At 45.9% G+C, this 57,671-nt stretch carries 43 protein-coding genes (2 of these 43 running past the window's edge); 20 read left to right on the forward strand and 23 right to left on the reverse strand.

What is annotated here, in order from left to right; genetic code table 11:
- Positions 1 to 314 carry the 3' portion of an NUDIX domain-containing protein gene (locus NDI35_RS16650; protein WP_445313709.1) on the forward strand. It extends 166 nt beyond the left edge of the window, so 314 of the gene's 480 nt are visible here — the last part of the coding sequence; its start codon lies off the left edge, out of view; it ends in the stop codon at positions 312 to 314.
- Positions 315 to 359: 45 nt separating this feature from the next.
- Here NDI35_RS16650 and NDI35_RS16655 read toward each other — a convergent pair whose 3' ends face one another.
- Positions 360 to 611 (reverse strand): hypothetical protein, encoded by a 252-nt coding sequence (locus tag NDI35_RS16655; protein ID WP_445313710.1) that lies wholly within the window; start codon positions 609 to 611, stop codon positions 360 to 362.
- A 329-nt stretch (positions 612 to 940) separates the two neighbouring features.
- Between NDI35_RS16655 and NDI35_RS16660 the strand changes: the two genes are divergently transcribed.
- On the forward strand, positions 941 to 2,686 hold the full coding sequence (locus tag NDI35_RS16660; protein ID WP_445313711.1) for a hypothetical protein: 1,746 nt from the start codon (positions 941 to 943) through the stop codon (positions 2,684 to 2,686).
- Positions 2,687 to 3,220: 534 nt separating this feature from the next.
- Here the strand turns inward: NDI35_RS16660 and NDI35_RS16665 are convergent.
- Both NDI35_RS16665 and NDI35_RS16670 read right to left on the reverse strand, forming a co-directional pair.
- A complete protein-coding gene (locus tag NDI35_RS16665) occupies positions 3,221 to 3,958 on the reverse strand; it encodes a class I SAM-dependent methyltransferase (protein ID WP_445313712.1) in 738 nt (245 codons plus the stop codon).
- A gap of 7 nt (positions 3,959 to 3,965) precedes the next feature.
- Complete coding sequence (locus NDI35_RS16670; protein ID WP_190662954.1) at positions 3,966 to 4,163, reverse strand: hypothetical protein; 198 nt, start codon at positions 4,161 to 4,163, stop codon at positions 3,966 to 3,968.
- A 569-nt stretch (positions 4,164 to 4,732) separates the two neighbouring features.
- Between NDI35_RS16670 and NDI35_RS16675 the strand changes: the two genes are divergently transcribed.
- Both NDI35_RS16675 and NDI35_RS16680 read left to right on the forward strand, forming a co-directional pair.
- Entirely contained in the window at positions 4,733 to 7,276 is a 2,544-nt protein-coding gene (locus tag NDI35_RS16675; RefSeq protein WP_445313713.1) for a mannose-1-phosphate guanyltransferase, read from the forward strand.
- A 220-nt stretch (positions 7,277 to 7,496) separates the two neighbouring features.
- Complete coding sequence (locus NDI35_RS16680) at positions 7,497 to 8,054, forward strand: single-stranded DNA-binding protein (protein ID WP_445313714.1); 558 nt, start codon at positions 7,497 to 7,499, stop codon at positions 8,052 to 8,054.
- Positions 8,055 to 8,219: 165 nt separating this feature from the next.
- On the opposite strand, the gene NDI35_RS16685 is transcribed toward NDI35_RS16680, so the two are convergent.
- Positions 8,220 to 8,567, reverse strand: coding sequence for a hypothetical protein (locus NDI35_RS16685; protein WP_445313715.1), 348 nt, complete (start codon positions 8,565 to 8,567; stop codon positions 8,220 to 8,222).
- 358 nt (positions 8,568 to 8,925) lie between these two features.
- Positions 8,926 to 9,159 carry a hypothetical protein gene (locus tag NDI35_RS16690; RefSeq protein WP_445313716.1) on the reverse strand — a complete coding sequence of 78 codons (234 nt, stop codon included), beginning with the start codon at positions 9,157 to 9,159 and terminating at the stop codon, positions 8,926 to 8,928.
- A 222-nt stretch (positions 9,160 to 9,381) separates the two neighbouring features.
- Between NDI35_RS16690 and NDI35_RS16695 the strand changes: the two genes are divergently transcribed.
- The gene (locus NDI35_RS16695; protein ID WP_332984474.1) at positions 9,382 to 9,603 is read left to right on the forward strand and encodes a helix-turn-helix domain-containing protein; all 222 of its coding nucleotides are present in this window, start codon (positions 9,382 to 9,384) and stop codon (positions 9,601 to 9,603) included.
- Between the two features lie 63 nt (positions 9,604 to 9,666).
- Here NDI35_RS16695 and lipB read toward each other — a convergent pair whose 3' ends face one another.
- A complete protein-coding gene (gene lipB / locus NDI35_RS16700) occupies positions 9,667 to 10,350 on the reverse strand; it encodes a lipoyl(octanoyl) transferase LipB (protein WP_445313717.1) in 684 nt (227 codons plus the stop codon).
- Between the two features lie 151 nt (positions 10,351 to 10,501).
- Between lipB and hpf the strand changes: the two genes are divergently transcribed.
- Both hpf and NDI35_RS16710 read left to right on the forward strand, forming a co-directional pair.
- Positions 10,502 to 11,155: a ribosome hibernation-promoting factor, HPF/YfiA family gene (hpf, locus tag NDI35_RS16705; protein ID WP_445313718.1), complete on the forward strand. Its 654-nt coding sequence runs from the start codon at positions 10,502 to 10,504 to the stop codon at positions 11,153 to 11,155.
- A 175-nt stretch (positions 11,156 to 11,330) separates the two neighbouring features.
- On the forward strand, positions 11,331 to 11,969 hold the full coding sequence (locus NDI35_RS16710; RefSeq protein WP_445313719.1) for a Uma2 family endonuclease: 639 nt from the start codon (positions 11,331 to 11,333) through the stop codon (positions 11,967 to 11,969).
- Between the two features lie 129 nt (positions 11,970 to 12,098).
- Here NDI35_RS16710 and NDI35_RS16715 read toward each other — a convergent pair whose 3' ends face one another.
- The 3 genes from NDI35_RS16715 to NDI35_RS16725 all read right to left on the reverse strand — a co-directional run bounded on the left by NDI35_RS16715 (position 12,099) and on the right by NDI35_RS16725 (position 14,694).
- Positions 12,099 to 12,557: a peroxiredoxin gene (locus NDI35_RS16715; RefSeq protein WP_445313720.1), complete on the reverse strand. Its 459-nt coding sequence runs from the start codon at positions 12,555 to 12,557 to the stop codon at positions 12,099 to 12,101.
- Between the two features lie 290 nt (positions 12,558 to 12,847).
- Entirely contained in the window at positions 12,848 to 13,744 is an 897-nt protein-coding gene (locus tag NDI35_RS16720) for a metal ABC transporter permease (protein ID WP_445313721.1), read from the reverse strand.
- A gap of 140 nt (positions 13,745 to 13,884) precedes the next feature.
- Positions 13,885 to 14,694, reverse strand: coding sequence for a metal ABC transporter ATP-binding protein (locus NDI35_RS16725; protein WP_445313722.1), 810 nt, complete (start codon positions 14,692 to 14,694; stop codon positions 13,885 to 13,887).
- A 102-nt stretch (positions 14,695 to 14,796) separates the two neighbouring features.
- On the opposite strand from NDI35_RS16725, the gene NDI35_RS16730 reads away from it, so the two are divergent.
- A complete protein-coding gene (locus NDI35_RS16730) occupies positions 14,797 to 16,032 on the forward strand; it encodes a metal ABC transporter substrate-binding protein (RefSeq protein ID WP_445313723.1) in 1,236 nt (411 codons plus the stop codon).
- A gap of 187 nt (positions 16,033 to 16,219) precedes the next feature.
- On the opposite strand, the gene NDI35_RS16735 is transcribed toward NDI35_RS16730, so the two are convergent.
- The 3 genes from NDI35_RS16735 to NDI35_RS16745 are packed head-to-tail and all read right to left on the reverse strand — an operon-like array spanning position 16,220 to position 23,190.
- On the reverse strand, positions 16,220 to 19,879 hold the full coding sequence (locus tag NDI35_RS16735; RefSeq protein WP_445313724.1) for a helicase-related protein: 3,660 nt from the start codon (positions 19,877 to 19,879) through the stop codon (positions 16,220 to 16,222).
- Positions 19,869 to 22,907, reverse strand: coding sequence for a hypothetical protein (locus NDI35_RS16740; RefSeq protein ID WP_445313725.1), 3,039 nt, complete (start codon positions 22,905 to 22,907; stop codon positions 19,869 to 19,871). The genes NDI35_RS16735 and NDI35_RS16740 overlap by 11 nt, the downstream gene beginning before the upstream one ends.
- 13 nt (positions 22,908 to 22,920) lie before the next feature.
- Positions 22,921 to 23,190, reverse strand: a complete 270-nt coding sequence (locus tag NDI35_RS16745; RefSeq protein WP_190662223.1) for a YciI family protein — start codon at positions 23,188 to 23,190, stop codon at positions 22,921 to 22,923.
- A 160-nt stretch (positions 23,191 to 23,350) separates the two neighbouring features.
- Between NDI35_RS16745 and NDI35_RS16750 the strand changes: the two genes are divergently transcribed.
- The gene (locus NDI35_RS16750) at positions 23,351 to 23,923 is read left to right on the forward strand and encodes a Uma2 family endonuclease (protein ID WP_445313726.1); all 573 of its coding nucleotides are present in this window, start codon (positions 23,351 to 23,353) and stop codon (positions 23,921 to 23,923) included.
- A 66-nt stretch (positions 23,924 to 23,989) separates the two neighbouring features.
- Here the strand turns inward: NDI35_RS16750 and pheT are convergent, their stop codons facing one another.
- Positions 23,990 to 26,434, reverse strand: coding sequence for a phenylalanine--tRNA ligase subunit beta (pheT, locus tag NDI35_RS16755; RefSeq protein ID WP_445313727.1), 2,445 nt, complete (start codon positions 26,432 to 26,434; stop codon positions 23,990 to 23,992).
- A 533-nt stretch (positions 26,435 to 26,967) separates the two neighbouring features.
- On the opposite strand from pheT, the gene NDI35_RS16760 reads away from it, so the two are divergent.
- The 5 genes from NDI35_RS16760 (at position 26,968) to NDI35_RS16780 (ending at position 34,603) form a co-directional block, all read left to right on the forward strand.
- On the forward strand, positions 26,968 to 28,599 hold the full coding sequence (locus NDI35_RS16760; protein WP_445313728.1) for a serine/threonine-protein kinase: 1,632 nt from the start codon (positions 26,968 to 26,970) through the stop codon (positions 28,597 to 28,599).
- A complete protein-coding gene (locus NDI35_RS16765) occupies positions 28,574 to 28,780 on the forward strand; it encodes a hypothetical protein (protein WP_445313729.1) in 207 nt (68 codons plus the stop codon). Before NDI35_RS16760 ends, NDI35_RS16765 begins: the two co-directional genes overlap by 26 nt.
- Positions 28,781 to 28,782: 2 nt before the next feature.
- Positions 28,783 to 31,956, forward strand: coding sequence for a sensor histidine kinase (locus tag NDI35_RS16770; protein ID WP_445313730.1), 3,174 nt, complete (start codon positions 28,783 to 28,785; stop codon positions 31,954 to 31,956).
- Positions 31,957 to 31,983: 27 nt separating this feature from the next.
- A complete protein-coding gene (locus tag NDI35_RS16775; RefSeq protein ID WP_445313731.1) occupies positions 31,984 to 33,792 on the forward strand; it encodes a PAS domain-containing sensor histidine kinase in 1,809 nt (602 codons plus the stop codon).
- A 313-nt stretch (positions 33,793 to 34,105) separates the two neighbouring features.
- A complete protein-coding gene (locus NDI35_RS16780) occupies positions 34,106 to 34,603 on the forward strand; it encodes a hypothetical protein (RefSeq protein WP_445313732.1) in 498 nt (165 codons plus the stop codon).
- Between the two features lie 74 nt (positions 34,604 to 34,677).
- Here NDI35_RS16780 and NDI35_RS16785 read toward each other — a convergent pair whose 3' ends face one another.
- A complete protein-coding gene (locus NDI35_RS16785; protein WP_333317918.1) occupies positions 34,678 to 35,169 on the reverse strand; it encodes a WbuC family cupin fold metalloprotein in 492 nt (163 codons plus the stop codon).
- A 76-nt stretch (positions 35,170 to 35,245) separates the two neighbouring features.
- Here NDI35_RS16785 and NDI35_RS16790 point away from each other — a divergent pair, with 76 nt between their 5' ends.
- Entirely contained in the window at positions 35,246 to 36,469 is a 1,224-nt protein-coding gene (locus tag NDI35_RS16790; RefSeq protein ID WP_445313733.1) for a tetratricopeptide repeat protein, read from the forward strand.
- Between the two features lie 231 nt (positions 36,470 to 36,700).
- Here NDI35_RS16790 and NDI35_RS16795 read toward each other — a convergent pair whose 3' ends face one another.
- The gene (locus NDI35_RS16795) at positions 36,701 to 42,271 is read right to left on the reverse strand and encodes a protein kinase domain-containing protein (protein WP_445313734.1); all 5,571 of its coding nucleotides are present in this window, start codon (positions 42,269 to 42,271) and stop codon (positions 36,701 to 36,703) included.
- Positions 42,272 to 42,808: 537 nt separating this feature from the next.
- Between NDI35_RS16795 and NDI35_RS16800 the strand changes: the two genes are divergently transcribed.
- From NDI35_RS16800 to NDI35_RS16810, 3 genes are all read left to right on the forward strand, one after another.
- Positions 42,809 to 43,132 carry a hypothetical protein gene (locus NDI35_RS16800; RefSeq protein ID WP_445313735.1) on the forward strand — a complete coding sequence of 108 codons (324 nt, stop codon included), beginning with the start codon at positions 42,809 to 42,811 and terminating at the stop codon, positions 43,130 to 43,132.
- Between the two features lie 287 nt (positions 43,133 to 43,419).
- Positions 43,420 to 45,663, forward strand: coding sequence for a TOMM precursor leader peptide-binding protein (locus tag NDI35_RS16805; protein WP_445313736.1), 2,244 nt, complete (start codon positions 43,420 to 43,422; stop codon positions 45,661 to 45,663).
- An 8-nt stretch (positions 45,664 to 45,671) separates the two neighbouring features.
- Positions 45,672 to 47,078 (forward strand): SagB family peptide dehydrogenase, encoded by a 1,407-nt coding sequence (locus NDI35_RS16810; protein ID WP_445313737.1) that lies wholly within the window; start codon positions 45,672 to 45,674, stop codon positions 47,076 to 47,078.
- Between the two features lie 251 nt (positions 47,079 to 47,329).
- Here the strand turns inward: NDI35_RS16810 and NDI35_RS16815 are convergent, their stop codons facing one another.
- Together NDI35_RS16815 and NDI35_RS16820 are read right to left on the reverse strand one after the other, a co-directional pair.
- Complete coding sequence (locus NDI35_RS16815) at positions 47,330 to 48,967, reverse strand: flavin monoamine oxidase family protein (RefSeq protein ID WP_445313738.1); 1,638 nt, start codon at positions 48,965 to 48,967, stop codon at positions 47,330 to 47,332.
- 297 nt (positions 48,968 to 49,264) lie between these two features.
- Positions 49,265 to 50,137 carry an S-methyl-5'-thioadenosine phosphorylase gene (locus NDI35_RS16820; protein ID WP_333076812.1) on the reverse strand — a complete coding sequence of 291 codons (873 nt, stop codon included), beginning with the start codon at positions 50,135 to 50,137 and terminating at the stop codon, positions 49,265 to 49,267.
- Between the two features lie 209 nt (positions 50,138 to 50,346).
- Here NDI35_RS16820 and NDI35_RS16825 point away from each other — a divergent pair, with 209 nt between their 5' ends.
- Positions 50,347 to 50,553, forward strand: coding sequence for a hypothetical protein (locus NDI35_RS16825; RefSeq protein ID WP_445313739.1), 207 nt, complete (start codon positions 50,347 to 50,349; stop codon positions 50,551 to 50,553).
- A 144-nt stretch (positions 50,554 to 50,697) separates the two neighbouring features.
- Here NDI35_RS16825 and NDI35_RS16830 read toward each other — a convergent pair whose 3' ends face one another.
- The 5 genes from NDI35_RS16830 to NDI35_RS16850 all read right to left on the reverse strand — a co-directional run bounded on the left by NDI35_RS16830 (position 50,698) and on the right by NDI35_RS16850 (position 54,165).
- Positions 50,698 to 51,537, reverse strand: a complete 840-nt coding sequence (locus tag NDI35_RS16830; RefSeq protein ID WP_445313740.1) for a Tab2/Atab2 family RNA-binding protein — start codon at positions 51,535 to 51,537, stop codon at positions 50,698 to 50,700.
- 294 nt (positions 51,538 to 51,831) lie between these two features.
- Complete coding sequence (locus NDI35_RS16835) at positions 51,832 to 53,037, reverse strand: adenylate/guanylate cyclase domain-containing protein (RefSeq protein ID WP_445313741.1); 1,206 nt, start codon at positions 53,035 to 53,037, stop codon at positions 51,832 to 51,834.
- A gap of 21 nt (positions 53,038 to 53,058) precedes the next feature.
- Positions 53,059 to 53,601 carry a carboxymuconolactone decarboxylase family protein gene (locus NDI35_RS16840; protein ID WP_333076808.1) on the reverse strand — a complete coding sequence of 181 codons (543 nt, stop codon included), beginning with the start codon at positions 53,599 to 53,601 and terminating at the stop codon, positions 53,059 to 53,061.
- Positions 53,602 to 53,696: 95 nt separating this feature from the next.
- Positions 53,697 to 53,924 carry a hypothetical protein gene (locus NDI35_RS16845; RefSeq protein WP_445313742.1) on the reverse strand — a complete coding sequence of 76 codons (228 nt, stop codon included), beginning with the start codon at positions 53,922 to 53,924 and terminating at the stop codon, positions 53,697 to 53,699.
- A gap of 88 nt (positions 53,925 to 54,012) precedes the next feature.
- Complete coding sequence (locus NDI35_RS16850; RefSeq protein WP_445313743.1) at positions 54,013 to 54,165, reverse strand: hypothetical protein; 153 nt, start codon at positions 54,163 to 54,165, stop codon at positions 54,013 to 54,015.
- Between the two features lie 16 nt (positions 54,166 to 54,181).
- On the opposite strand from NDI35_RS16850, the gene NDI35_RS16855 reads away from it, so the two are divergent.
- Positions 54,182 to 55,450 carry a valine--pyruvate transaminase gene (locus tag NDI35_RS16855; protein WP_445313744.1) on the forward strand — a complete coding sequence of 423 codons (1,269 nt, stop codon included), beginning with the start codon at positions 54,182 to 54,184 and terminating at the stop codon, positions 55,448 to 55,450.
- A 223-nt stretch (positions 55,451 to 55,673) separates the two neighbouring features.
- On the opposite strand, the gene NDI35_RS16860 is transcribed toward NDI35_RS16855, so the two are convergent.
- Positions 55,674 to 57,671, reverse strand: the 3' portion of a protein-coding gene (locus NDI35_RS16860; protein WP_445313745.1) for a caspase family protein. Its footprint extends 384 nt past the window's final position; only the last 1,998 of its 2,382 coding nucleotides appear in the window; the start codon falls outside the window, past its right edge; it ends in the stop codon at positions 55,674 to 55,676.

The raw sequence follows: 57,671 nt of genomic DNA on the forward strand, positions 1-57,671 counted from the left end.
TTGAGGAAGCGGGCATTCCCGTCATCGTTGAGGGAATTCTCCGGGTAGAGCACACAGTGATGCCTAGGGGCAATGTGCGCCTCCGAGTCATTTTTGTGGCTCGTCCACAAGATAAGACGCCACCCAAGAGTAAGCCGGATGAGCATACTTTGTGCGCTGGCTGGTATTCTCTCAAGGAATTAGACCAGTTGTCTCTACGCGGAGAGGAAGTTCGGGAAATGTTTCAATATATGGCCAGCGGCGCTCCAATTTATCCCATCGACTTGCTCACCATCGAGGGGGCTCCTTTTAAAAATTACCGCTATCGCTGGTGAATCCATCGATTTGGGATTTGGGATTTGGGATTTTGGATTGAATAATTACTTCCACGGATGAATCCGGTTGTGTAACCGAATTGGAAACAGGGGTCGATCGAACGGATCGATCGTGTTTAATAAATTAGTGGCGATCCAGATCCCGGAAAAAGACGGTATAGCAACGGCGCAGTCTGTGTTTTGCTCGCCCCAGTCCGGCCCGTCTGACGCCCCGCTCACCATTCTCAACAATAACTGAGAAACCGCGTATAGGATTCGGCCAAAGGCATTAGGCAAGAAAAACAGTGGTTTCAGCAATTAACAACGTCCTCACCCAATTGGCGGTTGCTATAACAGCGTTGAACCAGCCAAAAAACCCGGTTTCTAGGCTTGAGTGCTGGATGTGAGGGTCGCGAAATCTTAATAAAAGTCGATCGGGCAATTTCGATACCGACCGTGCTAAAATTATACCTTTGAATTCCCAACCTCTCCTCATTAAAACGAATTCACACTCAATCACAACCACAACAATATAAATTACCGATCACTCAATCACTCAATCCCCCAATCCCCCAATCTAAAATCTAAAATCTAACCATCCCCCAATCCCCCAATCTAAAATCTAAAATCTAAAATCTAAAATTTAAATGACTGACTCTTCCTCCCTAGCCAACACCCTTTCCGAACCGCTGCGCCAGCCTTTTTGGTGGGCAGCCCTAGCTTCTGTCGGCCTTCACGGAGTGCTCGGAGCAACCGCCCCGACGCTCTCAAACATACTTTATGGTGGAAATTCCTCAAAAAATATCCCCGGTTCTGTCGGCTTAGTAGAACTAACTCCCGCAGAAGCCGGCCGCCTGCCACAAACCATACCACCGAAACCGTCTAATACGCGATTTACGCCATTTTCGATCGCACCAGTTCCCCTTCGGCCAGCACCCAAGTTAGCCCCGCCCTTGCCCCCCGCACCTGATACCATCAACTTGCCCGCCATGCCGCCGGGAATGCCCCCTCCTGGATTCTTTTCCCCTCTCCCTCCTTCCCCTCTCCCGCCCTTCACGGCCCCAACAGCCCCGCCACCTCCCAAAACTCCATCCCCAACAGTCAGAGCTCCCTCCCAGCCAACACCCACTTTCGTCCCACCCGTACCTCCCAGCGGTTTTCTTTTCCCGCCCTTACCGGGTAATTTCGATCGCAATATTCCGCCGCCGCCATCGCTGAGTGAAGTACCCCAGCTTCCCGCCGGCCCCTCGGAAGATGAAGCAGAGACGCTCAAAAAGATCATAGCCAGTAGAGGCGGACTCCCACTATTTCCAGACGGAGCTCCAGTCTTTACCCCGGAATTCCCAATTGGCAGGAATGTGGGACCCGATGGAGTACCAAAATTGACTCAAAAAGATCCCAATAAAAGGAATCTCATCGCAGAAACTCCCGGAGAAAGAAACAGGAGGGCACAATTTGACCAGGGACAGCAACAGCTAGAACAGCAGGGAGTTCCCGGTTCAAACTTACCCACCGACAAAGAGACACTGCTGGCGGCTGCAAATACCTATGTTGCTTTGTTTGAGAAATTCAAAAAGGCTTATCCTGACTTGGAAATGACGGGGCCGACTCCTGTGAACGTCCCTTATCCCGTAACAGCTTGTTCGCAAAAACTCCAAGGAAGAGCAGTTTTTGGAGCAGTTGTCAGCCCTCAAGGCTTGCTCAAGGCCGAGCCACAGCCGATCATGCCCACGGGTTACGGTATTCTCGATAATGCGGCTAAAATTGCGATTATTAGCCCTTCTCTAACATTTGAAGCAGCCAGCACGCACAAGCTTTACCAACTGGCTGTCGAGTTTAAGTACGACGAAAAACTTTGTAGTGGCATTCCCGCCACCCCAACCAGGCCCAACCCACCAGGCCAGCAGCAGCCAGCGCCCGCCCCGACAGCGCCCAGCAGACCAACAGGCCAGCAGCCATCCCCAGCGCCTACTGAAGTGAAACCGCAGTTTGAGAAGCCGCCGGCCCCCTCCACAAAACCGCAGCCAGGGGCCCAACCGTCGCCGCCCGCACCCAAGCCCGCGGCTCAACCGTCGCCCTCGCCTGAACCGAAACCAGCCGCGGAACAGTCGCCTTCTCCTCAACCGCAACCCGCCGAAGAGTCCCCGCAGCCGGAAGCAGCGCCATCTCCTGCTGCCGAAGAGTCCCCGCAGCCGGAAGCAGCGCCATCTCCTGCAGCCGAAGAGTCCCCGCAGCCGGAAGCTGCACCATCTCCTGCACCGGAAGTGTCGCCATCTCCTGCTGCCGAAGTGTCGCCGTCACCGTCGCCGGAAGCAGCGCCATCTCCTGCCGCCGAAGTGTCGCCGTTACCATCGCCAGAAGCAGCGCCATCTCCTGCGGCTACCGAAAATTAATTGGGCATCGGTAATTGGCAATCGGGTAAGCTGTTGCGGCATTTAAATTGTCTGTCAAAAAACCATCCAACTCTTGTGGGGAGTAGGGGTTGGGCGTCCCGCCCGCCTTGAATATGCAATTTAAATGCGCGACAGCTTATGGGAATGGGTAATATCAATTTTGTTTGATTCAGACTTGTATTAGATCGAGTTCTGTTAGGTCGTAAGATTAAATGAACCGCGAAGACGCAAAGAGCGCGAAGGAAGAACAGCACCTTCTTCTTTCTCTTCCTTCGCGTCCTTTGCGCCTTCGCGGTTTAATCATTCCTATGCAACCGGATGTGATATAATATCAAATCTGCTTGCTTCACTATTGTGAGTTAGTAGTTAGTAGAGTTCGTCAGCTTGAATATTTGTTGCTTTTCAAACTAATTTCTACTTGCTGACGCACCTTACTTTATCTACTAAGAATCAAGTTGTTTTTCGTCCGCCCGACCAGGCTTGGGATGATTGAATTTTTGACTACAAAGCTAATTATCTATTTCCCTTAACCTCTCAATTGTATTGAACTTTATACATTTGAAATAAGTCGCCACTTTGCTTTTTTACTACCTTAGCGCCCGCAGCTTTAATCATTTTTTCCCACTCTTCTATTGTCTCTAAAAATACTTCGCCGGCTCGATAAGTTTCCAAAATTGCCCAATCTTCTGCTAAAGGAGCATTGGGGTTGAGGACATCAAAAACAAAATGACCACCCGGTTTTAATACCCGCTTTACTTCTCCCATGACAATACTCCAATAGTCTATGGGATAGTAGCAGCTAAAGCCTGTAGCGAGGCATAAATCGAACTGAGCCTCCTCGTAATTTAACTGGTGAGCGGGGGCCCATTCTACGCCTTTGAACAGCTTAGAATTGAGCTGAGGGCCGCGAGCGTTTAAGGCGTCTCGCGCTGCGCTGCTGATTTCTTGACCGTAAAAATATGCTTCCCAATCCCGCCAAGGGTAGATGAGAAAGCTGACTCCGCAGCCAATGTCTAAACAGCGCTGATTTTTTTGAGGTTTGGCAATTTTCCAGAAGGGAGAAACTGTTTTTTCTTGGAGAGTTCCTGCAACTGATTCTAGGAAAATCGGCATTGCTTCGACTTCTTCGGGTAAAGCGAAAGCTTCTCCCCGGTATTCGCGATCGAATCGAGAAGCGACTTGCGACAGTAAAACTTGCCAGCTATCTGATTTTCCTTTAGCAAACCAAGTCTGCTCCTGACCCGCTACTGGGCGATCGGACTTTTTAGACATTCTTGAATTACCTTTTAGAAGCTTTGAGAGCTTTTGTAAAGTTTTGGCGGTAAGGCTTATTAAAAATTAACGCGGGCCAGAGCAGCGAGAGCTTCAGGCGATTTGCAAAACTTCTGTCGAAGTTAGTGCGATTGAAACCATTCCAAAATTTCCAAATACCGCCACCGTAAGCGATCAGCAATGCCAAGCTAATTAACGTACTCATTGAAAAAACCCCTAAGCAATGGATAGGATTTTGGGTCAGCTAGTCAAAGCGCTACCCTTAATCTATCATTTATCAGACGCCAAGGCGCACCGATAGCTGTAGTAATTCCACCTTCAGAAAGAGACTTCAAAATCCCCGCTGGCCACAAACTTAAAAATAACACCCCCGAAATAGCTTTCACCGAGCAAGCAAGAAGGGACTTCTGCCAAAAGTCGAGGATTCTGAGGACTTATACGATTGAAGAATGGAAGAATTAAAGAATTGGGAATGACTGATGAGATAAGGGTTTCGAGCACGGGCCTACAGTTGCATTCTTTTTTTAACTGGTATTACCCAACATCCCCTACAAATCCGAGCTCGACCGGGGGATTGGTGCGATGCCGCAAGTTCTAATTCGGTTGAAATCGGTTGCTGTTGGGGGACGGCCGGGCCGAACGGGATTTCCCAAACGTGTGACTACTCGAAGATATTTAAGTAAGAACTGATTGCTGGTGGCCCACGAATTACAGCAGGCAAACTTTTTCTAGCGGACAATAGCGGTAGAGAGCTTTCTAAGCAAGGAGGATTTTATGCGTGCAGTGCTAATGGCTGGGGGGTCGGGAACGAGGCTCAGACCCCTGACGTGCGATTTGCCCAAACCGATGGTGCCGATTCTCAATCGCCCGATCGCAGAACACATTATTAATTTGCTAAAAAGGCATCAGATTACGGAAATTATTGCGACGCTGCACTACCTTCCCGATGTCATGCGCGAATATTTTACTGACGGGGCAGAGTTTGGCGTTCAAATAACTTACGCTGTGGAGGAAGACCAACCGCTGGGTACGGCTGGTTGCGTCAAAAATATTGCTGAACTGCTCGATCGAACTTTTCTAGTCATCAGCGGCGACAGCATCACAGACTTCGACTTAACGGCAGCGATCAAATTTCACCGCAGCCAGCAATCCAAAGCCACGTTAATTTTAACTCGCGTTCCCAACCCGATGGAATTCGGGGTCGTGATTACCGAGGAAAATTACCGCATCAGTCGCTTTCTGGAAAAGCCTTCTAGCAGCGAAATTTTCTCCGATACTATCAATACCGGCATTTATATTTTAGAACCCGAAGTCTTGGATTACCTGCCGGTAAATCAGGAGTGCGACTTCTCGAAAGACTTGTTTCCCCTGCTACTGGAAAAAAACGAGCCGATGTACGGTTACATCGCCGAGGGTTACTGGTGCGATGTCGGCCAGCTAGATGTTTACCGGGAATCTCAGTACGATGCGCTGCGGGGAAAGGTCAAACTGGATTTGAGCTACTACAACGAAGTTCGATCGGGACTTTGGGTCGGTCAGAATACTTTTATTGACGATAGCGCGATCGTCGAAGTACCGGCCATGATCGGCAACAATTGCCGAATTGGAGCCCGAGTTAAAATCGATGCCGGTACAGTGATCGGAGATAACGTGACTGTCGGGGCCGACGCAAATCTCAAACGTCCCATCGTCTGGAACGGAGCAATTGTCGGTGAAGACGCTCATCTTAGGGCTTGCGTGATTTGCCGGAGCACCCGCGTAGACAGGCGCGCTCACGTCCTCGAAGGTGCTGTCGTCGGTTCAATGTCCATCGTGGGAGAAGAAGGACAAGTGGGGCCAAGCGTGCGCGTCTGGCCGAGCAAAAATATTGAATCCGGCGCTCTGTTAAATCAAAATTTAATTTGGGGAGAACAAGCTAAGCGGAATTTGTTCGGTCAGCGTGGCGTTCAAGGACTGGCAAATGTGGATATTACTCCGGAATTTGCAGTGAAATTGGGCGCGGCTTACGGCTCGACTTTGAAACCCGGGACTTCGGTATCAGTTTCTCGCGACCAGCGGAGCATTTCGCGGATGGTTTCGAGGTCTTTGATTGCGGGTTTGATGTCGGTGGGAATTAATGTGCTCAATTTGGAATCGACGGCAATTCCGATCGCGCGCACGGTTTCGTCTACGATATCAATTGCCGGCGGCATTCATGTTCGCATTTCGCCCGATCGCTCCGACCACATTTTAATTGAATTCTTCGATATCAAAGGCATCAATATTACTAAAGGAGCTGAGAAAAAAATCGAGGGGGCTTATTTTAAGGAAGATTTGCGGCGAGCTCTAATTCCCGAAATTGGAGAGATGACGTACTTTAACCAAGCTCTCGATGTTTACAACCGCATTTTTGAGCGGCAGATGAATGTTGAGGCAATACGCTACAGCAATACTAAGGTGGTAATCGATTACGTTTACGCGGTTTCTGGAGCAATTTTGCCCCAAATGCTTGCCAAGTTCGGCTGCGATGCGGTGGTCCTCAATGCCAGTCTCAAGCAGACTTCTCTAAGCAACGGGGAACGGGAATATTTGCTCGACCAACTCGGCCGGGTGGTGAAAGCACTCAGCGCTAATTTTGGAGTGCAGGTATCGGCTAACGGCGAACAGCTCATTTTGGTAGATGAGTCTGGGATAGCGATTCGTGGGGAAATGCTGACGGCGTTGATGGTAAATTTAATGCTGACTTCTCATCCCAAAGGTACAGTAGTAGTGCCGGTTCATGCGTCTTCTGCGGTCGAGGCGATCGCCCGACGCTATCAAAGCAAGGTAATCCGCACGAAGGCGAACCCAACCGCTTTGATGGAAGCCGCTAACAGGAACCCGAATGTGGTTTTAGGCGGCAGCGGCCTTATGGGTTTTATTTTCCCGCAGTTGCATCCCGGATTTGACGGAATGTTCTGCATTGCTAAAGTGATAGAAATGATGACGATTCAGGAGCGCTCGCTCGGACAGATCAAGGCGGAACTTCCCCGCATCACCCACCGCAGTTACAGCGTCCGCTGTCCTTGGACTATCAAGGGTTCGCTGATGCGACATTTAGTAGAAACTCATTCGCCCGATCGTTTAGAATTATTAGATGGAGTGAAGATTTTTAACTACAGCGACGACAATTGGGTATTAGTTTTACCCGATGCTAGTGAACCGACCGTTCATATCTTCGCCAACAGTGAGGATCGAGATTGGGTATCTGAAACGTTGAAGGAGTACCGCGCCCTCGTTCACGATTTTGTCAGTCAAGCCGAGGCGGCAGTTCTCCAAGATAAATTTGGTAACGTGTAATCGGGAATTGGGCATTGGGCATTGGGCATTGGCAATTGGGAATTGGTAATGCAAAAGTAAAAAAATAAAATGCGTTATTTTAAGTTTTACCTTTTTACTTGAAAGTTCATGCCCAATTCCCAATCCCGAAGTCCCTGCGCGGGCCAATTCCCAATTCCCGATGCCCAATTCCCAATTCCCAATTCCCAATTCCCAATTCCCAATTACGCACAGATAACAGATGAATAGCTGCATTTTGATGGCGGAAATAATTCAACAACCGCAACTTCGTTATACTCCAGACAATCAACTTCAAATCGCTGAGATGTTGGTGCAGTTTCCCGGCCCAAAACCAGAAGATCCGCCCGAACATTTGAAAGTGATAGGATGGGGAAATTTTGCTCAAGAAATTCACGAGAAATATCACGAGGGCGATCGCGTGATTATTGAGGGACGGCTGAGCATGAATACGATCGAAAGAGATGGTATTAAAGAAAAGCGCGCTGAACTGACAGCTCAAAGGATTTACAGTGTCGGGGCTGATGCAATGAGTTCGGCTCCCCCAACTAGAACCGCCCCCGAACCGGCTCCAATTCGCGACACCGCCCCGGCTAATGTGCCGAGCAACGTAGTACCTTTAGGCTCGCGGAACCGCAGTTCTAACAGCGCTCCAGGTGGCGCTAACCGCACGTCTAGTTCGGATTGGAACTCGCATCAGTCTTCTAATTCTGAGTCCGATCGCCCGTCGGGTTCGTCTAACGAACCGGAAAATCCCGATTACGATCCGATTCCGTTTTAAAAATTAGGGTGCATCACTTTACGAGCGATCGCAAAACTTCGCCGTTCGATCGAAAGTGACGCACCTTAATTTAAGAGCGATTCCCTACGGGATAGCTTCGCTTCACGCACTTCAGGAAAAAAAGGGCGATCAAATTTGGCTGAACTACGAGCTAAATTGCAAATTTTACAGCTTGATCGTCACAACTTTTTTCTTGCTTTTTTCGTCGCGCAGCACGACGGTATTGTAGGGTGATGTATCCGTCCCCAGCGGAATTGGCAGCTTAAAGCTGCTGCTCTTATGCTTAAGTTCGCCTAAATCAATGCTTTTCGTTATATTGCCATCTGTTGCCAGATAAGCGGTAAGTTCGCCTTTATAATCTTCAATCAAAAAGTCTCTGAAGAAAAGGACTTCCCCAGCACCCTCGACATCGATACCAAGGATGACCGTACCGCTAAACGTTGCGCCTTTTTCTTCTTCATCAACCGTCGCCATTTTAATTTCCGAGGGGTCTTGACCGGACATATCTGGCATAAATTTTTTCTCCTGAACTGAGCGCAATAATTAACAAGAAGCTTACCTGACGCTAGGGGCGATCGCAAAACTCTTAGGACGTATTTCTGCATCGGTCTTGCTTCTGTCTGAGGTTAGAGAAGCCCGCGCTCGCGCATTCTACCAATTCTCTCAATTCTTGAGTCAGTAAGTACAGACCGTTAAAATTCTCTCTATGAATACCCCCAAGTCTCGCAAACACCGCCGCGTTAATTCGATTCGATATTTAGAATCCTTAGTCTGGAGTTTTTAATTGATTGGGTGGAGAATCAAGCCTGATATTTTTGGTAATTTAAGAGCGATCGCACTTCACTCAAGAAAGGACGATCGCCCTTAAAGATTATTCTTTCCAGTAACGGGTTAAAATCCGCATTACTTCACCTGCTAGAGGGGACGGTAAAGGCGGACTCCATTCCCCAACTTCAGCAAAACCTAAAACGTGCAGCAGATTGATGAGGCTTTCGACTCCTTTGGGAATCCCGCAAATCAACAATCGGATCGGTTGCTTTCCGATGGGTGCGTCGGGAATTTCTTCGCGCAGGAGTTCGGGAACTGACTTTGGCTGTGATATCATAAGTTTTAACTACACAAATAGTCGGATAGCGATCGCCCTTGAGTTTTCGAGGCAAAGGGGCGATCGCTTTTCCGTTTGTACATCCTCAGCATAGTTCATTCGCTGCTGCAAGTCAAGCGATACGACAAAAAATATTGCCTCTACGGCAATACAAGTGTTAGTGAAGGTTGCAGGATGCTAACATCACCTTGCAAAGTCCTGGCTAGTAGTTGAGTACCCGCAGTGATCCGTTGGAAATTGGCAGTTGTGATGGCCGATCGCAATATCAGCAATAAAGAATTGGCGGCTAGAGTTGGGATGCACCCAACATCTGTTTCTAAAATCAAAACCCGCCGCCGGCTAACAAGAATTGATGAAACAACTCTTGATGCTTTGTGCAAAGCACTAAACTGCCAACCGGGAGATTTAATGGTGTATGAGGAGGAAAATTCCGATCGCACTTAAAAAACCGACTGCGATAGTTAGTAGTGTTGACAGCGACGCACCCTACACATTCGTGAAGCGAAGCTATCCCGTAGGGAATCGCACAATTTCCACTGCAAAAACGCGAGCAAACTCAGCGACAACGATCGATCGCACTTGATCGACCTCAATTCCCGGGATAAACTGCTCTAAACTCCCAACAGGTCGATCGGGAATCCCGCAAGGTACAATTTGCCCAAAACCTGCGAGATCCGGACAAACATTTAAAGCAAAACCGTGCATCGTAATCCAGCGGCTGACTTTAATGCCGATCGCACCTACCTTGCACCCATTCACCCAAACTCCAGTCATACCGGGAACCCGCGAACCCTTCAACCCGCAAACTTCCAGCACCCCCAGCAGCACTTCCTCCAACTGCCGCAAATACCAGTGCAAATCTTGCTGGTGGCGCCGCAAATTTAAAATCGGATAGCCCACCAATTGGCCCGGACAGTGGTAAGTCACCTCGCCGCCCCGCTCAACTCGGTGCAGTTCCGGCCCAGTTTGACTTGGGTCAAATTTCAGAAATTCCAGCTTTGCTCCCAGTCCCAAAGTGTAAACCGGCGGATGTTCCAACAAAATCAGGACATCTGGCAAATCAGGCGTGTCGCGGCGCTCTTGCACGAGTTTTTGCTGGATTTCCCAAGCTTGGGAGTAGGGAACAAGTCCCCAATCGAGGAGTAAGCAGGGTTGTGCATTTAGCTGTTGAGGGGTGAGAGGGGAAATCATGCAAAAAATCAATAGTGTTTTGACGGAATATTGGCGCAATTTAAATCAAGAATTGTCAACATATAATAAAAGATTTGGAAGATAAGTGTTTTCCAGAATACATAGTGCTACTGTATAAAATATACCCACGTTACAGAAGGGAGGGAGCTCTATGAAGCTTGTTATCCAGGGTAAGAATATAGAAATCACCGATGCGATTCGCGAGTACGTCAATCAAAAGGTGGAAAAGGCAGTTAGCCATTTTCAAACTTTGACGACAGAAGTGGACATACATCTATCGGTGGCTCGTAACCCCAGGATCAATCCTAAGCAGACTGCTGAGGTGACAATTTATGCTAACGGCAGCGTGATTCGGGCTGAAGAAAGCACGGAAAGCCTGTATGCTAGCATCGATTTGGTTGCCGACAAGATAGCTCGTCAACTGCGGAAATTTAAGGAAAAACGCCACGACAACAAGACCCAAAGTAGTGCCAAAACGGTTACGGTAGTTGATGAACATCCTGTAGTAGCGGATCTGATTGGCGATCGAACTCCCGAACTTCCTGCTGAGGTGGTGCGGACTAAGTATTTTGCTATGCCTCCAATGACTGTGCAACAAGCTTTGGAACAATTGCAGATTATCGATCACGATTTCTATATGTTCCGTAATGCGGAAACAGGCGAAATTAACGTACTCTACGAACGAAAAACTCACGGTGGCTATGGAGTTATTCAACCCCGCCACAGCAACGGTAACGGTAATAGCAAAAATGGCAAAACTGCCGAAAGCGCTACATCGGAAAAATCGAGTGTTGCAAAAAGCTAGATAATTGCTGAGTGCTAATTGTTAATGGCTGCAAGCCGTTAGCAAAAAAGGACTAAAGTCCTTACTACGAACCACGAGTTTTTAGTAAGAACTTTAGTCCTTTCTTGGTTTTTTAAGATAATAATTCGTAGTCAGGACTTGGGCGATATTTCCTACAGAAAACGGATGAAAAATTATGCTATTGGAGTTAAGACAATTGAAGATTCAGCCAGGTCAGCAATTACTGGTTGAGGATGTTAACTGGCAACAATTTGAAAGTATTTTGGCGGAATTAGGAGAACGTCGTGCTTCCCGACTTTCTTATAGTAACGGACGGTTAGAAATTATGGTTCCTCTGCCCGAACATGAAAAAGCCAAAGAAATTATTGGCGACATGGTAAAAATTTTGTTGGAAACACGACAAATAGCATTTGAGTCGTTAGGTTCGACAACGTTGAAAAATGAACGCATGAGTCAGGCTGTAGAACCGGATACCTGTTTTTACATTCAAAATCAAGCAGCCGTTATCGGTAAAAATCGCCTCGATATGAGTGTTGATCCGCCCCCAGACTTAGCTATAGAAATTGATCTCACCTCTCGCACGCAGTTGGATAATTATCAAATTCTAGGAGTGCCGGAACTTTGGCGATACGCACGGCGAGGGCTACAAATCAACGTCTTGCAAGCCGAACAATATATTGAGTCTGAGGTTAGTCCCACTTTCCCTAATATCCCGATTGTCGAACTGGTGAATCAGTACACTCAGCAGAGTCAAGTTGCTGGTAGAACTCACGCTATTCAAGCTTTTAAAAATTGGGTACGGGAAAACCTCTAGTCTGAAAACTTTCTTCCTCACTAAAAACCCTTAGTTCGCAGTCAGGAATTTAGTTTTTTCGGGTTTTTTAGACAATGAGGGATGAGGACTTTCGTCCTCACTACCAACAATATACTTAAACAAATCCACCTAACTTTTAATAGCTTCTAAAGTTTTGAGTGCTTCGGCAACGTGTGCTTTGAAGTCTAACATGGAGTCAAAAATATGCTTGACAACGCCTTCTTTGTCAATGACATAAGTTACTCTACCGGGCATAATCCACAGCGTAGCTGGAACTCCGTATAATTGCCGCACTTTGTTGCCACTATCGCTCAGCAGTGTAAAGGGTAGCTGATATTTGGCAGAAAATTGCTGGTGCGATTGTTGCGAATCTTCGCTAATTCCTATGACTTCTGCACCTGCGTCTTTGAAGACTTCGTAGCTATCTCGAAAAGCGCAAGCTTGGGTGGTGCATCCGGGTGTGTCGTCTTTGGGATAAAAGTAGACTATGACGTTTTTTTTCCCTTTAAAATCTTTGAGGCTGACTGATGTGCCAGTTTGAGATGGTAAGGTAAAATCGGGTGCGGTGTCTCCTACTTTGACTGTCATGTTTTTTTAACTTAGTAGAGCTGTTTGCGGGAAATTTGAACTTTTGTTATTGTACAGTTTTTTGTGACCAATAGTTCGCAGTTGCGATCGCCCGATTCGGCAGCCTCCCATTTGTGCTTTCTCGCAATCCTAAAAAAAACCGTTTTTACACAATCTGGATGCAGCCAACGATTCGCAGTTACGCGGATTAATTGAAGAGGCTTTTTTGAACCGCACATCCACGGGGATTAACGAAGATTTTGATTAACAATGGGAGGGGCGGCGCTGAAGCCTTACTACAAAGTTAGTAGTTATCGACCTTTAGTCAAATTTTTTAATTCCCGCCATATAGGAGGAATTTGACCGGAGTGTGTTCGGGGCTGGGTGAGGATTCCTTGAGTGGGACTGAACAGCAATGATAGTACAAATAATCCCGATGCAACTAAAACTATTGCGGGGCCCGAGGGCAAGTTATAAAAGTAACTGAGATACATTCCGCTAATGCTGGAAATAACTCCGATTATTGCGCCTAAAATCATTACTTGGTGCAGGCGAGTGACTAGGAGATAGGCGGTACTTGCGGGTGTAATTAATAAAGACAAGACTAGCACTACGCCAACAGCTTTGAGGCTGGCAACTATTGTGAGGGCGATGAGTACCATCAGTCCGAAGTTGAGCAGGTTTACTGGCAAACCTGTGGCTTGCGCTCCTAATGGATCGAATGTGTAAAATAGCAGTTCTTTGTAAAACAATACTACAACTAATAAGACTACGGCGACTATGACGGCTGTGTCGATCGCATCTTGGGGGGTAACGCCGAGGATGTTGCCGAAAAGAAAGTGGTTGAGGTCGATTTTGTTGTCTTTTTGGACGATCGTAATTAAGGTGATGCCGAGGGCGAAGAATGCCGAAAATACGATGCCCATTGCCGCGTCTTCTTTGATTGTCGATCGAGCTTTGATCCAAGCTATGATTACTGTACTCAAAACTCCCGCAATGAAGGCGCCGACAAAGATGTTTGCTCCGAGGATAAATGCGATCGCCAATCCGGGCAAAACCGAGTGGCTGATGGCGTCTCCGAGCAATGCCAGCCGCTGTACCATTAGGTAGCTGCCGACGATCGCGCAGACGATGCCGACGAGAATGGCAATTACGAGCGATCGCTGCATGAATCCGTACTGCAACGGCTCAATTAAGGTTTGTAGCATAAAACGATAAAATAACAGCTAATTAATGACTAACAACCAAAGCAACCCGGTTTGATCCGAGATTTATCGTTGCCAAACCCAATATTATCAAAGAAACCGGGATCGAGAGCGTAACTCCTAGATTAATGACTGCTGGCTAATTAAGCTGCTTGTCCGGCAAAGAACATTACTTGTCCGCCGTAGGCGCGGTAAAGGTTTTCTTTTGTTAGCACTTCTTGGCGGGAACCAGCGGCAATTAATTCTGTATTTAACAAAATTAAATCGTCAAAATTGGTGATTGATTCGCCTAAGTCGTGGTTGACTACTAAGACAATTTTTCCGGCATTTGCTAGCTGGTGGAAGATGTCGAAAATGATATTTTGAGTTTTTTGGTCAACGCCGACAAACGGCTCGTCAAAGCAGAAAATAGCGGCTTCTTGGGCTAAGGCTCTAGCTAGAAATACTCGCTGTTGCTGTCCGCCGGAAAGTTGTCCGATCGGTCTGTCTTTGTAAGCACTCATGCCTACTCTTTCTAAGGCCTCGGCAGCGGTGCGGCGGCTAGCTGCCGAGAAGCGGCGAAACCATCCGGCTTTTCTGACTCTTCCCATCATTACGACATCCCAAACGGTGGCGGGATAGTTCCAGTCAATTTGTGATCGCTGGGGCACGTAGGCTACTGTTTCGAGTCGATCGGCGATCGCTTCTTCGCCCCAGGTAACAGTGCCGCGATCTGCGGGAATTAAGCCCAACATTGCTTTAATCAGCGTGCTTTTGCCGGCACCGTTGGGGCCAATAATACCCGTCAGCCTTCCCGGTTTGACGGAAAGGCTGATATCTCTGAGTGCCTCTACCGTGCGGTAGTTTACTGCTAAGTGCTTAACAGCGATAATTTCAGTGTCGGTAGCGCTGTCTTTGAGGTGGCAAACCATTTGAGACCAAGGATTTTCGTTGGGCAAGGCGGCGGTATTCATGGGGATGACTATATCTCCTTTTTATTAAGTTTACTGTAAAAATGAAAAGAATATGAAATCATCGGCAAATAGGAATAATCTGGAACTCAGGAGAGGTAGATAATGCGACAGTGCCAGCTCGAAACCCCTCAAACTATAGGTTTGGCGGCGAAAATCTCAAGTCGGTTAAAACTCATATCTTCCACAATTCTCAATAACAGGCAAGATGCCTGTTCCACAAAGAGTGAGTTTTCTGGTGGGGTGGGCATCCTGCCCGCCCAGACAAGGGTTATTGAGAATGGTGTCAGATGTGAATTAAAAGCGACGGCAATTGTGAAGCAATCGTATCAAGGAGAGTTTAGCAGTGAGTCGGGGATTGAAACCTCCCGCCCTGGATTGAACAAGTCCAAAGTATTTTTTATCAGAACTATTGCCTGCGGCATTTTGACTTTGGGCTTATTTAGTTGCGCTCAAACCCAGGGCGATCGCCTCTCTCCAGAGGCAGATGCTAAACCCAAGGTAGTTGCTACCAGCACAATTATTGAGGATTTGACCGATCGAGTAGCGGGAGGCGAAATTCAGCTAACAGGAATTTTGCAGCCGGGAACCGATCCTCACGTTTACGAACCGGTGCCAAAAGATTCTCAAGCTTTAGAACAAGCTAACTTAATTTTGTATAACGGCTACAATTTGGAACCGGGATTAATTAGGATGATGAATGCCGCCGGAATTAAGGCGCGGAAATTAGCAGTGGGGGAAGTTGTCAAGCCTTTGCTATTGAATAAACAAGGGAATACCGTACCCGATCCACACGTTTGGGGAAATGTGGAAAATGCAGTTCAAATGGTAGAAGCAATTCGGGATGCGCTAATCGAACTATCGCCGGAAGATCGGGAGAAGTTTACGCAGAATGCTGTGAAACTTACTGAAGAGTTAAAACGTTTGGATAGTTGGATCGAACAAGAGATTAAAACTATCCCCGAAAATCAGCGTAAATTAGTCACAAGTCACGATGCTTTTCAATATTACAGCCGCGCCTACGGATTGGGAATTGCTAACAGTTTGATCGGGATTAGTACGGAGGAACAGCCCAGCGCTCAAACGGTGCAAAAGTTAGTAGAATCGGTGAAAGCGGCAGGAGTTCCTGCTATTTTTGCCGAGACTACAATTAACCCACAACTGATTAGAACAGTGGCGGAGGAAGCGGGGGTGAAATTGGCGGCGCAGCAACTTTATTCGGATTCGATTGGGGCGCCCGGAAGCGAGGGGGATTCTTATGTTAAAATGATGTCGGCTAATACTCGCGCCATCGTCGAAGCTTTAGGGGGGAAATACACGCCGATTGAAGTTAGCAAGTAGCAAGTAGGGTGCCCCGGAAGAGTTTTATTTTCTCTGCGGGGTGACAGCTAGCTGACGCAGCCTACAAGTTTCAGTAGCCTTGCATTGCATAAGTCTTTGATTGATACAGAAACCGCAGATGCAAGGCAGATAAACGCAGATAAACCCAGATTCTTGAAGGAATTGAAAGCTTGGGAATGCAAGAGGTCTAGTTTATCTGTTTTGACAAAATTAAATTGAGCACGTTCAATTCGTTGGAACTCAAAAGATATTTATCTGTAAATATTTTTTCTCGACTTTGTTCTAAACTGTAGCTTCTAAACACAATAAACGGGAAGTCTTGATACTTGTGCCCGATCGGCATTACACTATCTACAGGGTAGATCGATCGCACATAAGCCGACAAAATATCCCGAAACCGCCTGTCTTCCGGTTCTTCCAGCTTACTGTCAGCAAAATACTCCTGCATTTCCTCCCCGCTGACAAAGGCAAACAGCGGTATGGCATAATAGCGATCGAACTGCTGACTCTGCTCTTCAAAATACTGAGTTTTCTCCACATCGCTGTTGAGAAATTGCAAAAGCTCGATCGCACCTCCTCTAATTGCCGATCGTACATTCTCCGGGTACGACTCACTATCCCTAATCCGATACATTTTGTGCAGCAACTGATTATCTACACATTTCTGAATTTCCCGATGTAGCCGCATCTGGTATGTTTCCGCCAAATTTTGCTTAGCTAGAGGTACGAGCAACAAACTACCGCAAACATGACCGAGTTCTAAATTATCATAGCTCAACAAACCATCAAGAGGATTGCACTTTTCCAAAAATTTACGATTAAAATCTTCCCGCATTTCCAGATAAGAATCGCCCTTTTGACGAGACTTATCAGAATTTTTTAAAACAAACTCCCCGCGACCCAAAAGCTGTTCCAGACTCGTATAAACCTCCTTAAACAACATATTTCCTCGCTGGCTCTCGCTCTTTAATGTCTTAATTAGAGCAGCCATTTTGCTGCTAAAAGTATCCCCTACTGCGGAAACCGACTTACCGCCGATGGGAATGATCAAAAACTTTTCCCTACCTAAATAACCGTATCCCGAAATTCGCGTCATCACCGCCGTCTTGAGAATTAGCAATAAATTCAACAAACTCAATTTGCTTTCTTGCAGGGAAAGTTCCGCATCATCAGCGTAATAAACTGCGGTATCTGATAGGTAAAATACCAACTTCTTATCTTCACCATCAAGGGTTTTACCGTTGTCATATTCTCCGCGTCCCCGATAAATCACCTGTATGATTTCCATCAGATTTTTCTCTATTTGGAAGCGGGGAATATCAACTAAAATATGTTGGGTTTTTGGGAAAGAAAGTCCACGACTTCCCGATGCAGTCATAAAGATTACTTTAGCTGTATTTTTGTATTCCTGTATTTTTTCTTTCTCCTCTTCCGAGAGATTAGCGTGAATTTCCAGATAACCGGTGAAAGGCTCAAACTTTTCGCGACTATCTTTAATTTTTTCAATTAATTCTGCCAATCTTTGCTTGTTTTGAATATATACTATAATTTGTTCGACACCGGGGATGGCTAATCGCTGATTGATATCCTCAATTATTTGAGATTGTACCCGCTTTACTAAATTACTATTCTGTTTTAAAGGCGCATTTTCACTGTATTTAACAGTTTCGACAAATACCTTATAAGTTATCTCTAAACTGCGCGCCGGATAGGAATTCGCATTAATCACCTTGGCAGCTAGATTGTTAAATTTAAAAGGAATAGCTTGTAAAGGTTGAATTTCTTCCGAATCTTTCGCTAACTTTTTAAAATAGATTTTGTCCGGTTCCGGTGACGTGTTATCAAGGTGCTGTTTAATCACATCGCAGTCAACAATCGAAGCATCTGCGACAATAATTTTAGTATTAAAGCCGTGTTCTCGCTTGTGCAAATCATGTTTTTTGATAATCTTGGCAATTCCGGCTAAAAACTCAACGCCACCATCATCTCCCGTAATTTCATCTATCATAATGAAAATATGTTTGATGCGACTGGAGATTTCTTGCATCTTAGCGGGAATGACCCGTTTGTCCCGTTTATTGTAAGTATCTTGAAAAATTTTATCTAAATGCTCTAGGGTATTTTGTCGGTTTTCTTTCATCTTCACCGATTGAATAGAAACGGTAGCTACGATATTATTAGATACCTGGCCATTTATCAGCGCGTATATACCTTCGCAAATGCTCTTAAGCACTCCATTTCCTTTGGGATTAATGGGTTTAATTACTGTTTCTCCCTTTTTTTTAAGTTCTGATTGATGATATTCCGTCCTCTGAATTTCTGAATCATCCTTGAGGAAGCGAACAGTTTTTTTGGTGAAATCGTCACGATAGCTATTCGATGCGTACTTGACGGTACAGTGTCCTGAATTGCTTTTGATGATATCGGCGTTAGTGTTGATACAAAATAATCGATCGTTGCACAGCAAACCAGTATTTTTATCTTTGAATTTTTCGATAATATCCAAGTTTACTTGCTTGCGGGGACTGACGTACAGAAATAAGAAACCATCGTCGATATGGCGTTTGAGGAAATTGGCTATCGCAGTGGTTTTACCTATTCCCGGATTTCCAGTCAAAAAGATATAAGTTTCATCAGATTGAAGCGCTTTCACAATCAATTGAGCGTGAGCATTTCGCAGGTCTAATCCGCGAGAAATTTGCAAGTCATCTGCCAGTTTATCTGATATAATATCTATTGAATTAACAAAATCGTCTATCCGTTCTGTATGAGGTACAGGTTCAGTGACATTTTTTCCAATTCCTAACAGAGAATCAACAAACTTTCTGCCTTCTTTAAAACTGCGAGCCGCGTTGAGTTGAATAACCTTTAAAACTTCGGTGCGAGCATCACTAATCTCTTTACCTTTCGCTTCATTCTGGTAAATTTGGGCACAAGTTGCTAATAAGTTAATTTTGTCCGGGCGTAGGGAAATAGCGCTAATATTGCGATCGCCATAACCCACCACATTAAACAAAACCTCAGCATCACTGGAAATTATACCTGTTTGTTGCAAAAATCCATAGAAGCTGTGAGCGTAGCTACCCGCCTGAATCAGCTTAGCGCTTTCCTTATCCTTATACTTAAAAGCTGTAAAAAATCGTTTTAAATCCTCCGAGAAATCCACACCTAAAGTGCTGGTATCCATCCGCAGATTAGAAAACACACTTTTCGATCGCAAATAGCTAATTTCTCTCATCAAATATTTGCGTATCACCTCTATTTCATTAATATCCTCCGTTTTTGGAGCTAGCGTCGGAGAAAACACAGACAAATCAACGCAGAGAATTCTAAAATCATTGCCATACTGTAACAGCATCAGCGTATCAGCCTGCAAAAACTCACCCTTTTTCGAGTAGCGGCGGATGTACGAGTTAATCTCATCATCTGATAAACTAAGTTTGGCAGTTGTCAACTGAGACAATAACCCTTTAAACGCTTCTTTGTCACCCTTGTTATAGGTTCTGATACTGTTAGCATCACTAAAACTGCACTGACAATACACAATTTTCAACCGCTGCAAATTCCAGCCAGTAGATTTGACGTACTCCCGGAAAAAATTCAACCCACCCAAAAAACCTTTTTGGACAAAAAACAAACTCCATTTTTCAACTATTTCAGCATCTAAACTAGCCAGCAGATTGGCTTCCCTAACGATTTCCGCCGTCATTTTTGGCAATTTGAGCCTCTGCAAATCTAGACGGTAGGAATCGCCAAAATTGTGACTTAAATTTTCCCGCTGAATATATGCCAGAATCCCGATATTGAATCCTACTTCAAACAGCCGCCCAAAATCTTCACCAATCATTATTTTGTACCTCACCGACATTTAATACTTCTCTTACCTTATTCAAAAAAGCCAGCGAGTTAAACTCAGCATTCCCGCCCGGATGACTAAACACAGATAAAGTACCAACCGAATCATCTCCGATAATCTGCTCGTAGGGGTCAAGTTTAAAACTCAGGTCTTTTTTGCGAGCTTCATAACGATAAAAGTGAAAGATTGTTAAATAATGTAGCAAAGTATCTTTAATTGCACCGTCGTAAATCAACCCTTGGTGAAGGTCTTGATCGTCCAGAATCCCGTCGTATATATGCAACAGGGTCGAGTAGGAAATCACACCGTTATAAAAGTTTTTCTCCTCCTTTACCTTAAGTCCGTTAAACAAGTTAAAAAACATCACAGCTTGTTGACTGGTATCTGCAAACAAGCTCGAAAGCTCCATAGCATCCTGAATGTAAAAAGGTTTTCCCTTATCACCTAGAAAACTGCGGACATAGTATTTATCAAAAAACATCGGATAAATTTTGATATCTCGTCGCTCTCCCTTCAAAGTTCGGAGCAATTTTTTTGACATAAAAGACAATTCCTCGTCTTCCTCAGTCTTGGTAATATGCAGCGTACTCATGTAAGGTGCTTGCGAAATATATGCGAAATTTCGATATCCTTGCTGATAAAGCTGACTCATTGCATCTTCAAGGATTAACGGCTCAGTATAAAGGCGGCTGACACTGTAATTCTCGGAAAAAGTTTTCAGGACTTTGACTTCAATTGCATCGTGTTCGAGGCGATTAATCCCAATAGCTTCTCCGATTAAACTAGCTGTTCTTTGGAAGCGGTTTTTATTACTTCTTTTAGCATCACTGTCGCGACTGGAAACAACAATGATTGCTAAATTATCTAACTCTGGAGATAACTGCACATTGCTAAATTTAAACTTTTTCGGCAGTATTGAATACATTGAACTCAAACCGTTATGAACTTTGTAACTATTTGGATCTTCTCTAATACGAAATCCCTGAGAAGTTGAGCGTTGTTTTTCACTCAAAATGTGAGATAATGTTTTGGAAAGGTTAGCCATAAATTTTTCTGAGGGCGAAGGGTGTTTGTCGTCACCTTCATGCAGCCTCACCATCGGAATAAATAAGTTTTTTGCAGTATTTTCGAGTAAAACTCTCAGGCAGATATAAGACAGCAGCAACATCGTAAATTTATACACAAAAGCCGCCGCAGGTGGTAAACCTTTATCACCGCTGTCTAGTCGTTTGTCGTCATAAGGAAACAAAACTAATTTTGTTAAAAAATGCTGGCTGTAGATTTTTCTAGAACGATCGGCTTTAGGTGCTGAAAGCATCGGCAAGATATCGACACCTTTGATATTGTATTCCATGCTGAAATTGTGGCGTTCATCAGTAGGAAAATAGCGGACATCTTCGATAGTAATATTTATCGGTAGCTGACAGATTGCTGTTTCATCAACACTAGGCTGTTCAACGACAATATAATGGAGTGTCTGCTTGTAATTTCGATCCAGAACTTCATTAAAAAATTTATTATTCTGCAAAATATTTTCAATGTCTTCTAACAGACCTATTTTGAGGTTTACGTGTCGCGTTTCTGTACGGCTTGGCAAAATTGTTTGGCGTTCGAGAAAGCCTTTCAGCATTCTTTTAAGATGGTTAAGTTTATGTTTAACATTAACCTGCTTAAAGCGTGTGACAAAATTTCGGAAAAGTCTTTTTTTGATTTCGTCATTATCGCGAGTTAATACATCTCTCATTAGTTGCTCAAAAGCCGGAATAGGATTAAATTCAAGTTCCAATTCTGGGTTATAATTTGGCGATCCTGGAGTGTGGGGAGATGCAAACACACAGTGATACAAAAATGCTATTTTTAACACTTTGCGGACGAAGGTTTCGGTATTAGCATCTTCGGTAAGTTCTGCTTTGTGTTCTTCACTATCTGGATTTAGCAGATTCAGATGATATTCAAATACGTCCTTTCCACCGCGCGCTTGAACTGGGTTGTCTAATTTTAGTTTGAGGCCAAAGATAAATTTACGTTCGTTCCGATGATTGTCCGTGCTTTCTCCCAAATAACCTTCTACAAGGGGAATAATTGGCAGCGCATCTAAAAAATCCGATCGCGCAAAAATTTCTCTGTAATTAACTCTAACACCAGCATAATTGGCAGCATAATCGCCATCGGATTTATTACTGTCGTTGATGTAATTTTCTATCAATCTGAGACGACGAATCAAATCTTTTAAATAGATGATTCCTACAGTATCTGTGCTGCTAGTGCTGATGTGTTCCAGCAGATACTCCAAATAAGTAATCTTGGCTTCTTTGTTGATTTTTCCTAGGGTTTCTTTGTCTACCAGTCGGATCAATTTATGAAAATCCGAGTATTCATTATTAACCATCTCATCAAGACGGTGGTTAAGTTTTTGCCTATCGTCGCTATTCTCGGCATTTTCCCTAATGTAGTTTTCTAAACCCTCCTTTAGCTGTTGTTGAAAAATATCGGTATTTCGCACAGCAATAGTCAATTTATGCAGTTTTAAAGTCCCAGGACTCCCAGAAACCGGGCGTTCCAAAGTTAGCTTTTCTTTTTCTAAAGAAGTGTGGCGAGTCCCAAAATCGTATTTGAGACCTAACTTTTTGCCGTCTCCCTGAAAAGAGGATGAATCTAAAGGACTGATTAAGCTAGCGACAAACTTTTCAATTGAAGTATTTTTTGGCAGCAATTTAGATGCTAAGTGCTGCCGCAAACACTCTTTAATCTTCCTGACTCGATCGCCAAAAATCTCCTCAACTTCTGGCGGAAAATTAACCGTAGCAGCATCTGCTTGACGTTCATAGGAACCCAAGGGTGTCCGCACTTGCATTTTTGCAACATCAGCAGCGATCGCATCAATATCGACGATCAGACGGCGGCGGTCATCTGATATATTAAACGGGTTTTTCGATTGCAAAACTTCTAAAATCTTGTCCAGCAAATCGCCATAGTCAACTGGAACTAAATCGCTGTCACCCAATGTTAACCTGTTCACCCTGTTAACCCCTTCAAAAAGCTTGAATCCACTCTTTCACATCGTACTCAGTCCAAACCCCATTTACCCAATAAGGATCGGCTTCCACCAATTGTCGCACCTGCGCCTCATCTTCGGCTTCGTAAATTGCAAAAACTTTTGTTAAATCTTTCGTTGGCCCGATCGTACTTAACACACCCGATTCCTTCTGCTTAGCCAATCCGGCTAAATGAGCGTCTCGAAACGGAGCGCGTTTTTCTAGAACGTCTTCGCAGTAACTTCCCCACATCACATATTTAGTCACGGTTTTGAGCCTTAGATGAATTTGTTTAAAAGTTATTGTACAATAAGAGTAACAGGATTTAACGAATATTTTAACGATAAGATTAATGAACCGCAGAGGGCGCAGAGGGCGCAGAGGAAGAGGGGAAAGAGAGATGATTGTTAGATAGGAGAAGATGGCTATGACTTTATTAGACATTCGTTTGTTGACGGTTGAAGAGTATCACCGTATGGCAGAAATTGGTATTTTTGACGAAGATGAACGAGTAGAATTATTGGCTGGACAAATAGTAAAGATGGCAGCAAAAGGAACAGCACATGGTGCGGCGATTGCGCGCACGAAGATATTACTGGATAACCGTTTAGGAGAGCAGATTTTTGTGCGGCTGCAAGACCCGGTTCGGCTCAATAATTACTCTGAACCAGAACCAGATATTTCTGTAGTCATACCTGATCCACTTTACTATGAAGACCACCATCCAACTCCCTCAGAAATTTATCTGATTATTGAAGTTGCCGATACTACGCTGAGAACAGATTGCGGGATTAAAGCGACTATTTATGCTCAGTCTGGAATTGCTGATTATTGGGTTTTGGATGTTAATAATCGGCAACTCCACGTTTTTCGAGAACCGAGTCAGGATGGTTATCAAAGTCGGGTGATTCTCGGGGATGATGGGAGTATTTCTCCTTTGCAGTTTCCCGATTTTTCCTTTAGGGTTCGGGATATGTTGCGGCCATTGGTGTCAATTTAACGCTTTTTCCCTGAGTCCGCCAGGGAATTCATTCCCTGGCGGTTTATTAGTGAGTAGGGACCTATTTTAGCTTCTCAAACTAACGCCGAATTTCTCTACTAAAACATCGCGAACTTTTTGTTGTGCCGGTTCGACATCGGTTTCGCTCAAAGTTCGATCGCCCGCGCGGTAAACTAACCGAAAAGCCAAACTCCGCTGTCCCGCCGGTACGTTGTCGCCCCGATATTCGTCAAACAGTTCCACGGAATCCAGCAAACTACCCGCCGCCTTTTTCATCGCACTCTGCATATCTACAACCGGAACTTCAACCGGTGCGAAAAATGCAATGTCTCTGTCAGAAGCGGGGAAACTCGAATAACCCGCAAACTTGCGAGTTAAGTTGTTCGATCGATTCAACGCTGCCAACAGCACCGCCAAATCTAATTGAAACACGTAAACCTGCTCCGGCAAATCCTTTTCTTGCTGCAATTGCGGGTGCAACTGTCCGAAAACTCCTAAATGTTTCCCGTTTAACGATAACGCAGCCGTCCGGCCCGGATGCAAGCGTGTATTAGAGGAATCACTTTGATATTCCACCGACAAACCCAACTCTTGAAATGCGCTTTCCAAAATACCTTTTGCCTCAAACCAAGTCAAAGGTCGATCGCGCCCGGACTGCTGCCATTTCCACACAGTCGGATCGCCGCCGATAATCCCCGCAACTGCATCGGCTTCCTTCATGGCATCCCCATCTTTCCAGAAAATGCGGCCGACTTCAAAACCGTTTAGCGCCCCATTTCCCTGTTCCAAATTGTACTGGAAAGCATCAATCAAACCCGACAGCATTTCTGTCCGCAAAGCCGAATACTCCACAAACAGCGGATTCGCCAGCACAACCTGATTGTCTCCCTCAGTTTTCACCAAAGAATAGTGCATCAACTCCGTCAACCCGGCCGCCCGAAAAGCCGATCGCACATTCCGAATTGCCGCATATTCCGGCGACAGATAACCGGGTTCCGTTTTGCTGGGCAAAGTATCGCAGAAATTGTCATAACCGTGGAGTCTGGCAACTTCTTCAATTAAGTCAATTTCCCTTTCTAAATCGCGGTAGCGGTAAGGAGGAACAGTTATCGCAAACACCCGTTCTTTTTCCGTTGGAACAACTTCGCATCCCAAGGCTATGAGAATGTTTTTCACCTCTTCCGGTTCCAGATATTTAGAACCGCCAGTTTCCCCTCTTTTCAACTGCCCCAAAACCAGATTTACTCGATCTAGACGCAATTCGAGCGATCGCGAAAAACTCAAATCGTCGCCAGAACTCGCCGTTTTCTGCACAGTCGCAGCGCCTCCAGCCAACTCCAAAATTAGGGCGACAGCGCGGTTGCAAGCCGTCGTCAATGCCGCCTGATTCACCCCCCGTTCGTAGCGGATCGATGCCTCGCTACGCAAGCCTTGAGCGCGCGCAGAACGGCGAATCGTTGCCTGGTCAAAAATCGCTGCTTCCAAAACTAAATTTTGCGTTCCTTCGTGAACTTCCGTGTCTTCGCCACCCATTACCCCAGCTAAGGCAACAGGTTTGTCGCTAGCAGTAATTAACAGATTTTGTGCTTGCAAATTGCGGTTTTGTCCGTCCAAAGTTTTGAAGGATTCCCCTGTTTTGGCAAAGCGGACGCCGATGCTGATATCTTGAGTACCCGTGAAAGATTGCAGGCGATCGCGATCGAAAGCGTGCAGCGGTTGTCCCCATTCCAATAAAATGTAATTAGTCACGTCCACCACATTATTAATCGGCCGCACTCCCGCCGCCTGCAACCGCTGCTGCAACCAAGCTGGAGAAGCAGCAATTTTCACACCTTCAATTGCCGTGCCGATGTAAATCGGGCAGCCTTGCGCTTCCGATATTTCTACTGCCAAACCAGGACTTTCTTTGCCCTCAATCGCCACACCATTCGCTTCGGGAACTCTCAAACTCGCCCCAGTCAGCGCCGCCACTTCCCGCGCTACGCCCACCATGCTCAAAGCGTCAGCACGGTTGGCAGTTGCTGTCAAATCTAAAATCACGTCATCTAAACCCAAAAGTGGGCGAATATCGCTGCCCAATTTGGGATTTTCTAACTCAAAAATGTGAATGCCGGCTGACTCTTTAGATAGTCCCAATTCTGCCAGAGAGCAAATCATTCCTTCGGAAGGAACGCCCCGCAATTTAGCAGGTTTAATCTTTAAATCAATAGTCGATAAATAAGTTCCGACAACAGCGACAGGCACGTAAATGTCTGCCCTAGCGTTCGGTGCGCCGCAAACAATATTCAAAGCTTCTGAGGAGCCGACATCCACTTGACAAACTCTCAATTTGTCTGCATTCGGATGCTGTTCGCAGGCGATGATTTTGCCCAAAACTACGCCGCTTGCCCACGGGCGGCGGTCTTCGATTTCTTCGACTTCAAAGCCTGCCATTGTCAGGGTTTCGGCTAATTCTTCCGGCGATATCGCCACATCCACCAATTCCTGCAGCCACTTTAGAGAAATACGCATAATTTAGTCAGTAGTTAGTTGTCAGTGCTCTGTAGTTATTAGTCATTAGTCGGCGCCTACGGGCTACGACTTTTGAGTCCCAGAATTTATTCGGGAAAGCTTTTCTTAGCATACTAATTCAATTTTGTCAAGACTGTTATGGTATACATCAGCAAAAACTAGGGATCTGCCCAAAGGTGGATGGCTACGGAGGGATGAGTAGCATTCTCATTCAGATAATGAGGTATGCTAGATACATCTAACAACGCAAAAAGCACTTAAGTTTAGAAAGACTTTACACAAAAAAGCACAACTTTAGCAAGTCTTTAAACTATCTTCAAGGATAATCAACCGAAAAAACTCAAACCAGCGAGATAATCAAAATAGGGAAAAGATATCGGCCTAAAAGACTTAGGTGCAATTCCAATTCGCAATCGAAGGCACGGCTTGCCGAAAACTGATAGATTAGTATGTCTACCAGAAGCAGGAACAGGCCATTTGTGCAGTCGAGCGACGCTGACAAGATCAGAACAACATAGGCAAACTCAATCAATATGAGCTACTGCGTAAATCCGGGCTGTCCCCATCCTCAAAATCCTGCTGACTCTATTCTTCAGTGTCAGACTTGCGGTGCGCGGTTATTGCTGCGCGCTCGCTACCGAGTCATTGAACCGTTAGGACAAGGAGGTTTTGGAGCTACATTTCTGGCAAAAGACATCTCATTGCCCGGTCAACCGAGTTGTGTAGTCAAGCAACTGCGACCCAGTAGTTCGTCGCCGCGAGTTTTAGAAATGGCGCGGGAATTATTCAAGCGAGAGGCCAAAACCCTCGGCCAACTGGGCGACCACCCCCAAGTACCGAGGCTGCTAGACTATTTTGAAACGGAACAGCAATTTTACTTAGTTCAAGAGTATGTTAAAGGCTCGACTTTGAAGCAAGAAGTCAAGCACTCAGGCCGTTTCAACGAATCGGATGTTAAAAATTTTCTATTAGAAATTCTGCCAGTAGTGCAATATATCCACAGCCAAGGAGTAATTCACCGAGACATCAAACCGGCAAATATTATTCGCCGAGTTCAAGACGGCCACTTAGTTCTGATTGATTTCGGAGCGGTAAAAGACCAAGTTAGCCAAACAATATTATTAGACCCCGCCGACCAAAGCGCCAACACGAAATTTTCAGTTGGCACATTTAGTTTTGCTCCCCCGGAACAAATGGCGCTGCGGCCGATATTTGCCAGCGACATCTACGCGGTGGGCATGACTTGCTTGTACTTGCTGACAGGAAAATCGCCCAAGGATTTAGATTTTGATGGAGTAACCGGCGAAATTGTTTGGCAGCCACACGTTCAGGTAAGCCCAAATTTTGCGCGGATTCTCGAAAAAATGCTCAAGCCGATGGTTGGGCACCGCTTCCAATCGGCAGCAGATGTCCTCAGAGCTCTCTCTGGCCAATTTGAAGACCCAAGTCTGATGGATGGCTTGGCAACTCAATTCAACGGCTCTTCTCGTACAGTTGAAGAACCGACAATATTTAATGACGAGGGTTCTTCGTGGTCACGGCCTGAGAGCAAAATTAATCAAGATTTACGATCGAACCAAAGCCGCACTGGTAGAACTTCCTTCAGCCAATCCGGGAACACGGGGATGCAGCCGAGAGTTTCCCGAACTCTGGCTGAGTCCGGCAGAACTTTGGGAACCGTTGGACCTTCTAGCGGCAATTTAGCAGCGTCAAAGCTATCGAAAGTTGCTCCTAAGTGGGACACGAACAGCTTGCGAGCGGCATATTTTAAAGGCAAGCGCGATTTTGCTGACTGCGAACTGTCTGGCCTGCAACTGCAAAAAGCGCAGTTAGCGGGGGGGAATTTTTATCAGGCTAGGTTGGTGAAGGCAAATTTGCAAGCAGCGGATTTGTCGGGGGCGAATTTGGGTCACGCCCGATTAATTCAGGCGAATTTGCGAGATGCTAATTTGACTGAGGCTTATTGCAGCACTGCCAATTTTGAAGGGGCGGATTTCCGAGGTGCTGACTTGACGGGGGCTTATTTGACTAAGGCGAATTTGCGGGGAGCAAATTTGTGCGGGGCGAATCTTACGAACGCTACAGTTTCTGAGGAACAACTGGCAATGGCAAAGACCAATTGGCTTACGATTAAGCCGGATGGTAAGCGGAGTTTTGGATTTTAATAGAAGGAAGAAGGAAGAAGGAAGAAGGAAGAAGAAAAAATGCTCCTACTCTCCCACTCTTCCAGTCGTCCACTCTCCCCACTTCCCACTCCCCCAGTCAGGTGAGTCGTCAGGAGGAAGTTCGATCGCCCCAAAGCCGCCTAAATTAAAAACTAGGAATGGAGGATTCGATCGCACCTAAACATGAAACTGCTCAACCCCCGCACTCGAACGCTTCTGTACACCGGCATCCTGGCCCTGGCCTACTTTGTTACCGGAAAACTCGCAGCGTCGATGCTGGGACTGGTGCAAGCCGAACCCTCCCCCGTGTGGCCGCCCGCCGGTATTGCTCTAGCGGCACTGCTACTGCAAGGGCGACGGATGTGGCCGGGAATTGTCCTCGGTTCAGTGCTGTTAAACTCTACCGCCGGTATACCGTCGGCTGTCATTACCACATCGGCCTTTAGCGTCACCCTGCAAGCGCTGGCTGGAGAGGCTTTGCTGAGGGAGAGCGGATTTTCTACCAAACTCGATCGATTGCGAGATGTTCTGGCTTTAGTGGCGGGCGCTGTCATCGGGTCTACTTTGGTCGGTTCTATCCTCGGCAACTTGGGAACCTGCATTTTTGGTTGGGCTCAGTGGAGCAATTTCTCTCGCAACTGGTGGACTACGTGGCTCGGAGACGGCATGGGAATTTTGATTGTGACGCCCGTTCTGCTGACTTTGAACCACGCCGTTAATAGTTTTAAATCTCCACTAAAACTGAGATGTTTTATTATTCTCAATTACTTGTTTAGGAACAGGCAAGATGCCTGTTCCACAAGAGATGAATTTGATTGTGGAACAGGCAAGATGCCTGTTCTTGAAAATCGTGTAAAAGGTAAGATTAAACCTGGAATTATTTCAAATTTAAAAGCCTTTTTTAACTGGGACAATTACCAATCCCCAGTTACAAATTATTCAAGCGAATTTTCTGCAAGTGAAAAACGCTATAATCTTCTATTTTTAATTGTTAATTATTCAGAAATAGCGCTCTGGCTGACTCTCTTGCTGAGCGTGAGCTGGCTGTTTTTTTGCTCTAAAATACAGGCGGATATCGCTCAGTATCCGCTAGAGTATCTGCCTTTTCCTCTAATAGTTTGGGCTGCCCTGCGGTTTCAACCGGCGGGAGCGATTTTTGCTTATTCGATCGTGTCTTACATCGCGATTTGGGGAGCAGTACAGGGAGGCGGCCCGTTTTTGGCCAAAAGCGATAATCTCAAACAGGCGGTTTTATTTTTACAAGCTTTTACCGGTACGATCGCCCTTGTGGCTCTGATGTTGGCCGCCGCCGTAGCAGAACGCCAGCAAGCGCTGGTGGAGGTGCGCCGCACGGCCGCCATACTGCGCGATCGCGAAGCTAGTTTAGCCAACGCTCAGCGCATCGCTCAGTTGGGAAATTGGGATTTAAATTGCGCCGCCCTCACAGCAACTGACAACTCCGAAGAATCCGCAGAAGATCGTATATCCCATATCGAATTGCGGTGGTCAAACGAACTTTACCGCCTCTTGGGTTTTGCTCCGGGAACTGTCAAACCCACACCAGAAGTTTTTTTGCAGGCTGTACATCCAGAAGACCGAGAATTGGTGGCGCGATCGCAGCGCCAAGCTATGTTTGAGCGCACACCCTATTGCATTAACTACCGAATTGTGCTAGCAGACGGCTCCGAACGCACTGTCTGCGAACAGTCGGCCATTCAATCAGGGGCGATCGCCGCCACAGTCCAAGACGTTACCGAACGCCACCGCGCGGAAACCGCTTTGCGGGCGTCCTCCGATCGCGATCGCTTGCTCTCCGAAATCGCCCTGCGAATTCGCAACTCCCTCGACCTCGAAGAAATTCTCAACACTACTGTTGCCGAAGTCCGGCAATTTTTCAAGGCAGACCGCGCTTTCATCGGTATTGTGGACGCGGACGGGGTAAATCTTCCTAGCCCGGTATACGGTAAGGTTGTGGCCGAGTCTGTGGATGCTCAATGCCGTTCTCTTTTGGGGTGGGTACTCGCTGACGAGAATCACCTCGAAAGCCAGAAAACTTTTTATGCTAACAACCGCGTCCGAACTATCTCCGATACTGCTAGCGTTCAACTCAGCGTTCCAATTGCCCAATTGTACAGCGACTATCAAATTCGCGCGACGTTAAATGTGCCGATCGTCCTGGGCGATGAATTGTTCGGGATCTTGGCCGTCAACCAGTGCTCCGGACCCCGCCAGTGGCAGGAATTTGAAATAGATTTGTTGGAAAAACTCGCTACCCAAGTGGCTATCGCTCTCCAGCAAGCCCAACTTTTGCAGCAGGTAAAAGCTCTCAATGCCAACTTGGAATCTCAAGTCGAGGAACGCACCCGCCAACTACAGCAAAAAATGCACGAGTTGGAAGAAAGCAACCGCCTCAAAGACCTATTTTTGCACGCAGTTTCTCACAATCTCCGCACTCCAGTTATGGGAATGTTAATACTGCTGAAAAATTTGCTCAACAAATCGGCCTCTGATTCTCTACAAGATGTTCCGGTTTCTCGATCGATTTTGCAGCGCATCGTTCAAGCCAGCGAACACCAGTTGACTATGGTTAATTCCCTGCTCGACGCTCATGCTAGCGAGGTTAAAGGTATTGTTCTCAATACTGTACCGCTAGATTTGCAGTCTTTAGCTTCAGCCCTTGTTGCCGATTTAGAACCGATGCTAGCCAAAAATCAAGCAACTTTAACTCAGGAAATACCAGTGGATTTGCCACAAGTCAAGGCCGACAGCAAACACTTGCAGCGGGTGCTAGAAAATCTGTTGACTAATGCTATTAAACACAATCCTCCGGGAGTCAATATAACTTTTAAAGCCGAGGTAATTGCTGTTGAAACAGCGCTAAGTTATGAAGAAAATTCCCAGGTTTTAACATCTCAAACTACTCAGCTCGCTCGCTGTATCGCTAACCGGATATCTACTGCGGGCGATCGTCCTCGGATAGGCGAGACAACCCAGAAAAATCAGGAAACCCTGGCCAAATTTAACCTCGACGGCAGTTGCAAAATGCCCCGCTATCAGGGCCAAATTGGCAATATCGGCAGCAAATTGCCCGGAGTCACCGTAAAAATGGTTCGCTGTACTGTAACAGATAATGGAGTGGGAATCAGCGCCAAACAGCGGGAATCTCTATTTGAACTTTACGTTCACGACCCTAATAGCCGACAATTAACAGGGCTGGGTTTGGGCTTGTACCTCTCCAAGCAAATTATCAAAGCTCACGGCGGCGAAATTGGCGTCGAAAGCACTCCCGGCGGTGGTTCGACTTTCTGGTTTTCGCTACCTGCTGTCAACTCGGACGATCGATCTTTGTCTATCTAAAATCTAAAATCTAAAATCTAAAATGGTATGAACTCTTTGGGCAAGGCAAAATCAGTTCAGGCGTTAACGGTTTACGAGGTGTGGCGCGATCGCTTCCTCCGAGATCGGCTGCGCCCTGCTGTCGGAATTGCCATCTTTTTTGCCTTCACAATAACGGTCTATTTTCTGGGCGAAAGATTCTTCGCTCGCGAGGAGTTTGAAAGTGTTTATTTGTACACGAGCGCTGCTGTAGAATTGGGTTTGTTGACCTGTTTTGTGTTGCAAAAAACCTCCTTCGGACAGCGCTATCCCGGTTTGCTATTTTTGGGTTTTTCGTGGTCGCTGACGGTAATTGTACAGCTTGGGTTAGCTGTCGCACAAGCCGGGGACGTACCAATTTTTACCTGGAGTTTAGCGTTTCTGATCCAAGCTACGCTGATGCCCGTCCGCTGGCGTCTCCACCTGATTTCTCAACTCGGCGTTTTGTGTTGCCACGTCGGGATAAATTTGGTTTTAAATCTAAGTTTTGCTAAGTATACTCCTTTTAAGTTGACCGGGTTTTACTTATATTTGTTTTGGTTTTGTTTGATTTGCGATTTGTCGGTTTATTGGTACGAATGTCTGCAACGGAAAGAGTTTAGTACCAGGCGGGAGTTGGAATCTGCTTACCAGCAGTTGGAGGTGGCGGAGGCGAAGTACCGCAGCATTTTTGAGAATGCCGGCGAGGGAATTTTTCAAAGCACTCCCGACGGCCGCTACATTACTGCAAATCCCGCTTTGGCGCGGATTTACGGCTGCGATTCCCCGGAAGAAGTGACGGCAAAGTTTACTGATATTGAGCGGCAGTTGTACGTCGAGCCGGCTCGCAGAAATGAGTTTTTGCGAGCGATCGAGGAAAGCGGCACAGTATCGGATTTTGAATCTAAAATTTACCGCTGTGACGGCAGTATTGTCTGGATTTCTGAGAAAGCGCGGGCTGTACGGGACAGCAGCGGCGCCGTGCTTTATTATGAGGGTTTAATTGAGGATATCACCCAGCGCAAACAGGCCCAAGAATCGCTGCGGATGTTTATCCACGCTCTTTCTCACGACTTGCGAAACCCGGTGGCGGGAATGTTAATGGTGCTGAAAAATTGGCAGACGAAAACCGGGGATTCGATCGCAATTCCCCGTTCTATTTTGGAGCGCATGATTCAAGGTAGCGAGCAGCAATTGCGCTTGATAAATTCGCTGTTGGAAGTTCACGCCGGGGAATTGCGCGGTTTGGTTCTGCACTGCGAATCGGTTGATTTGAGGGCGGTAGTGGAAGCGGCTGCGACAGATTTGGAGCCTTTAATGAATGAGGGTAAAGCTACTTTTAAAAATTTGGTGCCGGATGATTTGCCAGCCGTGAAGGCTGACAAGACTCAGTTATGGCGCGTCTTATCTAATTTAATTGCTAATGCTTTGAAACACAATAGGCCGGGACTAAATTTAACAGTTTCGGCTCAAGTAATCAAGGCGGATAAATTAAGTATAAATCAAAGCACAGCAAAACAAGACATCGACAAATTACCGCTTACCAATCCACAATCCCCAATTACCAATTTCCCATCCCCCATCCCCAATTCCCCAAGTAGCATGATTTACTGTACCGTTGAAGATGACGGGGTGGGTATATTGCCGGAACAGTGCGAACATCTTTTTGACCTTTACGTTAGGGGCGATCGATCCCGACACTCGGTTGGTTTGGGTTTGGGTCTCTATCTTTGTCGGCAAATTATTGGTGCTCACGGCGGCCAAATTGGGGTAATTAGCACTCCCGGTGCTGGGGCAAGTTTTTGGTTTACTTTGCCGCTGGCTGAGAATTTCCGGTAATTTTTTTGTATTTTAAATTACATTTAATCTAGCAATCGTGCCAGATATTTAGAACGTTATTAATTGCTGAAACCCTTGCGAAATATGCTCTTCCTTCTGCCTGCGGCTATACTTTTGTTGGGCCGTCGCAAGTGCTTTTTGAGTGGTTCAAGCCAAATCTGTCGATCGGACTATTTCGATCGGACTATTGATATTAATTTAAAAGCGTGGTATACTTCCCCAAAGTTTTTAAATGAAAAATAAATTTTCGATCTTCACATTTTCTTTAGAAACATCATTTAATCTAGAAAATCTATAAAACTAGATAAAAAATATGCAATTTATGTTTATCGAGCAAAGCTCAGGAAATACAGCTAAAGACAATGCAGCTAAGTACGACTCAGCTAAATATAACGAGCGGTCGTTCTCAACTTTAATGCGGGCGCTCCGTCTTTCCCAAGGTTACTTTTCTTTCGTTTTAGTCCACTGCAACTCGCTAACTTTGCGGCAGCAAATAGTCGATCGGCTGCAAGCAAATTGTCCCGTGAAACCGCGACAACTGTTTTTGCCCAAATCGGCGACAACTCTCTACAGGACAATCGCAGCAGAAATAGACGGCGAAAAGCCTCCAGCTTTAATGCTCCTCGGTTTGGAATCAGTGGAGCCGATCGATAGATTGCTCGTTTCTACCAACCTATTATGCAGCGAATTCAGCAAAACATTTTCGTTTCCCCTCGTCTTTTGGGTGACTGATGATCTCCTGAGAAAAATCATTCGCACCGCCCCGGATTTATACAATCGGATGACGACAATTAGATTCATCAGTAATTAGTAATCAGCCCATCGATTTTAGATTTTTAACAGTCAACAGCCAACAGTCAACAGTCATCAGTCATCAGTCATTACTCAACTGTTAAATTCCGCTTCCCAAATCAAGACTAATTCTCGCGCCGCCGCAGTTCCCTCAGCAGGAAAACCCGCCAAAAAGTCTTTATCCGCCCCCACGTCGTAAGGCCCTTCCTTAAACTCCAAAATCACAGTATCCTGTGTCAAAGCTACTAACGTGTGAATAGTGCCCTCTGGCAGTTCGACAGCGCGAGTCGGGCCGGCCGCGCTGACTCGCAAGGAGCGCAGGATTTGACCGTTTTCGTTCAAAATAACAATACCGACTTCGCCTTGAATCACCACAAAAAACTCAAAACCGTTAACTGCAGGCGGGCGCAGGTGTTGGTGAGGGCGGACGTAAGTGCCTGGTTGCAGCACGTTGACAAATCGCTGCACTTTTTCAGACAAATCATGGAAATTGTAGTTTTGTCGCTGGCGGGGACTGCGGCGGGAGGAAGCGGCAACTTCGTCTAGCAATTCTTGCGTCAGCAATTTGATCGGAGGGGACTGCACAACAGATATCCTGTATTTAATAGTTTATGAACAAATGGGCTAGTCTGGGATCATCGTTATCAGCATCTCTTGACACATGGAAATCGCAACTCAGGTGCGTATCACTAAGGCAATGCGTTTGTCAAGTATCTTTAGAAAAAGTATTAGCCCGATCGCCCTTTCAACTATTCTAGTCTGCGCCAGTAGCGTTTCTGCCTCGGAACCGAGGCCGGCACTGTTGGTTCAGCAGCAATTCTCACAGCAGCCACTTAAAGAAGAAATTCGCGATCGAGTTCAAGAAGAAGTTGACATTGCTTTTGGGCGCACGGCGGTACTGCTGAACGGGCTGATATTTGCCCTAACTTTGTTTCCGACAGCAGCCGGAGTCGGGGTTTGGTTTCTGTTGAGCAAATTGTCCAAGCAGACAACAATTGCCCGCCAAGAAATAGAAAGTCTCCATTACGATACAATCTCTCAATTAAAACTATTAATTTCGGACGCTGAAACTATCTTAGGCGAAATTCAACACCAAAGTCACCCGGCAGAGGCAGAAACAGACCTTTTATTCCCCGATGCCCAAATTCAAGAATTTGCTCCGGTTAACTATGGCAATTACCAACAGTTATTGACGGCCGGCGACTATGCTAAACAGGGAGATGCTTGTTTCTTTGAAAACCGTTATCAAGATGCGATCGCAGCTTACGATCGGGCCCTGCAAATTCAGCCGGATTTAGCCGATACTTGGAATAACCGAGGAGTAGTGCTCACAAGAATGCAGCGGTATCCAGAGGCGATCGCCTCTTACGAACAAGCTACTACAATTCGCCCCAATTATCCCGATGCTTGGAACAATCGAGGTGTGGTATTGTTGGAGTTGCAGAAGTACCAGGAGGCGATCGGCTGTTACGAACAGGCAATTCAAGCCAAACCCGATTATGCCGATGCTTGGAACAACCGAGGCGTTGCTTTTTCCAAAATGCAGGAGTACGAACAAGCAGTAATTTCTTACAATCAAGCCCTACAAATTAAAAATGATTATACTGACGCTTGGAACAATCGAGGCGTTGCACTCTCCAAATTGCAAAAATACGAAGCTGCGATCGCTTCCTACGACAATGCTGCTAAAATTCGGCCTGATTTTTACAGAATTTGGTATAATAAAGCCCGATGTTATGCCCTACAAGGTAAAATTGAATTAGCAATTGAAAATTTAAAGCGCGCCCTCAATCTCAATCCGAATGTGTGTAAAGAGTTGGCAAAAAGTGAAGCTGATTTAGAAAAAATTCGCGAACACGACGCATTTAAGCAGTTGATTAATTGAGGGGAACTAAGTAGATGAATGGGAAAATACATACAGTGTATTCCAGGTTTATGAAGTGTAGGGACAAAGGTTTTCGCCTTTTCCCTACGGGGATAGAACGATAGGCGGGGGTACTTCATAAACATAGAATCTGGTTTCAGTAGTCAAAAGCGAGTGAAACGAAGCTATTGGCTTTCGGTTCTGGCAGTTGTACATTCGGTTATACAGCAAGGTTTATTGGTGCCTACCTACTTACTTCTGTTTGATTACTACCAAAGTAATGTCATCAAATACTTTTTGCTCCCCGATGTATCGCCGCACGTCGTCAATAACAGCTTGCTTGATTTCTGTTGCTGGCTGTTTCCTGTTAAGGACAACAACTTCAATCAAGGGTTCGATACCGTATTGAGCTTGATTCATATCAAAAGCTTCGGTAATTCCATCTGTATAGAGTACGACAACATCCCCCGACTTCAATTGTATTTCAGTAGTAGCAATGAAATCGGCAATATCTGGTTCTAAGGCGATGGGAAAGCCTAACTCCATGGTATCAATCCGCTCTACTTCGCCGCTGGAACGCACGACAATCACCTCTTCGTGCTGTCCGCTCAAACGCAGGATGTTGTTCCCCCGATATTCCAGCAAAGAAAGGCTCATATTTTTACCGCAATCCATGCGCTCTACGTTGTCAAAAAGCGTTTGGTTGACTGTCTGCAATAATTTAACTGGGTCGGTTTCCTTGTGAACCAGCAAAGTGCGAATTGCTGTTTGCGCCATAATCATTAACACGCCGCTTTCTAAACCGTGTCCTGTCACGTCGCCGATGCCAATTGTGGCTTTACCGCCGTGATTTAGTACGTCGTAGTAGTCACCGCCAACTTCATCAGCAGGTTCCATGAATGCAGCAATTTCTAGCCCTGCAATTGACTCTAATTCCTGCTGTTGAGGCAAAATCATTTGTTGCAGGCGGCGGGTTACGTCTAGTTCGGCACTCATGCGAAGGTTTTCTACTTTTAGCCGTTCGTTCAAAACCAATATTTCTCTATTAGCTTGGGCTAATTGTGCGGTGCGTTCTTCTACTTTTTGTTCTAGGGTTTGATAAAGTTGAGCATTTTCTAGGGAAATAGCAGCTTGGGAAGATAGGAGTTTTAAAACTTCTATTCGCGCTGGGGTGAATACTTTTTCTGCTAGATTATTTTCTAAATAAACTATGCCCATGAAGCGACCTTGATTGATGATGGGAGTACAGAGTATGGATTTGGTTTGATGGGCAACAATATAGGGATCTGCAGCAAACATTGCCTCGGTGGTAGCATTGTTTAAGACGGCAGGTTTTTTTGTTCTTTCTACATAGTTGATGACGCTGATGGGGAGGATTTCGTGGAGGGGCAGATGGGGGATTTGTGAGAGGGTGATGTTGTCGCCTTCGACTTGTCCGACGGCTTCTATGGTGAATGTTTTTGAGTGTTTGAGTAGCAAATATCCGGTTTGTGCGCCGGCATTTTCTATGGCGATTTTGATTAGTTTTGCTAGCAACTCGCTGAGGACTATTTCACTGGAGATGGCTTGGGCGGCTTTGAAGACGGAGGCTAGGTCAAATCCTTCGGAATTGCTGCTACTGGTGATGATGGTGGCTAAGGTGAGGCTGGTTTCTGCGGGTTTTTGAGCGTTGATTTTGGCGAAGAATTGCGGATATCGGGTTTCTAAGTCTTTGACTTTGGCTTTGGCTCCCCAGCGGATGTAGCAGTAGTATGCTTCTAGTAGGAAGAAGCGGGCCATGTTTTCTTGGCCGCGAGTTAGGTGAAATTCGCCGGTGAGTTCGTTGGCGAGGGCTTCTTCTTGGGTGTATTGTTGTTCTCTGGCCCCGGTGATGGCCGCATCGTAGAGGGTGATGGCTGCGGGGTAGTCTCCTAAAATTCTCGCTTTTTCTGCTTCTACTAACTCGTATTTGTGTTGGTAGTTGGCGGGGCAATTGTTAGCCCAATGTCTCATTGTTTGTTGATTGGTGGCTACTTGTTCGAGATATTCTCTCTGTTCGGTTTCGCTGACGTGGGGATATTGAGCTAGGAGGCTAAGGGAGTAGTAAAAGTTGAGTTGGGCTGTCACCAGCATCCCTCGAACAGGTCCTTTATATTTATCTGCTTGTCGAGCATTCTCAACTGCGGTTTCCCGTTCTTTAAATAAATAAGATAGAAAAGTTTTAAGAGCATATAGAAACAAAAGGGAATAATAGTTATTTATTTGCAATGCAGCTTGGATAGCCTCTCTTTCATTATACTCATCGCCAGTTAACTGAGTTGGTCTATTCGATTTATCTAGTAAGTTTAAAAGGAATTGTCTGTACAGATTGATAGATTCAATCGAATAAAACTGCTTGAGTTTACTAATTAAAGATAGATACTGTTGGCTCTTAACTTCAAGGGACTCTAAATCATTTCCACCAAAAAAATCATGGTAACTATAGTTGATTATTGCATAGCAGGCATACTCTAAATTTCCGGTTTCCAACCCACTATTAACAGCATCTTGCAAAGGTTCTATGGTTTCTCTAACATGGTCTTTCCAGTGGCGAATAAATGAATTAAAGAAATGTTGTACAAACACTGTAATATTTTTGGCATTAAATTTATCCAATAATCTTAAAGATAGTTGACCAAATCTATATCCTGAATCAATATCTCCACCAACAGTTAAAAAGACACCATAATTAACGTATACGCCAGCAGCTAAAGGAGGATTGCCATAAGTTAGGCAGAGATCCACCATTGCAAATAAAAGCCTAGACAGTAAGGCGGGGTTCGTAATATAAGCAGCAGAAGTAACTGTTAAAAGAATCCGAATTGCAGCAAACTGATAAGGATCGTTCATTTCGGGAAGGTCTGCTAAATCCTCAATTTGTTTATTCTCTTCTGCCAGTTTTGTAGCAATTGCCTGAATCAAAATTATGGGATCTTCTGACATTTGAAACAGCGATATTTCTAATTTTTCAAGCACTTCTACCCCTGTCTCTATGGCTTCTGAGAGCCTGTATTGAGAAATATAAGACTGAATTTTTACCTCGTAAACTTTCACTCTGTCTAAAAGCGTTTTTCCCTCTTGCAGCACAACTTCTAAAAGCTGTTCCGCCCGTGCAAAATTACCGTTTAAATATTCAGCTTCTACGGTTTCCACATAGATAGGCAGCGTCAAGTCATAATCACTCTGCCAACTATCGGCAGCCAGCAGTCCCAAACTGATCTTAAAATAATTAACCGCCGCTTCAAAGGCTGCGGATGCTTTAGCTTTTTGACCTGCAATCAAGTTAAGTTCTGCTAACAGGTTTTTGTCTGACTGGGTGGCTAGTAGGGGTGATTCTTCTGTGGTTGTCTCTATACCAAAATTCAATTGATTAACCAGGGCAAAAATATTGTTTTTGCGCTCTTCGGCTGTGGTATTTTGCAGCAGCAATTGACCGATTTGAAAGTGAGTTGATTTTTTCTCGGTTTCGGGAATCAAAGAATAGGCAGATTGCTGCACTCTGTCGTGCAAGAATTTGTAATCTACTTTCACATCTTGCAGCCGCACTGATTCAGATTCCGACTCAGCAAATACCAAGGGAATTTTGTAGGCTTCGGAGAGGGGCAAAATCAAACCCGCCTGAAGCGCTGGCCACAACTGTGCCCCGGATACTAATTCTGATGCTTGGTTGACAATGGCTAACACATCTAAGTTGAAAGTGTTGCCAATACAAGCGGCAAGTTTTAAGGCTTTCTGAGTAACCTCTGGTAGCTTTTGAATGTTTCTAGCAATGAGTTCGACCACGTTTAAATCGGTAATACCAATGGCTTGTATTGCCTCAATATCCCATTGCCATTTATCGCTGCTGGCTTCATAATGCAGCAGGCTTTCCAAGGCAAGGGTTTTCAGCAGTTGGGTTAAAAAGAAAGGGTTGCCTTGGGTTTTGCTAAACAGGAGTTCGCAAAAGGATTGAATGCGTTTTGTGGCTGCGGATTCATTGAGAGTATCGGCAATCAGTTGGCTAACATGATTTAGCGCTAAAGGTTGGACGGTGATGTTGTTGAGATTTGCCCCCGACTCGCGGATTTTTTCTAAGGTTTGAATTAAAGGGTGAGTGGGGTTGACTTCGTTATCGCGATAGGCTCCAATGATTAACAAATATTGGCTATCGGAGTCACTCATCAGCAGTTGCATCAGTTTCAGGGAGGCTGAATCTGCCCACTGCAAGTCATCTAAAAAAATGACAACGGGGTGCTGTGGCTGGCAAAAGACTTTGAGGAATTGTTGAAAAACTCGATTGAAGCGGTTTTGTGATTCTGTTGGCCCTAATTGCGGTACTTCTGGCTGGGGACCGATAATGAATTCAACTTCGGGGATGACATCAATAATGACTTGGGCATTGGGGATCAGCGCATCTAAGAGTTGATGTTTCCAACTGGCAATTTCGGCGGCATTTTCTGTGAGTAATTGGTTGATTAAGGCTTGAAAAGCTGTGATGATGGCTGAGTAGGGAATGTTACGGTTAAATTGGTCAAATTTGCCGGAAATGAAATAACCCCGCTGGCGAACAATGGGTTTGTGAACTTCGTTGACGATGGCGGTTTTGCCAATGCCCGAATAACCGGATACTAGGATCATTTCGGCATGGCTTTGATCCCCCCCGGCCCCCCTTAAAAAGGGGGGGGTAAGAGAGGGTTCTTCTTGTTCTAAAGCCCCCTTACTAAGGGGGTTGGGGGATCTCATTGGGGGGGCGACAGAGGATTCTTGTGAAGCATAGCTTTGATCCCCCCCGGCCCCCCTTGATAAGGGGGGGGTAAGAGTGGATGCTTCTTGTTCTAAAGCCCCCTTAGTAAGGAGGGTGGGGGTTATAGAGGAGTGGCTAATTCTTTCAAAAGCGGCTAATAATTCTATTACTTCCTGTTCGCGACCGTAAAGTTTTTGTGGTATCAGTAATTGGCTACCTTTGTCGCGGGTAGCAATGGCAAAAGGCGCTATTGTTCCGGTAGCCAGGAACTGATTTAAACAAGTTTTTAAGTCAAATTTTAATCCCGCTGCGGTTTGATATCTCTCTTCGGCATTTTTCGCTAAGAGTTTCATTACGATATCGGAAATAACTTGAGGAATTTCTCTAATTTCACCAAGTGGTAAAGGGTGTTTAGCTAAATGACAATGTATTAACTCCATCGGATCGACCGTAGAAAAAGGTAACTGACCCGCCAGCATTTCGTATAAAGTGACTCCTAAAGAATAATAGTCGGTTCGGTAATCTACCGAGCGGTTCATTCGCCCCGTTTGTTCTGGGGAGAGATAGGCGAGAGTACCAGCCAGTTCCGAGGGATTGCTAACAGCTTGATTCTCTTGTTGCAGGCGGGAAGAAATGCTAAAGTCAGTGAGTTTAACTGCACCTGTGGCAGAGTTAATAATAATATTTCCCGGTTTAATATCTTTGTGAATAATCGAATGGCGGTGCAAGTAATCTAAGGAATCTATTAAGACAATGGCAATTCTCAGAACTTCTGTTACAGGTAAGGTTTGGTTAGTAAGTAACAGGTCGAGGGATGAGCCGCCAAAATATTCTAAGATCAGGGCAAAGCTGTTACGATAGTTTTCTAGGCTATAGACTTTCGTGATGCTGGGACAGTCTAGGGGTTGGGCAATTTTGTATTCATTTTTGAGACGGGTAACTTCTTCCAGAGTGGGGTACTCGGATTTGATAAGTTTGACGATAACGGGTTGCTGGTCTGCTTCGCGGTAGCCTCGATAAACCAAACTTTTTACGCCGCTGTGAATTTCTTGTACAATGCGATATCCGTTAAGTCCGAGCATAGTCCCTGCGCTAGTTGGTATTGTACTTGTTAGTGATATTAACCTATCGGGAGTGAAAACCACTGTATCATCAAGAAAATCCGTAAAAATTCACATTTTGCACCACGATCAAAAAGCTGTAGGGGCGGGTTCGCCAACAATATATAACGATAACCAACAATCTAAATAAACCCGCCCAACCCCACCAATCGCCCACATCAACCAGAAATTTGCATCGAATATTACAATGTGGATGATGATTGTTCGTTGGGTGGGGCGGGTTTTCGAGATTGTTTGTTTTTGGCGATTATGGTTGGCGAACCCGCCCCTACAGCATTTAGGATGATACAATTCCCAGTCAAAGGCAAATGATATTATTTCTCTTTCTCAAAAAAGGGCGATCGCCAGCTTCCTAGACTTTGAAGTGTTGGGCTTTGCCGACTGTAAGCTAGGGCTCGGTCAGTAGTTGAGTTGTGGCGCGAGAGTTTAGAGAACGCCTCTGCTATAGAATAATAGCAAAATCAATTACCTCCCACAAAAGCGAGCTCGGAGAAAATTATGGCATTTCCGCAGGATTGGAGAAGCGCTGAAGCTGAAATATCTCGGTTCATTGCTCAGTCATGGTTAAACCCTGAGCTGTACAATAACTTGCTCACTCGACCCACCGCTACCCTCCGGGAGGCTGGATTAATTGAAGACTTCGTAGAAGTCCGCATCAATCAGAGTCCCGATGCAGTTCCCGTCCTTCAAGGTACTTCAGGGGAGACGGTGATTTATGTCCTCCCCCTGCCTCCTCGGCCAGATGATCTGGTAGAGGAACCCATTCGTGCTTGGCTGGCTGGAGATATAGAACCTGGCAATCTCAAAAAGTCATCTTGCTAGGTTGCCACCTAAAGTCCGTTTAGCTTCTCCCAGGCTGCACCCGTAGCTTGCCAGTTTTTCGGCCCCGCTTGTCTAGTCGCAGCGGGGCCGCTTCAGGAGATTTAGCTGTAGTAAATAGACGTTATTTTTCCCAACCTACTTCCGTTATTTTTGGGCTCGTATCTGAATTATAGGGCTGCGGCGGGTTTATATAATTTGTTAATAATTATCCCATATCACCGCGAACCCGCCCCGGCTTTTATCTGACGCTAAAATCCATCCAAAAATTATATTAAACACCCTTCAGGATGCTCTACCAACCAAAGTTTAAAAATTGCTTCACCGTCGAAATCATCAAATCGGTGGGAGTATTCCTGATCTCCGAGTCAGATTCCTTCGTCCTCTCAGGCCACCTTTACGAACTATTAACCCCCTTAATTAACGGTAACAACACCGCCGACGAAATCGTCAATCAACTGCGAGGTCAAGCCTCACCGCCAGAAATTTACTATACCCTAGCCCTGCTAGAAAAACAAGGCCACCTGATCGAAAACGACACCTCCCTCCCCGAAGAAACCGCCGCCTTCTACACCCTTTTAAACATCTCCCCCCAACAAGCCACATCGCGCCTACAATCCCTGAAAGTTGCCGTCATTTCCTACAGCCAAATTCCAGCAGAAACTTGCATTAGCGCCCTAGAAACCCTCGGCATTCAAACCTCGGCCACCGCAGATATCACCGTCATCCTAGCCGACGATTACCTGCAACCCGAACTGGGCGAATTCAACCAAAAAGCCCTTCAAACAGGCAACCCTTGGCTACTCGTCAAACCTACAAGTTCCACAATTGCGATCGGCCCAATTTTCCACCCCGAAACCACGGCCTGCTGGGAATGTCTCGCCCAACGCCTGAGAGCAAATCGCCCCACCCAAAGCTTCATCCAGCGTCAAAAAAACTCCTCAAAACCCTTATTAAATCCCCCATCTTACCTACCTTCCACCCTACAAATAAGCTTAAATTTAGCCGCCACAGAACTAGCCAAATGGATTGTCCAAGGGGACAATAAAACCTTAGAAAATACAATAATTACCTTTGACACCAAAACCCTCAAAACCACCAATCACACCATAACTAAACGCCCCCAATGCCCCGAATGCGGTCAACTTCCGCCCCAAGAAATCCAGCCCTTTGTCCTCCAAAGCCAGAAAAAAACCTTTACCGCCGATGGCGGACATCGCGGCTTTTCCCCAACCGAAACCCTGCAAAAATTTGACAGCCAAATCAGTCCCATAACCGGAGTTGTGCGCGGTTTACTCAAAGTTCCCCAAACAACCAATGCTTTAACACCGAACTACTTAGCCGGCCACAATTTCGCTACGATGTTCGATGACTTGTACTTCCTTAAAGAAAACTTACGCGGCAGAAGTGCCGGCAAAGGCAAAACCGACGAACAAGCCAAAGCCAGCGCCTTGGGAGAAGCCATTGAGAGATATTCCGGCGTATTTCAAGGCGACGAAATCCGAAAAAAAGGCAGCTATCAAACAATGGGAGAAGCCGCCATTCACCCCAATGATTGCATAGGATTTAGTGAAGCGCAATATAGCACTCGCCACGAATGGAATAAAACCTGTAAAAACTTCTTTCAAAGAGTCCCCGAACCCTTCGATACCAGCCGAGAAATTGACTGGACACCAATTTGGTCATTAACTCATCAACGAGTCAAATATTTACCCACAGCTTACTGTTATTACGGCTATCCCAAACCCGAAAAACCCGACTGTTGGGCGGACTCCAACGGTAGCGCCGCCGGCTATACCAAAGAAGAGGCAATTTTGCAAGGATTTATGGAATTAGTCGAGCGAGATAGCGTTGCCTTGTGGTGGTACAATCGAGTTAAAGTCCCCGCCGTTGATTTAGATAGCTTTAACGATTCCTACATTCAAGAACTCAGAAACTATTATCAAAGTATAGAGCGAAGTCTCTGGGTTTTAGACCTCACCAGCGATTTTAACATCCCCGTTTTTGCCGCCCTTTCTCACCGCATCGACAGAGAAATCGAAGACATCATTTTTGGTTTTGGCGCACATTTTGACCCCCAAATTGCCCTGTCTCGCGCTTTAACAGAAGTCAATCAATCGTTACCATCAGTATTAACCTTTAACAGCGATGGTAGCACAAATTACGGCGTTTCCGACGGCCTCACCGTTGAGTGGTACAAAACCGCCACCCTAGAAAATAAATCTTATTTAACGCCCGATACTTCCCAACCTTTAAAATTACTATCTGACTATCCCCCCTTAGCCAGCGATGATTTAAAAGCCGACGTTGAAAAGTGCGTAAAAATAGCTGAAACATTAGGCTTAGAAACCTTTGTTTTAGATCAAACCCGGCCAGACATTGGCTTAAATGTCGTCAAAGTTATAGTACCAGGAATGCGGCACTTTTGGAAACGCTTAGCACCAGGGCGACTTTATGACATTCCCGTGAAATTAGGCTGGCTAGATGCACCAATCCCCGAACACCAAATCAACCCATTCCCGATATTCTTTTAAGATTAATTATGAGTGAAACCATCCCCCAAATCATCCTTTCTTTTAAGCCAGAAATTTCTATAATTGAGGATGCCGAAAAAGGCTTAATTTTAAAAGCCCCCTACATCGACTTTAACCTCAACAAACTCTCCCCCGGAATTGTCGCCGCGATTAAAGTTATTTCTACCGCAGGCGCAACCGAAACAGCCCTAACTCAACTGGTAGTTTCTACCGATGGCAGTTCCGCCCTCGCTAAATTCTACTACTACCTAGAACAATTTGTCATCCTGGGTTTAGTTTACCATACTTTAGAAATAGACGGCAGTGCGATCGCTACAGCCGTCCCCATAGCCACACCCTATAAATGGCAATTATTAGAGACAATTACTGATAATAACTATCAACTTTCACGCTTTGCCTATTGCCACTCAGAAAAATCCCATTTAGTTGTCGAATCCCCCCTTTCCAAAGCCAAAATTATCCTCGAAGACTGGCGCAGTGCAGCTTTAATCAACGAACTTTCGCAACCTAAAGCCATATCCGATTTAACCACAATTCCGGGAATTTCTGAAGCCACCGCCCGATTATTTCTCAGCTTTTTGTTAACTACTGAAGTGTTATCATCTGTTAACAACAATAGCAGCTTAGAACAAAGTGAAACTCTAACTCAATGGGAATTTCACGATTTATTATTTCACTCCCGCAGTCGCGGCGGCAGACATTCCAATCTGATTGGCAAAACCTTTCGATTTTTAGGAGAAATCGAACCCACACCCGTACTCAAAGCCAAACCATCTAACGAGATTATCAATCTGTATAAACCCGACATCGACAGTTTGAAACAAACAGATACACCTTTTACAGCAATTTTAGAATCAAGAAAGACAATTCGGCAACAGGGAGAAAAGCCGATTACTGTCGAACAATTAGGAGAATTTCTCTATCGTTCCGCGAGATTGCGCGAGATTGTCCCCAGAGATAACATGGATTGCAGCAATAGACCTTATCCAACCGGAGGCGCTTGCTACGATTTAGAAATTTATACTGCTATCAATTCCTGTGAAAATATTGAGGCTGGCTTGTATTATTATGCACCCCAAGAACACCAACTTTGTAAAATTTCTGGGAAAACCAAGCAGGTAGAAGCATTGCTAAAAAGTGCAGGATTGTCAGTACAGATAGAGGTAGAACCACAGATTTTAATTCTGCTATCCTCTCGGTTTTCGAGAGTAACTTGGGGCTATGAATCAATGGCATATAGCCTAATATTAAAGCACGTTGGGATTTTGTATCAAACGATGTATTTAGTGGCAACAGCAATGAATCTCGCGCCGTCGGGGGTGGGCGGGGGAAATTCCGAGTTATTTGCAGCAGCGGCGGGGTGCGATTATTTTGCCGAATCCTCAGTGGGAGAGTTTATCTTGGGGAGTCGGTGATTAGTTTCCATTGGTGTCAACTTAACGTCAAGCCATTAGTCCGAAAGGGGTTAAAACCCCTGTCTCAAAGCGAAAGTCTTCTCAAGAGGACTAATAGACATCTCCAAAAAAGCGAGTTTTGAACAGGCAAGATGCCTGTTCCACAAGAAATATGGTCGAGGTAAAATGAGTTTTTTAGTCCTCTTCAGAGGACTTTAGCTATTAGCCAGGGACTTAAGTCCCTGGCGGTCTGGGAAACAGTAAAATGAATTTTATGACCCCAAATCATAAGTGGGTGGCAACCATGCAGGCCGATTCAAGTTAAAGTTTTCCTCTAACATTAATTCTGCACTATTCAGCGCTCCTTGCACCCATCCTTGCATATTTGAATAGGCTTCGCCACAGACATAAACATTAGCACCATGAATCGGATGCCGCATCTGTTTCATCACTTCCCAGGGCTGACAGCGGGGGTTCCAAGAGTGCCACCCACCCCCGTAGGGATCTTTTTGCCAGTCGATATAAAGGGCGGTATAAGGTTCTGGAATATCTGCTAAATTGTGTAGGGCTTTGAGTTGTTGCTGGGCCGTCCGTACCATATCCTGAGAAGGAACTAAGGGGTCTGTCGTAATAGAACCATCACTTTTCTGAAAAGCTCTCAATTCCCGTGTTTCGCCTAGTTCTCCGCGAAAGGCGGGACGTTTTTCTGGCTCATCTGGATTATAGGCCATCGTTCGCCAGAAACCCGCAGCAATATTATCAGGAAACAGGCTTAATAATAGGGAGTTGTGATTGTTTGGATCGCCCCCTTGGGCGCTTTCTGTACCGAAGTAGTAACACTTTTGCATCGGCAAATCTGTAGCTGAAGTACCACCATGAATATCTAGTGCGTGCCACCAAGGATGATGATAACCGAGGAAAAGTTTGTAAGCGGGATCGCCGCTAACGGTTTGGATATTATCCTGAAAAGTTGAATTGCTAAATAGGAAATTCTGCTGATTTTCTACTGCCAACAGTTCTAGCGATCGCTTCGGCATTGCTAAAATCAGATGTTTCGCGAACAGGGGCGGGAGGGAATGGCCAGCGCGATCGACAAAATTTAACCTAATCAGCCCTTCAGTGGTGCGATCGAAGGTTTTTAAGCGATGATTTAGGCATACTTCCCCACCCTCTCTCTCAAATTCTGTCGCGAGGGTTTTCGGTAATGTTTGGTAGCCATCAGCCATCATGTACCAAGTATCGCTGTATGGAAGAGACATACTTGTTGCGATCGCACTAGCCGCATTCCAAGTACCCAAATCCGAATAGAAAAAGCCCGTATCCAAACAGAGATTGTAAGCCTCGTTGCTAATTTCCTTCAGCAACACTTCCCAAATACTCAAATCATACAAGTGTTGACCGTCAATTTTCAGCGTTTCGCGATCGCGCTTCCACTCCGGTGAAGCAAAATAAGCAGGAGTTAAATCTTTTCCTGGAATCGCCCGCCCAACAGCCAAATCGAACAATTCCTCATAATTTTTACCTGCTTCATCCGGCCGTAAATTATAAGGTACTTTATCCGGTTGATTAAATTCACTCATCAACAAATGCCGATCGCGAACATATGCCCGTACTCCCGGACTGCTAAAGTCAACAACCGTGGTCTTCAGGTTCAGCAACTTAATCAATTCCCAGACAATAGCCTGAGATTCCGTCACATACATCCCACCCAACTCAGCCTGAACATGAAGCATCCCCGGCATTGTCATTGATAGTAACCGACCACCAATGCGATCGCTCAATTCATAGAGACGAATCTTAGAAGATTTGTGATGAGATGCTAACCGCCAAGCAGCGTAGGCCCCAGAAACGCCACCACCCACAACTGCAACATCAATCATTTGATTTGGCTTAACTGCACTATTACTCATAAGTTCCTAGTAAAATTACACCTAAAAAAATACTTATCGATCAATCAGCGTCAGGACACTCCAAGAACCTATTAGCGTCTACTTAGCGTCAAATTACATAAATAGAAAAAACCCTCGTAATATAATCAGTCATTGGCAAATAGTGATTCACCTCAATTTGATATTGATTTTACGGCCTTGCATAATTTTGGGAGGACTCTTGTAGGGGGGACTCTTATAGCCACGCAGAAAAATAAGGGTTTTCAGCGTTAATAAAATTCAAAATCATCCCGCAAATATGCAACGCCTCACTTTCAACTACAAATATTTCTGCAACAACAAACCCATTTTCTCCTTAGTTGCCGCCGGCACTTGATCCAGCCGAGTCAGAATTGCATATTTCAAAGCTGAATGCGACTCGGAAACGGGGGGATTTTCTGTTAACCTGCGGACTGTTTCTTGAATGGCTTTTTGGGCATTTGCTGCATTGCGGTGCAAGTTTGCAACTACCATTTCTACAGTTACGCTGTCGTGATCCTCATGCCAGCAGTCGTAGTCTGTGACTAATGCTAAAGTTGCGTAGGCAATTTCTGCTTCTCTGGCTAATTTTGCTTCCGGCAAATTTGTCATTCCGATGACTGTCGCCCCCCAACTGCGGTAAAGGTGGGATTCTGCTTTTGTGGAAAATGCGGGGCCTTCCATGCAGACGTAGGTGCCGCCCCGGTGCAGGGTAACGTCGGGGAGGTTCAAGGATTCGATCGCACTTGCCAATACTTTAGCCAATTCGCCGCAAACCGGATCGCCGAAAGTGATGTGACCGACTATTCCTTCTCCAAAAAAGGTAGAAACTCGATTTTTTGTGCGATCGATAAACTGATCGGGCACTACCATATCTAAAGGTTTCGCCTCAGCTTTCAGAGAACCAACCGCCGACGCTGAGATTAAATACTCAACTCCCAAACTCTTCATTGCATAAATATTTGCCCGGTAAGGCACTTCTGAGGGCAAAAAAGTGTGGTTGCGGCCGTGTCTAGCCAGAAATGCTACTGGCGTACCGTCCAATGTTCCCACAATTGCGGCATCCGATGGCGCTCCAAAAGGTGTATCAATTTTCACCTCTTCAATATCTTTGAGGGCCTCCATTTTATACAAACCGCTGCCGCCGATAATTCCGATTTTTGCTTGTGCCATTTTTACCCTCTGCTGGAGTTTTACCACAGTGATTCTATCGGGCCATCGTTAAGTTGGGGTAAAGATAATTGAAGATTTCGTGACAGCAGTCACCCCACATACACTATTTTGTCACTAAATATATGTGATCTTAATCACAAAGTAGCTTCACAAAATCTTTAAAAATAAAGGTACATAGTTCTGTTACTTATTTTTAGCGTGTTAAGACCATGACAGTCAGCTCTGCTAACCTCCCCAAAATCTCGATCGAGGCGATAGTCCAGCGTATTTTTGCTTTTCGTCAAATTACCCCCCTTGACAGACGGCTGCTGAAGTCAGCAATGCTATCCGAGAAAGGTCTTAACGAAAAAGACCACTCTCACATCAACCGAGTGTGTCAGGGCATCCGCAACGGATTGATTTTAGTTGTAGAATAACTTCGCAGCACTATCTCTTGCTGACTCAAGAAGCTGTTTTAAAATTTGTGCTTGAGTCTGTATCGGCGGGAAGTGAGTTCGGGCGGTCTTTTACTATTTTTCGGCGCGCGAACCCTCGACATCACAAATAATATTATTTACATCTTATCGATCAAAATTCAACAGCCAAAAGCCTGTATAAGTCATGCCACTATCATCGGGCTGGACTAACAAAAAATGTAATCCTTTACTTAATTGCTTACGCTGTTGGTAAATTTGGGCCGCGGCTTTCACCTCGCTATCTTCAAAAGTAGCCACAACCCACCTATCTACTAACCCAGCTTCCAATATCAATCCGTCTGGTTCTCCAGCAATATAATTCAAAGCGAAAGGTTTGGCATCCTGAAGCCATCTAGCCAACCGCATAGACTGGCGTCCGCCGTCAATTACAACTCCCGGTACGGGTACTGTTGAGGCCAAGCCCAAATTCAGCGGTAACAGAAATTCTGGCATTTCCAAAATTGGCAGGGGGCGCCCTTGGAAAGCATCTTCAATGTCGCCGGCGGGTAGGGAAGCAAAACGCCAGCCATCGCCCCAGAGGTTTTCGGGTAAAGGCACGGGCGGCGGCGAGTCGAGGGCGATCGGACTGTAAGCTTCCCCTGTATAATTAGGCATACTCGAATATTCCTTTGCGCGTTGTTGCAGCAGCAATTTCAGAGCCGCAGTGCGCCGAGTCGCTTCTACCTTGACACCCAAAACTTTGCCCGCCGCTTCGATTAAGCCCAGAGACTGAGGTCTAAATACTTGAATCAATTCGGGCAAATTTTGGGTTTGAGCCTGCTGCTGCAACTGCGAAGCTAGCCAATTAGAATTTGCGTCCCCTTGGCGGCAAACAGCGCTAAATTGAAAACTGCCTTCGGAGTCGCAAATTAAGAGTTCCCACAGTGGTTTGCCAGTTTCGTCTTGCAGAGGACGGCGGTAAAAATCGGCTTGCCAAATACTCATAAATAATTAAAATATAAAATATACAACTCGATCATTTTAATATAGTTTGGCGCACTGCGATACAATACCGAACTATGAAAAAAGAACTTCGAGCGATATATTCTCAGTTCATAGTTGAGTTTTATTGGCATATCTAACACCAGTTAAAAAAAACTGCAACTGTAAGCCAGTGAGCCCAACCGTGGTAGTAATCACTAATTCCCAATTCCCCATTCTAAAATCTAAAATCTAAAATCTAAAATCGAATAACTGCTCCCTTAGCCCTTTTCCCTTAGCAATTAGCCATGCCCAAATTTATTTAAGATGGCGAACCAAATACATATCCAATTCGCCCTTATTTTTAGCATAAATTTTTCCTCGGTATTCGCATTCAAAAAAATCTCTAACTAATTCAAAGGTTGCATGAGAGATATTGATATTTCCAGGTACGCCCGAAGATTCCATCCGAGATGCAGTATTAACTGTATCTCCCCAGACATCATAGGAAAACTTTTTATGGCCAATTACCCCAGCAAGTATTGGACCTGAATGAATGCCAATACGGATATCCCAATAAGGGATATTTTGTTGAGCTTTCTGTATTTTTCGCAAATCCATGAACTGTCGAATTTCTAGGGCAGCAAGTACAGCGTCAAAGGCGTGTGTTGGGCGAGGGGTAGGAATTCCCGCCGCGCACATATAGCTGTCGCCAATAGTTTTCAATTTTTCCATAGAGTATTTATCCATCACGCGATCGAAATAAGAAAAACAATAGTCTAGTTCGTCAACTAACTCTCGCGGCGTCATTTTTTCAGATAACTGAGTAAAGCCTTTAAAGTCAGTAAATAAAACCGATACGCTATCATAATAAAGTGGTTCCACTTTGCCGTTATTTTTGAGTTCCTCGGCAATTTCAACCGGCAGCACGTTCAACAGTAGCTGATCAGATTTGTGCTTTTCGGCATCGAGCTCGGAATACAGGCTATTTATCTCTTTAAAGCGTTCAGCATTGCGGATGGCTGAAGATAGTTGCAAAGCCAAAAGATAGCCAATCCGCAAGTCTTCTTGAGTGTAAGCTCTCGACTTGGTTGTGGCAAAATTAATGGTTCCTAAAACCTTACCTTCGCTTTCCAAAGGAAGGATAATTTGCGAAGCGTAGGGAGATAAAATAGCAGTAGCACCCGCTTCTTGAATTAATTGAGGTTGACGTGTTGTGAAAGCCTTGTGAATAGGGCCGCCCTCTGGGAGGGCTGCAATATCTACAGGGATATGCCGGCCAAATAAGGTCATGCAAGCGTTAGTGCTGTGCAGGCAAACGCTACAGTGTTCAAAGTCTAGCAACCATTTGGCTTGCTTGCCTAGTACCCGCAAAATCTGGTTGAGATCGAGGGTGCGGTTAATGGCAGTGGCAACTTCGTTGACAGCGGAAATGCGGATGGAAAGCGCTTGAGCTTCTGCTAACAAACGGCGGGCTGTTAACAGAAGTTCTTCTCGATCTTGATCTTCTAGCCGATCGCCCATAATATGGGTATACAATATAGATTACAAAGCATCTATTTCGAGGGCTATTGCATCAGTATATCGGTTGACAAAGCTAAACAAGTCTGCTGTCGCAATAATCTCAAATATTTCTGAATCATCAAGTCCTAAATCCCGCAGGTTTTGGTAATCAGTCTCTGTCATTTCCAGGGGTTTTGTAGCAGCCAGCAAGCCAAAGGTAATTACGGCTTTATCACGTTTTGGCAAAGGGCAGTTGGCAAAGTCAGAAACTAGGGTTCGCAGTAGTTCTTCGCTCATCCCCAAGGCTGACAATCCGTGCAGGTGAACTTGGAGAGCGTACTCGCTATTATTTGATTGGGAAATAGCGACGCCGACCATTTCTTTAAGCGTGCGGGGTAAGTCTCCTTGCAGGATTGTTCCCCGGAATTTTTTCCAATTTGCTTCTAATATGTCAGGGTTGATTGCCATTGACTTGAACAGGTTGGGGACGATGCCAAACCCCAAGTCTGTCAAAATTTCTTCGTACACTGCTTTGGCTTTAGGATCTGTAAGTTGCTCGTATTCTATAAGTGGAAAGTGTGTCATTGGTGTGTTGAATTTTACGGCAATTAATTGGGGGAGAATTTACGTTTTTGTTATGTAACGCCACTCGAAGGGCGACCTTACGAGCTATTTTGGCTTTAGTCGGATTGATAATAAAATGCACCGCTGTCAACAAACCGCGAATCATGAAAATGAGCTAGCAACAAATCTGATTCTTGAGGCTGGATTAAACCTGTAATTATAGCAGTAACAGGAGCCCAGAAAATTCTGTTGCGATCGGGTTTTACGACTAATTTTAGATTTTTCCAATGGTTGTTGTCAAGTATCGGCAATTCATCTGGCACGACGGCGTGAAATCTTACCACAACTATTGAATTAGAGATTGCTGTTCCGTTCGCTAAATTGTAGGCAAAAAACACTGTTCGATCGAACTCCACAAATGGCCACAATCTTCTACTCCGGCAGGCGCACAGGGGAAGAAATAAAACGCTGTGCGATCGAGTTTATTGAATTAATCAGAAGCTCGATCGACAACCCATGCCCCAGATAAGCTAGGCTAACGCCTGCGACTGGAGTTATCATGGGTAAACTGTAAACTTCTATCATTGTCGCTGCATTTGCTATGAACCCTGCCCTGACTCAATTTGGCGCTCAGATGTCCCACCTCACGGGAGTTCGGGCAATTATGAAAGATATTATTGAAACACTCCGAGCCGGCAGCGGGCAGGAGTTTATCAATTTGAGCGCCGGAAACCCGGTGATTTTGCCGGAAGTCGAGCAGTTGTGGCGCGACTGCACTGCGGAACTTTTGGCCAGCCCGGAATACGGTGAGGTGGTTTGTCGCTACGGTTCCAGTCAAGGTTATCAGCCGTTTATCAATGCGGTATTGGCGGATTTCAACCAGCGTTACGGACTGAATTTGACCGATCGCAATATTCTAATTACTCCCGGAAGTCAATCGATTTACTTCTACGCAGCCAACGCTTTCGGCGGCTACACTACCAGCAAACAGCTTAAAAATATTGTTTTACCGCTGAGCCCAGACTACACGGGTTACGGCGGCGTTAGCTTGATTCCCGAAGCGGTAGTCGCCTGCAAACCCACCCTCGATATTGATGCAGCCGCCCACAGGTTCAAATACCGCCCGGATTTCAGCCAATTGTCGATCGACCAAAGCACCGGTTGCGTCATTTTTTCCCGTCCCTGCAACCCCACCGGCAACGTTCTCACCGACGACGAAGTTAAGAAAATTGCCGATTTAGCGGCCGCTTTCGAGGTGCCGGTGTTGGTTGATTCCGCCTACGGCCCTCCCTTCCCGTCCTTGAATTTTACCGAAATGACGCCGATTTTTGGCGGCAATATCGTGCACTGTATGAGTTTGTCGAAAGCCGGATTACCGGGTGAAAGAATCGGAATTGCGATCGGCGATGAAAAAATCATTCAAATATTAGAATGTTTTCAGACCAATATGTGCATTCATTCGCCGAGATACGGACAGGCGATCGCAACTCGTGCCATTACGTCCGGCGCTCTTGCCGATATTTCCATCAACGTAATTCGCCCGTACTATCAAAGCAAATTTGCGATCGTAGAAACCACCCTAGAACAAGCAATGCCGAAGGATTTGCCGTGGTTTTTGCACCGGGGCGAAGGAGCAATTTTCGCATGGTTGTGGCTGAAAGATTTGCCAATGACTGATTGGGAACTGTATCAAGAGTTGAAAAAAGTTGGCGTAATTGTCGTGCCGGGAAGTTCTTTCTTCCCTGGTTTGCGGGAAGATTGGCAGCACAAACATGAGTGTTTACGCATCAGTTTGACTGCAACAAATGATGAGATTGAAACTGCCATGAAACGGTTGGCTCAAATGGTAGAAAAGCTTTATCAGTCTTGATTTCTTATACCAAATCCGCAGAAATCCACCTTTTTTCTGATTCGGCGGTTCAAACCGCTCTGCAAGTCAAACTTTCGTCCGCCTCCGCAGACAAGCGAGATCAAGGGGGTATTTAAGCCGGATTTGGTATGATTTCTCAGTCTCGCGTAGGTGGACTTCGTTGGTGTAGTTTGAGGTTAAAAGCGATTTCAATCGCCGACTATGATCGAGGAGTTTTTAACAATTAAACCACCCGATAAACAAAACTCAGACTTGCCCAAACATTCACATCCAAAGCCAAATCGTCCGTCGATATCCCCGCTTTCTGCACCCCCGGAATGCTAGCGGCGTGCAAATCTTCGAGCACCGCCCGCGCCACATTTAAAGGATTCAACAGCACTCGAATTGGCAGGGCAGCCCTCGTTTGCTGGATTTCGGCTTCTATTGCAGCTAGAGTTTGAGCGAAGGGACTCTCACTAAATATAATGAAAGTTTCCGCAAGTCCGATCGGCAAGGATACCGCCCACCCGCTCCCCCCAGCCGCCGGTACAATCAAATTCTCCCCCGGAGCGATCGGCCGCGACATCCCCCCCACACCGTCTTTGCCCTCAGCACCGAGCACTGACAGCCGTCCCGCGCTGCCCGAGTCAAACACCGCAAAGTAAACCGGGCGATCGCTGTCGTTATACAATCTGCACTGAATTCGGCTGCTGTTGCTCACACTTAATATATGGGCGCTGGCGGATTTCTCACTTTCCCCGCTCAACGGTTCCAGCCGATAATCACCGCCGGCCCGCACCGGCTCTCGCTGCGCCACAGCCCGCGCTTGCGGTGCGGTAGTTGCCAGAACCGCCCGCACCTTCAGGCGCGAAGACCCCTCATTGACTGTCAGCCGCAGCAACTTCCCAGCCTGCAGCGCTTTCAACTGCGGAGTCAAGCGCTGCACCGCCACCTTGACTGCTTCTCCCCCGTCGCCCTCAGTATCGGGAATCAGCATTTGAGCCAAAGAAAACAAACCGTAACGGCTTTGATACAAAGCAGGCTCGTGAGGCGAGACTGTTTCGGCTAAAGTTGTTTCCGGGACTCTGCCGAACCGACAGTCAGCCAATTGCTCGCTGCCTACCGCCGAAACTTGCGGCACAGTCGCAAAGGCGCTGGTAGCGTCCACCCGCTCGATGCGTTCCAAACCCGAGTCCAAAGCTACTGTCAAACCGATGTTTCGCGGCAATACCCGAATTTCTTCCCTCACGAGTTCGCCGACTGTTAATTGCCCGTCTGTTTGAGCAGACCCATCTAAAACTTGGGCTTTAGCAGAGAGGCCCGTGCGTCCCCGCAGCAAAAGCCTCGCGCCCTCCGAGGAATCCACAGCAAACACAGAACCCCCGGAGCACTCCAAAACCGAGGGCGACAACCCCCCCAGCCACAACTGCACAGTTTTGCCCCCATCTTCCACCGCCGTCACAGCGCCGTCAGATGCAGGGGAATTCAAGATTAAATTTGAAAAATTCACCGCCGGCGCGGCTGTTAAATCGTGATTGAGAATTTGCGGTTGCTGCGATAACCCCGCCATTTGCTCGACATTACCCGCCGCGCGACTGAAACTGACGCTGAAGCTGCTAGCGGGAGTTGCCAACCACAGAGTTTGGGTGAGGGCGTAGGTAAACAAACCTGCGGTAAATCCGCCCCACTCTTGTTCGGCGGCGAGTTGGGAATCCGCACCCGCGGCCAGTATGGTGGCCGCAGGACGGAGATTTGTGCGGGAGCGCAGGTCTTGAGCGAACGTTAATTCTGCGAGGCGAGGCTCGCCGATGGTGGGGCGGGGGCGGGAGCGAATGCGAAAGTTGCCGTTTGTGGGAAAACCCCGATAGTGGTAGCTGGTGTCGAGGATGGCGATCGCATTTTCTGGCGCGAGCGATCGCATCAACAGCAACAGCGTTTCCTCTAAAATATCGTTCACCGCTCGGTTTGCTAACAACGGCAAAACATCATCCGCCGGCACAAAACTGTTGTGCATTTTTCCGGGAGACTCGCCCAAACTTACTCGACTACCGCAGCCGCTAAAGTGAAAAACTACCACGTCACCGGGTTTTGCTTGTTCCCTCAAGTGAGTTACAAACGCCGTCTCGATATTCTCCCTGGTAGCTTGAGCGTCAGTCAAAGTCAAAATGTCCGACGGCACAAACCCAAACCGATATATCAGCAGTTCCCGCTGCAATTCCACATCCGTGACGCAGCCGTGCAG

Origin of the sequence: Microcoleus vaginatus FACHB-2002, assembly GCF_040004035.1 — a bacterium.
GTDB classification, from domain to species: Bacteria; Cyanobacteriota; Cyanobacteriia; order Cyanobacteriales; family Microcoleaceae; genus Microcoleus; species Microcoleus vaginatus_C.

Excerpts from the sequence above, each read along its gene's own strand:
- NDI35_RS16775 (WP_445313731.1), top strand. The coding sequence starts at position 31,984 with ATGAACTCTTTGGGCAAGGCAAAATCAGTTCAGGCGTTAACGGTTTAC.
- NDI35_RS16710 (WP_445313719.1), top strand. The coding sequence starts at position 11,331 with ATGCTATTGGAGTTAAGACAATTGAAGATTCAGCCAGGTCAGCAATTA.
- NDI35_RS16820 (WP_333076812.1), bottom strand. The coding sequence starts at position 50,137 with ATGGCACAAGCAAAAATCGGAATTATCGGCGGCAGCGGTTTGTATAAA.
- NDI35_RS16795 (WP_445313734.1), bottom strand. The coding sequence starts at position 42,271 with ATGCTCGGACTTAACGGATATCGCATTGTACAAGAAATTCACAGCGGC.
- NDI35_RS16855 (WP_445313744.1), top strand. The coding sequence starts at position 54,182 with ATGAACCCTGCCCTGACTCAATTTGGCGCTCAGATGTCCCACCTCACG.
- NDI35_RS16665 (WP_445313712.1), bottom strand. The coding sequence starts at position 3,958 with ATGTCTAAAAAGTCCGATCGCCCAGTAGCGGGTCAGGAGCAGACTTGG.
- NDI35_RS16790 (WP_445313733.1), top strand. The coding sequence starts at position 35,246 with ATGGAAATCGCAACTCAGGTGCGTATCACTAAGGCAATGCGTTTGTCA.
- NDI35_RS16770 (WP_445313730.1), top strand. The coding sequence starts at position 28,783 with ATGAAACTGCTCAACCCCCGCACTCGAACGCTTCTGTACACCGGCATC.
- NDI35_RS16760 (WP_445313728.1), top strand. The coding sequence starts at position 26,968 with ATGAGCTACTGCGTAAATCCGGGCTGTCCCCATCCTCAAAATCCTGCT.
- NDI35_RS16840 (WP_333076808.1), bottom strand. The coding sequence starts at position 53,601 with ATGACACACTTTCCACTTATAGAATACGAGCAACTTACAGATCCTAAA.
- hpf (WP_445313718.1), top strand. The coding sequence starts at position 10,502 with ATGAAGCTTGTTATCCAGGGTAAGAATATAGAAATCACCGATGCGATT.
- NDI35_RS16810 (WP_445313737.1), top strand. The coding sequence starts at position 45,672 with ATGAGTGAAACCATCCCCCAAATCATCCTTTCTTTTAAGCCAGAAATT.
- NDI35_RS16730 (WP_445313723.1), top strand. The coding sequence starts at position 14,797 with ATGCGACAGTGCCAGCTCGAAACCCCTCAAACTATAGGTTTGGCGGCG.
- lipB (WP_445313717.1), bottom strand. The coding sequence starts at position 10,350 with ATGATTTCCCCTCTCACCCCTCAACAGCTAAATGCACAACCCTGCTTA.
- NDI35_RS16685 (WP_445313715.1), bottom strand. The coding sequence starts at position 8,567 with ATGCCAGATATGTCCGGTCAAGACCCCTCGGAAATTAAAATGGCGACG.
- NDI35_RS16690 (WP_445313716.1), bottom strand. The coding sequence starts at position 9,159 with ATGATATCACAGCCAAAGTCAGTTCCCGAACTCCTGCGCGAAGAAATT.
- NDI35_RS16715 (WP_445313720.1), bottom strand. The coding sequence starts at position 12,557 with ATGACAGTCAAAGTAGGAGACACCGCACCCGATTTTACCTTACCATCT.
- NDI35_RS16830 (WP_445313740.1), bottom strand. The coding sequence starts at position 51,537 with ATGAGTATTTGGCAAGCCGATTTTTACCGCCGTCCTCTGCAAGACGAA.
- pheT (WP_445313727.1), bottom strand. The coding sequence starts at position 26,434 with ATGCGTATTTCTCTAAAGTGGCTGCAGGAATTGGTGGATGTGGCGATA.
- NDI35_RS16720 (WP_445313721.1), bottom strand. The coding sequence starts at position 13,744 with ATGCTACAAACCTTAATTGAGCCGTTGCAGTACGGATTCATGCAGCGA.
- NDI35_RS16765 (WP_445313729.1), top strand. The coding sequence starts at position 28,574 with ATGGTAAGCGGAGTTTTGGATTTTAATAGAAGGAAGAAGGAAGAAGGA.
- NDI35_RS16670 (WP_190662954.1), bottom strand. The coding sequence starts at position 4,163 with ATGAGTACGTTAATTAGCTTGGCATTGCTGATCGCTTACGGTGGCGGT.
- NDI35_RS16680 (WP_445313714.1), top strand. The coding sequence starts at position 7,497 with ATGAATAGCTGCATTTTGATGGCGGAAATAATTCAACAACCGCAACTT.
- NDI35_RS16780 (WP_445313732.1), top strand. The coding sequence starts at position 34,106 with ATGCAATTTATGTTTATCGAGCAAAGCTCAGGAAATACAGCTAAAGAC.
- NDI35_RS16725 (WP_445313722.1), bottom strand. The coding sequence starts at position 14,694 with ATGAATACCGCCGCCTTGCCCAACGAAAATCCTTGGTCTCAAATGGTT.
- NDI35_RS16660 (WP_445313711.1), top strand. The coding sequence starts at position 941 with ATGACTGACTCTTCCTCCCTAGCCAACACCCTTTCCGAACCGCTGCGC.
- NDI35_RS16735 (WP_445313724.1), bottom strand. The coding sequence starts at position 19,879 with ATGATTGGTGAAGATTTTGGGCGGCTGTTTGAAGTAGGATTCAATATC.
- NDI35_RS16805 (WP_445313736.1), top strand. The coding sequence starts at position 43,420 with ATGCTCTACCAACCAAAGTTTAAAAATTGCTTCACCGTCGAAATCATC.
- NDI35_RS16675 (WP_445313713.1), top strand. The coding sequence starts at position 4,733 with ATGCGTGCAGTGCTAATGGCTGGGGGGTCGGGAACGAGGCTCAGACCC.
- NDI35_RS16750 (WP_445313726.1), top strand. The coding sequence starts at position 23,351 with ATGACTTTATTAGACATTCGTTTGTTGACGGTTGAAGAGTATCACCGT.
- NDI35_RS16850 (WP_445313743.1), bottom strand. The coding sequence starts at position 54,165 with ATGATAGAAGTTTACAGTTTACCCATGATAACTCCAGTCGCAGGCGTT.
- NDI35_RS16825 (WP_445313739.1), top strand. The coding sequence starts at position 50,347 with ATGACAGTCAGCTCTGCTAACCTCCCCAAAATCTCGATCGAGGCGATA.
- NDI35_RS16835 (WP_445313741.1), bottom strand. The coding sequence starts at position 53,037 with ATGGGCGATCGGCTAGAAGATCAAGATCGAGAAGAACTTCTGTTAACA.
- NDI35_RS16815 (WP_445313738.1), bottom strand. The coding sequence starts at position 48,967 with ATGAGTAATAGTGCAGTTAAGCCAAATCAAATGATTGATGTTGCAGTT.
- NDI35_RS16800 (WP_445313735.1), top strand. The coding sequence starts at position 42,809 with ATGGCATTTCCGCAGGATTGGAGAAGCGCTGAAGCTGAAATATCTCGG.